The following is a 57355-nucleotide window of genomic DNA, read 5'->3' on the forward strand; positions in this document are numbered from 1 at the left end:
TGGTGTTCAACGGCACCGTCGGCGCCCTGACCAAGGACAAGCCGCTGAAGGCCAAGGTCGGCGAGACGGTTCGCCTGTTCTTCGGCGTCGGCGGTCCGAACCTGACCTCCTCCTTCCACGTCATCGGCGAGATCTTCGACAAGGTCTACAATCTGGGTGGACTGGAAAGCGAGCCGGCCAAGGGCATCCAGACCGTCACCGTCGCCCCCGGCGGCGCCACCATGGTGGAATTCAAGGTCGACTACCCCGGCAAATATGCCCTGGTCGACCACGCGCTGAGCCGTGCCACCAAGGGCCTGATCGGCATTCTGGAAGTCGAGGGCAAGCCCGACGACAGCATCATCCACGACAAGACCGGCGACAGCCGCAAGCAGCTAGGCGAGATGCAGCACTGATCTTGTCTATGGATTGAAGCAAAGCCCCTTCCCGCAAGGGAAGGGGCTTTGTGTATCCAAAAACAAAGAAGGGCAGCCGTTTCCGGCAGCCCTTCCATTGTCAATCCGTGTGTCGTCGACACCACGGCGCAGTCCTTAGCGGACCGAAATCCCTTCCGCGAAGAAAGAGACCTCGGCCTTGGCGCTCGACGACGAGTGAGACGGACAATGAGACACGAGATCACCTCCTTTCAGTTGTTGACGTGCGACACCCTATATAGGCGGCTCGGCGGGGGTCGCAAGTCCTGACCTTGACCGCTCCGTTGTGACATTTACCGGTGGGTTGCCCGGCTCATCATGAAGCCCAGCCCGCCCGCCAGGATCAGCCCGGCGGCCATCGCCAGACCCCTTGCGGCGCCGCTGGGTGCCGTCAGGCGCAGGCTGTTGTGCGGCAGTCCGAAGCGCCCGCGGGTGCGGTGCAGACCGTCGACTGGGTGGTAGAGGTTGTCGGGCCGGCCGGGGATTTCCCGCTCCTGCGTCATCTGGCCCTCCACCGCGGTGTCGGCGAGGTAACGGTCGGCAAAGCCCGGCGCCAGGAAATTGCCGAGGATCGCCTGCATCGCCGATCCGCCCAGCCAATATTCGCGACGGGGATTTTCGGCGGCGTGCAGGATCGCACGGGCGATATCCTCCGGCTGGAAGATGGTCCCCATCGGCCGGGTCCGGCGCGGCATGTGGCTGCGCGCCCAGTCGAATTGCGGGGTATTGACCGCTGGCAGATGCACGGTGGTCAGCCCGATCCCGCTGCGCTCATGGATCAATTCGGAGTGCAGGCTGTCGATGAAGCCGGTGATCGCATGTTTCGCCGCGCAATAGGCGGATTGCAGCGGAATCGACCGGTAGGCCAGCGCCGAACCCACCTGCAGGATCGTGCCGCCGTCCCGCAGCCGCATCCGCCGCAGGGCCGTCTGAATGCCATAGGCGGAGCCGAGATAGGTCACCTCGGTCACCCGCTTCAGCTCTTCCGGCGTCACGGCGTGGACGGGTCCGAAGACGGTGACCATCGCCACATTGATCCAGACGTCGATGGGGCCGAAGGTGTTTTCCACTTGGTCGGCGGCGGCCTCCAGCGCGTCGGGGTCGGCAACGTCCAGCGGCATGACCAGCGCCCGGCCGCCCAGCCGTTCGACTTCGGCCTTCACCTCCTCCAGCGCATCGGACGATCTGGCGATCAGGCCGATGGAGGCTTTGCGATAGGCGGCGAAGGCCAGCGCCGTTGCGCGGCCGACCCCGGCGGAAGCGCCGGTGATGCAGATGACGGGGGACTTCTGAACGCCGTTGGTCGGTTGCATGGCGAGGGTCCTGTCTCAGGAATCTGGGCGTCAGGCCGCCGGCGGGGTGCGCCGGCTGCTCCATCCTGTCCAACCCCCGGCACCGCTTGCGGTTCCGTCGCGTCCTCTCAGGGCCCGTTCTTCCACCCGGATGCGATGGACGGTCAGCGGAATGTTCAGCAGGCTTGCCGCGATCGCGATCCACAGCTCGCCGAAGACCAGCGGCAGCACCGCAAACTCCCCGGCCACCACGAGGTAGTTGGGATGCCGGACCCAGCGGAAGGGGCCGCGGCGGACCAGCGGCGCGCTGTCCAGCGTGATGATCCGCGTCGTCCAGAAGCGGCCGAGCGTCGCGATCACCCAAACCCGCCCGGCCTGGAGCAGCAGGAACAGCGCCAACAGCCAGCCATTCACCGGCGCGTCGGCCGGGACTGCCAGAAACAGCGCCAGCAGCCATCCGGCATGCAGTGCGACGAACAGAGGGTAATGCCCGGCTCCGACCTCCCGCGCACCGTCGGCCAGCAGGCGGGCAGTGTTGCAGCGGGCGACCGCCAGTTCCAGCAGACGTTGCGCCGCGACCGCGGCCAGGATGATCTGCGGCCAGCCGAATGCGTCCATCGTCACCCCTTCAATCCTCAGAGGTCCAGCAGGGTGAGGCCGGCGGTGAAGCCGGGACCGAGCGCCAGCATCAGATGCGGTCCGGCTGCTCCGCTCCGCAACCGCCGTTCCAGAACGAACATCACGCTGGCCGCCGACATGTTGCCGCAGTCGCCCAGCACGGCCCAGGACTCGTCCATGCCCGCGGTGGCGGGCGCCAGCACCTCGGTCAATGCGTGCAGCACCTTGGCACCTCCGGGGTGGCAGATCACGCCGCCCAGATCGGCACAGGTCATGCCGCGCCCGGTCAGGAAGCCGTCCACCACCGGGGCCAGCCGTTCGCGGATCAGGCGGGGAATGTCCTGGCTGAAGACGACGCCGAAGCCCTCATCCTCGATCCGCCACCCCATGATCCGCCGGGTGCCGGGCCAGGTGTGCTCGGCACTGTCGACGAGGCGCGGTCCGGATGTGTCGTCGCCTGCCACGGGGCTCCGCAACAGGGCGGCGGCGGCACCGTCGGCGAACAGCGCGCTTGCCACCACATTGGTGGCGGACGCCTCTTCCGGCCGATGGGACAGGGTGCACAGCTCGACCACCAGGAACAGCACGGTGCGGCCCGGCATCGCCCGTGCCATCATGCCTGCCCGCGCCAGCCCCAGCGCCCCGCCGGCGCAGCCCAGCCCGAACACCGGCAACCGCAAGGTGTCTGGGCGGAATCCCATGCGGTCGAGCAGCAGCGCCTCCAGGCTTGGTGTGGCGATGCCGGTGGTGGTGGCGCAGACGATGGCATCGACATCGCCGGGGCGCAGCCCCGCCGCGCTCAGCGCTTTGCCGGCCGCCTCTTCCAGCAATTCCAGCGCCACCCGCTCGAAGACGGCAGCGCGCTCTGCCCAGCCATGGGGCTCAAGATACCAGGACAGCGGGCAGGCGGCATGGCGGCTGCGGATGCCGGTGTTGGCGAAGACGGGGGCCAGCCGGTCGAAGTCGCGCAGCCGGTGGGCGAACACCGTCCGCGCGACGGCCAGAGTCTCTTCCTGTTCGAAGCGGTGGGGCGGCAACGCCGTGGCGACCGCCAACAGCTGCGGATCGGGTGACATCCTGCCTCCTGCATGCTGCCGTCGGTCGGGCGCGGGATGCGCTTCCGGTCGACGCGCAATCCAGCATCGTCCGCCCAGGCCCCACAGCCAACAAAAAGCTGGTCCTGCCGTTGCGCCCCGTCTGCTCCCGCAAAAGGCGCTAGCCTTTCGAGGCGTGGCGTCGATCAGTGCGCCGGAGCGCGATCCCCGGCTTCCGGCTTGTCATGGATCGCCAGCCGGTCGACGATGGTTTCACTGGCGGCGTTCAGGCCGGCAAGCCGCACCTCGGTCCCGGCGCGGCGGAACTTCAGCACGACGCCGTCGAGAGCCGCGACGCTGGAAATGTCCCAGATATGGGCGCCGGAAACATCGATCACCGCCATGTCCAGAGCCTCCCGCACATCGAAGGCCGCGGAAAAATCGTCGGCGGAGGCAAAGAAAAGCTGTCCCTCGACCCGATAGGTGCGGGTGCGGCCATCCTCCGACAGGGTGGAGGTGACGCGGAACATCCGGGCGACCTTGCCGGCGAAGAAAATGCCGGACAGCAGAACGCCGATCAGCACGCCGATGGCGAGGTTGTGGGTGAAGACCACGCCGGCGATCGTCGCCAGCATCACGGCGCTGGAACTGCCCGGATGCGTCACCAGGCTTTTCAGGGATTGCCAGCTGAAGGTGCCGACCGACACCATGATCATCACCGCCACCAATGCTGCCATCGGAATGCGCTTCACCCAGTCGCCCAGCACGACGATCAGGAACAGCAGGAACAGGCCGGCGCAGAAGGTCGACAGCCGGCCCCGCCCGCCCGACTTCACATTGATCACCGATTGCCCGATCATCGCGCAGCCGGCCATGCCGCCGAGGAAGCCGGACACCATGTTGGCGATGCCCTGGCCGACGCATTCGCGGTTCTTGTCGCTGCCGGTCTCGGTCATGTCGTCGACGATGGCCGCGGTCATCAGCGATTCCAGAAGCCCGACCACGGCGATGCCGGCGGAATAGGGCAGGATGGTCCGCAGCGTCTCCAGGGTCAGCGGAATGTCGGGAAGCAGGAAGACGGGCGGGGTGCTGGGCAATTCCCCCATGTCGCCGACCGTGCGGACGTCGATCCCGAAGCCGATGGTGACTGCGGTCAGCACCAGGATGCTGACCAGCGCCGACGGGACCGCCCTGGTCAGCCGCGGCAGCAGATAGATGATCACCAGCCCGGCGGCGACCAGCGCATAGGTGACGGCCGGCACCCCCACCAGTTCCGGCAGCTGGGCCAGGAAGATCAGGATGGCGAGCGCGTTGACGAAGCCGGTCATCACCGATTTCGACACGAAGCGCATCAGCGCCCCCAGCCGCAGGAAGCCGGCGCCAACCTGCAGCAGACCGGCCAGCACGGTGGCGGCCAGCAGATATTGAAGGCCGTGCTCCTTGACCAGCGTGACCATCAGCACGGCGGTTGCGGCCGTAGCAGCGGAGATCATGCCGGGCCGGCCGCCGACGATGGCGATTGTCATGGCGATGGCGAAGGAGGCGTAGAGGCCGATCTTCGGATCGACCCCGGCGATGATGGAAAAGGCGATGGCTTCCGGAATCAGGGCAAGGGCGACGACGAGCCCGGACAGCAGATCGCCGCGCGTGTTGCCGAACCACTCCTGGCGGAGCCGTTGCAAATCGATGGTCATGGGTCTCGCAAGCTCAAGGCGGGACGGCGGCAGGGCGCACCGGCAAAGGCCGGACGGTGGGCTACCGTCGACGATGATCGGGAATGAACGTCGGAAATTGGGGTCGCTGCGAAGCGGCGGCCGTCCGGTTGATCGGGCGGTCGGGCTTCAGGTCAATGCGTGGGGCAGGCCGTCAGGGCGGCGTGACGCGATGCAGCATGAAGGCAGGCGTAACAGAATGTCGCAGGGCTTGGCAACCCCATGCCGTGCAGCGCCTCGCATGGCTGTCCGGCACGGATACGAAAAAGGCGGCGCCCTGGTGGAGCGCCGCCTTCATCGTCCGATGATCTCGACCGTCAGGCCTGACGGGGCCGCAGCGGCGGGCCGTCGCGGAAGGGCTTGTCGACGCCGCCCTTGTCGTTGGTCTGGTTTTCCACATCGCCTTCGAAGGTGCTCTCGCCCTGGGCCAGATCCAGGTCGTCCGGCGTCATGCCGGCGGCGCGGGCGCCCTTCGACCCGCCGATCTGCGGGTTGTTCTTCAGGTCGGCATCGGTCGGCCTGTCGGTCTTCTCGTGCTTGCTTGCGCTCATGGCGGCATCTTCGTTCCGGTTCCGCATGTCCCCCTGTCAACCGGCGCCGTGCCGGATGGTTGCGAAATCCCTTCTTCCTTTTGGGGAGATGGTTAGGATATCGGGGGTCGGCGCAGCCGACGATCATTCGACAGGCTCTCATGTCACATGAAGACGAACGGCTGAGGATCCGTGTGCGCGGGCGAGTGCAGGGGGTGGGGTTCCGCCCGCATGTCCATGCGCTCGCCGGGCGTTTCAGCCTGACCGGCTGGGTGCTGAACGACCCGCAGGGCGTGCTGATCGAGGTACAGGGCAACGGCGTTGGCGCGTTCCGGGCAGCCCTGTCGGCCGAGGCGCCACCGCTGGCCCGGATCGATGCCGTCGAGTTCGACGCTGTTCCGCCTGTGTCCGGCGAGGACTCCTTCGCAATCCGCCACAGCCTGTCCGCAGGCGCCGTCGCGACCGGCATCGGACCTGACGCAACAGTTTGCCCGGCATGTCTGGCCGAACTGTTCGACCCGGCCGACCGCCGCCATCGCTATGCCTTCCTGAACTGCACCCATTGCGGCCCGCGCTACACCATCACGCGGCAACTCCCCTATGACCGGCCGCAGACGGCGATGGCCGGCTTTCCGCTCTGCCCGGATTGTCTGGCCGAGTACGAGGACCCGGCGAACCGCCGCTTCCACGCCCAACCGACGGCCTGTCCGGTTTGCGGCCCCTGCCTGTCGCATCCGCCGGAAGACATCGTCGCCGCGCTCCGTGCCGGCATGATCGTTGCCATCAAGGGGCTGGGCGGCTTCCACCTCGCCTGTGACGCCACGCGGGCCGATGCGGTGGAGCGGCTGCGGCGGGTCAAGCAGCGCAACGGCAAGCCCTTCGCCCTGATGGTCGCCAACACCGAATCCGCCACCCGGCATGTCCGGATGGACGCCGGCGAGCGGGCGTTGCTGGAGGGGGTGGCGCGTCCCATCGTTCTGCTGCGGCGGCGGGACGATGGGCCCGAACTGGCACCCGAGATCGCTCCCGGTCTGGCCTGGCTGGGGGTCATGCTGCCCTATACCCCGCTGCATTACCTGCTGTTCCACGAAGCGGCCGGGCGGCCGGGCGGCACCGGCTGGCTGGACCTGCCGCAGGATCTGACGCTGGTGATGACCTCCGCCAATCCCGGCGGCGAACCGTTGGCCATCGGCAATGCGGAGGCGCGGGAGAGGCTGGCCGGCATCGCCGACCTGATCGTCGACCATGACCGCGACATCGTCATCCGCGCCGACGACAGCGTCGTGCGCAGGCTGGCCGGCGCCCCCGCCTTCCTGCGCCGCGGCCGCGGCCATGTGCCGGAGCCGATCCGGCTGGCCCATCCGGTGGCGCCGGTGCTGGCGGTGGGCGGCCATCTGAAAACGACGGTCTGCGTCACCCGCGGCGACGAGGCTTTCCTGTCCCAGCACATCGGCGATCTCGACAACGCCGCGACGCTGAGATTCCTGGAGGAAACGGTCGCCCATCTGCTGCACATCCTGGGGGTCGAGCCGGTTGCGGTCGCCCATGACCGGCATCCCGATTTCCACTCCACCCGCTTTGCCGAAATGAGCGGCCTGCCGACGGTGCCGGTCCAGCATCACCACGCCCATGTCGCCGCTGTGATGGCCGAACACCGGGTCGAGGGGCCGGCAATAGGGCTGGCGTTGGACGGCTTCGGCCTGGGAGAGGATGGCGGGTCCTGGGGCGGCGAGATGCTGCTGGTCGATGGGCTGCGGTCCGAGCGTCTCGGCAGCCTTGCGCCGCTCGCCCAGCCCGGCGGCGACGTGGCGGCCCGCCAGCCCTGGCGCATGGCCGCTGCGGCCCTGGCCCGGATGGGACGCGCCGATGAGATCGCCTCCCGATTCACCGCGCATGGACCGGCCGAGGGTGTCCGGCGGATGATCGAGCACGGCATCAATGCGCCGCTCACCAGCTCCTGCGGGCGCTGGTTCGATGCCGCCTGTGGCCTGCTGGGCATCCGCGCGGTGGCTGGGTTCGAGGGAGAGGCGCCGATGGCGCTGGAATCCCTCGTGCGTCAGATCCGCGTTGCCGAGGGCGCGTGGCGGATCGACGGAAGCGAACTGGACCTCACCCCCCTGTTGGAACGGCTGCTGACCGTCGCCGATGCGGTGGAGGGGGCCGAGCTGTTCCACGGCACGCTGGCGGCGGCTCTGGTGGACTGGACGCTGCCGGTGCTGCGTGCCCATGGCATGGGTCGGGTGGTGCTGTCCGGCGGCTGCCTGATGAACGCGCTGCTGGCGGAGGAACTGATGGCCGGCTTCCGTTCCGCCGGGGTGGAGGCGCTGCTGCCGAGGCTGGCCCCCGCCAACGACGGCGGGCTCAGCCTCGGTCAGGCATGGGCGGCATCCTTCGCCCTGTAGCCGAACAGCGGCATCTTCAACCGGTGCAGCGTGCCGACGGGGACAGGCTCAGCCCGCCCGCGCCGCCTTCTTCACCGGACGCTCATGCTCCTCGTCCGCCGGGGCTTCTGCGTCCTTGAAGGTGCGCACGCCGCTGATCATGGTGGAGATGATCGACTGGCGGGACATGATGTCCTCGCGCACCGCGGCATAGACGTGGACGATCACGAACAGCAGGATCGCCCACATGCCGAGATGGTGCCAGGTGTGGACGTCCATGCTTTGGCCGAATAGCGGGATGACCCAGCCGAACAGCGTGTCCTGCCAGCTGCCCTGGCCCGCCCCCTCGCTGTAGAGCGCGAAGCCGGTGACGATCATGAAGAGGCTGCCGACCGCGATGGCCCAGAACATCGAGAATTGCGCCAGCGGGTTATGGCCGACATACAGCTTCGGCTTGCGCTCCAGGAACAGATACCAGCGGGCTTCCAGGAACAGCTCCCCCCACCAATGGCGGTCCCAGAAGGGAAAGCGGAACAGCTGCTTGGCATGGTGGTTGCCGACGAGGGCCCAATAGAGCCGGCCGATGAAGCCGATGGCGAAGATGTAGGCCGCAGCGAAATGGACGAAGCGGATGTATCCCATCAGGAAATTGGCGCTGGCCTCGCCCGGCATGGTCGGCAGCGGATTGGCGATCAGGTAGCCGGTGACCGACAGAACCACGATCGCCAGCGCGTTGACCCAGTGCCAGATCCGCACCGGCACCTCGTACACATAGATCGCCTTCAGGAAGCGGCCGGCCGCCGGAGCGGCCGTCCCTTCCTCGTCCGGTGTCGCGACCGGCTTCGCGTCGTCGAGAGGAGCCATGACTTAAATCCTCCTCGGTTGCCGGTCAGCGCACGGTGACGCGGGCCAGTTCGGCGCCGTCGGGCGCCATGACGTGGGTGGAGCAGGCAAGGCACGGGTCGAAGCTGTGCAGGGTGCGCAGGATCTCCACCGGCTCGTCCGGGCGGGCCATCGGCGTGTTCAGCAGCGAAGCCTCGAAGGCACCGATGTTGCCCTTGGGATCGCGCGGGCTGCCGTTCCAGGTCGTCGGGACGACGCACTGGTAATTGTCGATCTTGCCGTCCTTGATCTTGATCCAGTGGCCGAGCCCGCCGCGCGGCGCCGCGACGGTGCCGACGCCCTTGGCCTCCTTCGGCCAAGTCTTCGGATCCCACTTCTCGACATTGGCGGTCGCGGTGTCGCCGGCCTTGATGTTGGCGATCAGGGCGTTCCAGTCGTCCATCATCATGGTGCAGCAGTACTGGCATTCCAGCGCGCGGGCCAGCGTGCGGCCGATGGTGGTCGGCAGCGCCTGCTGCGGCGTGAAGTTCGTGCCGGCCAACGTGTTGAAGACGCCCAGCGATTCGGTGATCTGGTCCTTCACGTAACCGACGCCCTGGGCATAGGCCAGGATGTAGCGGGGCAGGGGACCGACCTCCACCGCATGGCCGCGCCAGCGCGGGGCCTTGATCCAGGAATATTTGGCGGCCTCGTCCAGTTCCTTGATGTCGGTGCGGGTACCCTTGGTGTTGGCGCCGAGCTCGAACTTGGCTTCGGTCACGCCGTCCCACGGGTGCAGGCCCTTGCTCTCGTCCTCGTAATGGTACCAGCTGTGGGCGACGAACTCCTGCACCTGCGCCGGGTCGCGCGGGTCGATGGGATGGACCTCGTTCCAGTTGCCGTTCAGGATGACGCCGCCCGGCAACTGGCAGGTCGAATGGTCGTACGGCACCTTCTCGTAATCGCCATAGTCCATGACGTTGGTGGCTGACAGGCCGCCGCCATAGAGCCAGTCCTTGTAGAAGCTGGCAATGGCCAGCACGTCCGGCAGATAGACGTTCTCGACGAAGGCGGTGGCTTCCTGGATGCGGGCGCGGATGAAGTTCAGCCGCTCCATGTTCAGCGGCGCGCCCGACGACCCGGTGCCGTCCATGTTGATGGCGCAGGGAACGCCGCCGACCATGTAGTTCGGGTGCGGGTTCTTGCCGCCCAGGATGGTGTGGATCTTGACGATGTCCTTCTGGAGGTCGAGCGCCTCCAGGTAATGGGTCACCGCCATCAGGTCGGCTTCCGGCGACAGCTTGTAGGCCGGGTTGTCCCAATAGCCGTTCTTGAAGATGCCGAGCTGGCCGCTCTCCACGAACTTCTTCAGTCGGGTCTGGACGTCGCGGAAATAGCCGGGGCTGGACTTGGCATGGCGCGGCGACACCGCCTGCTGCAATGCCGAGGTCGCCTGCGGGTCGGCCTTCAGCGCGTTGACCGGGTTGACCCAGTCCAGCGCGTGCAGGTGATAGAAATGGACGATGTGATCGTGGATCTGCAGCGTCTTCGCCATGATCTCGCGGATCAGGTGGGCGTTCTTCGGGATGCGGATCTGGAGCGCATCCTCCACCGCGCGGACCGAGGTCAGCGCGTGGCAGCCGGTGCAGACGCCGCAGATGCGCTCGACGAAGGCCCAGGCGTCGCGCGGGTCGCGGCCCTTCAGGATCACCTCAAGGCCGCGCCACATGGTGCCGGTGGAGACGGCGTTGCGGATGATGTTGTCGCTGTCGACATTCACCTCGCAGCGCATGTGCCCTTCGATGCGGGTGACCGGATCGACGACGATGCGCTTGCCGCCGTTGTCGAGCGAGAACCCGTTCGGGGTCTGGACGATGCCCATGGTCAGACGTCTCCCTTGTGCTGTGCGCGCTTCAGGGCGCTGACCGCCGCGTGGGCGGCGATGATGCTGCCGACGCCGATGGCGGCGGTGGTGCCGATCTGGTCGGCGTTGGCCTCGATCCCGAACTGGAGGATGTCGGACTGGCGGGCGTACCAGGACCCCTTGTCCCAGAAGCCGTCCTCCGAGCAGCCGATGCAGCCGTGGCCGGACTGGATGGGGAAGCTGGTGCCCTCGTTCCAGCGCACGGTGGAACAGGCGTTGTAGGTGGTCGGGCCCTTGCAGCCGACCTTGTAGAGGCAATAGCCCTTGCGCGCGCCCTCGTCGTCGAAGGATTCGACGAACTGGCCGGCGTCGAAATGCGGCCGGCGATAGCATTTGTCGTGGATGCGCTGGCTGTAGAACATCTTCGGCCGGCCCTGGCGGTCCAGCTCCGGGATGCGGTCGAAGGTCAGCATGTAGGTGATGACGCCGGTCATCACCTCGGCGATCGGCGGGCAGCCGGGAACCTTGATGATCGGCTTGTCGGTGATGACCTCATGCACCGGGGTGGCGCGGGTCGGGTTCGGGCGTGCCGCCTGGACGCAGCCGAAGGAGGCGCAGGAGCCCCAGGAGATGATCGCCTTGGCGTCCTTGGCGACCTTGCGCAGCTGGTCGGTGAAGGGCTTGCCGCCGATGATGCAGGACATGCCGTCCTGGTTCAGCGGCGGATTGCCTTCCACCGCCAGGATGTAATTGCCTTTATACTTCTCCATCACCTCGTCGAGGATCGCCTCGGCATGGTGGCCGGCAGACGCCATCAGCGTGTCGTCGTAGTCCAGCGAGATCATCGACAGCACCACGTCCTTCACCAGCGGGTGCGCCGAGCGGATGAAGGATTCGGAACAGCAGGTGCATTCCAGCCCGTGCAGCCACAGCACCGGTGTGCGCGGCTTGGTTTCCATGGCGTGGACGATCTGCGGTACCAGTTCCGGCCCCAGCCCCAGGGCCGCGGCGGTCAGCGAGCAGTATTTCAGGAACGAACGGCGTGTGATCCCCTGCCGCCGCATCACCTCGTAGAAGGTTTCCAGCGTTGCCATCGGTTTGTTTTCTCCCGTCGGGCAGCACCGGCGTGCGAGGGTCCGGTGCGCTTCTCCCGCGGGCATAGGCAACAATCGTGCCGTAGTACGAACATTTGGCAAACCAACGGTCACAAGGCTGTAGGGACCGTCGTCGCTGGCAACTCCCCGGCCGAAACGGCGGCCGGGGTGGAAAGTCCGTTGCCGGTGGCGGTCAGGCCGTCCGGCCATCCCCTTCCGGCCGGCCGATCAGGCGGTGGAGCGCCCAGCCGATTGCCACGCCGGCCGCATGCAGCCCGGCGGTGCTGGCGAGGAAGCCGGCGGCATAGCCGAGCGCTGCGGCGTCGGCCGGCATCTCCGCCCCATGGGCGAAGCCGTGGAACAGGCCGAAGCCGGCGGCGAAGACGACGCCGATCAGGCTGTTGCGCGACATCGGCATGACGCACAGCAGCGCCAGCACGACGGTGGAGGCATAGATGGCCGGCTCGACCAGCGGCAGTTCTCCGCCCGCCAGTGCGAACAGCCCGCCGGCCAGCATGGCGGCCAGGAAGGCCCCCGGCACCGCCAGAACGGCACGGCCGCCGATGGTGGCGCCGTAGACGCCGACCGTGACCATAGCGATCAGGTGGTCGAGCCCGCCCAGCGGATGCGCGGCACCATCGAGGAAGCCGGCCCCGGCGAGATGGCCGGGATGGGCCAGCGCCGGGGTGGCGGCAAGCGCTATGGCCGCGGAGACGGCGGCGAGGCGGGTGATTTTCGACATATCGAACGGCTCCTCGGGGTTCTTGTGGTTTTGGGTGATCCGGGAATGTGCCCTCTCCCGTCCCGGGAAAGGGCAATTGAAATGCTCAGTGCCGCTGTGCCGGCCCGCGCTCAATGCCGTAGCGTTCCAGCTTGGCGCGCAGGCCCATGCGCGACAGGCCCAGCTCGTCGGCGGCCTTGCTCTTGTTCCAGCGGCAGCGGACCAGCGTTTCCATCAGGATGCCGGCCTCCACCCGCTCGATCCGCGACTTCAGCGGCCCGCCCTGGCCGATCAGGTCGAGCGGCGGCAGCGGCCCGTCCTCCGGCGAGGCCGGGCGGGCATTCAGCGCCGCGCCGCGCAGCACCTGGTCGGACAGCAGATCGGCATCCAGAGTGTCGCCCTCGCACAGCACCAGCATGCGCATGATCTCGTTCTGCAACTCGCGCACATTGCCGGGCCAGCCATAGGATTCCAGGCAGGCCAGCGTGTCGGCGGCGAAGCCGCTCACCGGCTTGCCGTGGGCGGTCGACAGCCGATCCAGGATATGGCGGGCCAGGACCGGAATGTCGTCCGGCCGGTCGCGCAGGGGCGGCATGGTCAGCGTCATGGTGCTGAGCCGGTAATAGAGATCCTCGCGGAAGCGGCCGGCCTTCACCTCGGCGGTCAGGTCGCGGTGGGTGGCGGCGACGACGCGGACATCGACCCGCCGGGTCTCGTTGGACCCGACCGGCCGGATCTCGCCCTCCTGCAGGAAGCGCAGAAGCCGGACCTGGAAGGCCGGGCTGATGTCGCCGATCTCGTCGAGGAAGATGGTGCCGCCGTCCGCCTGCTCCAGCAGGCCGACGCGGTTGCTGTGGGCGCCGGTGAAGGCGCCCTTCTTGTGGCCGAACAGTTCGCTTTCCAGCAGCTCGTCCGGGATGGCGCCGCAATTCTCGCAGTAGAAGGGCTGGTCGGAGCGCGGGCTGCCGTAATGGATGGCGCGGGCCAGCAGCTCCTTGCCGGTGCCCGTCTCCCCCAGCACCAGAACCGGGACGTTGAAGCCCGAAACCCGCTCGGCCTGCCGGCAGACCTCGTCAACCGGGCTGCCCTCGGCACGGATCAGCCCGTCGAAACGGTAGGACTGCCGGACCCGCTCGCGTCTGGTCGCCACCCGCGTCTCGGCCAGCGGCGGCAGCAGCTTCAGCTCGCTGGTCAGACGGTCATGCTCGCGTTGGAGCCGGTAGAGCTTCGCAGCGTTGCGGGCGGTCAGCAGCAGATGGTCGGGGTGCCAGGGCTTGGTGATGAACTGGTGGATGCCGGCGGTGTTGATGGCGCCGATGATGTCCTCGGGGTCGATGTAGCCGGTGATCACGATGCGCACCACGTCGGGCCAGCGCTCGCGGACCTGGGTCAGGAACTCTACGCCGCTGACCTCCGGCATCCGCTGGTCGGAGAAGACGACCTGGATCCATTCGGTTTCCAGCAGGCGCAGGCCCTCCGCCGCCGACAGGGCGGTGAAGACCTCGAACTCCTCGTCCAGAAGGCGGGCGATGACCTCGACGGAGCGCGGCTCGTCATCCACCACCAAAATGCCGGGGCGGGCGGGATCGGTCATCGCGCGGGGTCCTTCCTCATCGGGCCTGCCTCTCTCGACCTCGCCTCACTCAACCTCAAGATCCTTGATCGTCATTTCGGTGCCGCCGTTGGGATGCAGCCGGCTGCCGGCACAGTGTGGGCAGGACGACAGCCGGTCGTCCAGATCCACCGTGTCGTTGCAGTCGAAACACCAGCCGCGGCCCGGCACTTCCAGCACCACCAGCTCCGCCCCGTCGGCCAGCGATCCCCGCGTCACCACGTCGAAGCCGAAGCGCAGCGCCTCCACCTCCACCCCGGCGAAGCGGCCGATCTCCAGCCGGACCTTGGTCACGCGGCTGAATCCATTCGTCCGACCGGCCTCCTCCATCGCCTGGAGCAGGCTTTCGCAGAGCGCCATCTCATGCATCCGCAGTGTCTCCGGTCCCCATCCCCAGCAGCGCCCGGCGCGACGGGCGCACCGGCTCGGCCTGGACCGGAGCGGGTTCGGGCGGGGGCGCAAGTTCCTCCTCGCGCCGGCGGCGGATCTCGGCGGTCTGGGCGCCGTCTTCGCGGATGGAGGGATCGAAGAGGGAGACCAGAGCCGCCGAGGCTGTTTCCGTCGCGGGGAGCATCGAGGCGAACTCGAACATCGGCGAGAAGAGCGAACAGGCCTTGTAGGCGCCGATGCCCTTGCGGTTGGAATGGACGAACTCGTACCAGCCGGACGGAAACTCGATCAGTTCCTTCGCCCCCGGCACCAGCCCCGACCAGTCGTCCCCCTCGCCCGGCAGCAGGACGAGGTTGAGGAACCAGGGGGTCACCAGAGCACCGAGCCAACGCTCGCCATGGCGGCGGAAGCCGACGGCCTTCACCGCAAGCGCGTCGTTGACGATGGGCATGCCGCGCATCTGCGCGGTGTGAATTTCGCGGAAGACCGCTTCCAGCCGCGCGATGGCCTCGGTCGGCAGGGCAGGGCCGGTCACCGGCGCAACGGCGGCCGGCAAGGCGACGGTTTCCGTGGCCGCCGGTTCGCCGTCCAGCGCCATGAACTGGTCGCGGGCGCCGTCGCAGACCGGGCAGCGCCAATGGTTGGGCAGGGCGGCGAAGGCTGTGCCGGGCGGCACCTGCCACTGCTCGCACCCCGCCGCCGGGTCATAGACATGCCAGCAGATCTTGCATTCCATCCGCGTCGCCGCGCCGATGCGGCTGGCGTCGCCGAGATAGGAGCCCTCGAAGCGGGAAGCGGCGGCGCTCATCGCACCCGCTCCAGGTCGGTCGCCAGCGCATCGAGGATCTCGGCCAACCGTTCGGCGCTGTCGGCGATGTCCTCCACCGCGGCGCAGACCACCGCCGGCACGTCGACGATCTCCACCGTGTCGAGGATCAGCGTGTCGACCGAATTGTAATAGCGCACCCACCAGACATTCGGCGTCGCCGTGGCGGTGACGCGGCAATTGCCGTACCCGCGCGACAGGATGGTGGTGGCGCCGACGCCCAAACGCTGTTCGACGAAGACCAGATCCTCCGGCGTGTGCGGCAACAGGCTGAAATTCACCGCATGGGGGCCGTCGCCGCGGCGCCAGGCGGCGCTGCGGTCCAGCAGCTCGGTCAGGATCGGCTGGCCATTCATCAGGCCGGTTGGCATCAAGCCGGCAGGTGCCGGGCCGGTCACGACCGATGCCGTGGCGGTGAAGGCGCGGTTCAGCGCCACCCGCGGGAAGGCCCCGACCAGCAGGCTTTCGCGCGTCGGCCCGTCGCCGAAGGCGCGCACGCGCCAGACGCCGGCGAGAGACGCTTCCTGAATCTCCAGCCGGTCGCCGGCCCGTTCCACCTTGACCGCGACCTCGCCCTCGCCCAGCGCTTCGTCGACCAGGGCCAGGACGGGAGCCTCGAGATCGTCGACCGGAATGCGGATTTCCTCGCCGGGCGACCAGTCGGCAAGCGCCCCTTGGATGCGGACGAGCACCTCGCGGGCCGCCGCCGCGCTGGCGGGGTCGGCGACCTCCGGCAGGTGCGGTTCATAGACGCGCATGCCGGAGGGCATCGGCAAATATTCCAGCCCTTCCTCGCTGGCGTCGGGCTGGCTGCCGGGGCCGAAGCCGACCGGCGGATGGGTCATGCCGAACAGGGAACTCATGCCGCACCGCCTTCCAAAGAGCCTTCCAGGATCTCGCCGATCCGCTGCAGATAATCGTCCCAATCACGCACGCGCGGGATGCTGCCCAGCAGCCGGTCGCCGCGCAGGAAGACCAGCGACGGCAGGCTCATCATGCCGGCCAGGGCCAGGAGCGCGCGCTCCGCTGCCTCGCCCGCCACCGCCGGAGACAGGCGCGGGTGCAGCGCACGGACCAGTTCCGGCAGAATGACGGCCACGTCGGCGGTCTCCGCATTGCCCTTGCCGTGGCCGGGCAGGAAGACCACCCAGCTTTTGGCCGGATCGTCCAGCCATGGCCGGTCGTCGGCATGGTCGAGCCGCAGATAGCCGTGCACATCGGTCAGCAGATCGACCAGCGGCGGCAGGGGCAGGCGCTGCTTGGCGGGAGAGGGGGCGAGGTCGGTCATGGCGTCAGGCCTCCGTCAGGCCGGCGGCGCGGGCCGCCTCCAGGTGGGGGGGAAGGGTCGGTTCGCGGCCGGTCAGGTCGGCGAAGGCGCCGTCGAGGGTTTCCCCATCCAATGCCGCGGCCATTGCCGCCAGCGCATCGAGGATCTGGGCGGCTTCGTCCGGGTCCAGCATACGGCGCGCCGCGCCGAGGAAGCCGAGCACCCAGTCGCCGGCGGCGGCCTCCGGAACCAATGACAGGTCGACGGCCGACCCATCCTCAACGCGGCCGACCACGCCGTCGACGCCGGTCAGGCGCAGGGGAATGCCGATGCACATGCTCTGGGCGCTCCCGGTTTCAGGCCTGGCCGGCGGACAGCGCCGCGAGGATGCGGGGATCGCCGATTCGGCACGCTTCATCGGCACTCGGGCGTCCGCCCTCATAGGCATCGCGGGCGATGGCCGGGGCGGCGAGGTCGGCGGCGGCATCGCGGCGCGTGCCCGCCACGCCGAACCCGTCGCGCAGAAGCGTGAGGATGATCTCGATGGTCGGGGCGACCTGGGCGGCGACGGTGTCGGTCAGGCCACCGCCGTAATCCTCCAGGCATTCCGGCTGAACGCCGACCAGGATCAGCGTTTGCGGGCAGCGGCCCAGTAACATGGCGCTGGCGAGCACCTCCTGAAAGCCGGTCTGATGCAGGCTCATCTTCTTGGCGCCAAGGAATGCCGGCACGTCATCGCCACGGAAGACGCGGCTGGTGCCGGGCGGCAGCCCATAGTCGATGGCATCGACCACGATCAGCGCGTCCGCGCATTCCAGATGCGGCAGCAGATACAGGCCCTGGGTTCCGCCATCCATCACGGTGACGGTGTCGGGGAAGCGCCAATCGGCGGCCAGACGCTCCACCGTGCGGACACCGAATCCCTCGTCGGCCCACAGGATGTTGCCGATGCCCAGCACCAGGATTCGCGCCGTTCCGCGACCGCCCTCGTTTCCAGCCAACTCCATTTGTGCCCCGGCATCCGTCCAATGATGCGGCGTCCTGCCGCTTAACCATCGTTCGTACAAGTTCCATGCCAGGATCGGTGGCTGGGTCAGGCCATTGATTGGATTGCTTATTTCGACGACCATCGCTCGATATAGCAGCGATTGTGGACATCAACATTACAGCATGCGTGGAAACCGGCAACCAACTTGCCAGTATGGCTGGAAGCTTGCCGGTCAGCGGTGACGGGCGGTTTTGGCGGATTTCTGGATCAGTTCCCGTTCGGTCATGCGTTTCATATGCCCGGGCACGTCGGTGTCCCGGCCGATCAGCGGTCCCGCCACATAGGACGCTCCGGCGTCCTCGGCGATGCGCAGCATGGCTGCCGACCTGATGCCATCGACGAAGAAGATCATGCCATGGCGCCGCACATGGGTTCCAAAGCTATGGAGGCGATTGGTTGCCCGAGCATCCGGTTCGCCGGCCTGAACCGTTATCCCCATGCCGCGGACGCCCGCCTGGGCGAAGGCCGCGAGATTTGGCACTCCGTCGTCGAGTAGGACAAGGACGGCACGCGAGTATGGCTTCAGGGTCGTCGTGATTTCGGAAATTCGGCTGTAGGGGACACCGGTGGGAACCCCCTCTATGACGAACACGATGAAGGGTATGAGATGCGACGGGATCGAATGGCAGCGAGCGAGATATTCCCGCCGATGCCGGCCAATCGAGAGGGTCGATAAGCTCACTGTAAGATTCTGGATATAGCGGAAGCTGTTTTTGTACAGCTCCTCATAGATTTCTATCGACTGGCTCAGGAGTTCCATATCGGTTCTGAACCTGTAATCCTCGCTTCGCGCATCATCGGTCGACAGGGCATTCAGGATCCGTTTGGTTTCCTCATCGGCGTGGCACACATAGGTGGACAGCACCTTGTGGGATGTGTCGAATACCGGGCGATAGCAGATGGTCGGGTGGAAACTGCCGCCCTCGTGCGCACCGGCCGCTGGAGCCGTCCGGGTATCGCCGGCATCGGCCGCTTCGTTTTGCGAAGAAGCGGCGCCCTGCTGGGCGGCCCTCGCAATCAACTGATCGAGTTGCATCGCTTCGACGGCGATGTTGCCATCGAGTTCGGTCACGATGCTGCGCACGGTTATCTGGCTCGTGTCGCTGTTTCCCAGCATCAGCCGATGCAGTTCCGACACGATCCTGCCGCAGATCAGTTCGGCGGCCTGCCGGTCGAGCGTCGCGAAAACCACCAGATAATTCGCGTCGTCGGCCCGCAGCCAGACATCGGAGGGGGGCAGATGGCGGTCGAACAGCCGTTCGGTCTGCTCGTAGATGCGCTCCTTGACGATGTCCCAGCGCTTGCCCAACCGGGCGCGCAGGGTGCCCAGTCCGATCAGTTGAATCGCACCGGCCGAGTGACGCTGCCCTCCAGCCAGAATGTGCCGCAGGCGCGCCTTCGTCTGTTCGGGGATCGCGGATGTCTCTTCAACCGATGAGGCCGGATCGGCGAATGTCTGGTCAGTCATGGCAGCATCCCCTTTTGTCGAATCACGGGAGCGAGGCCTTTGATCGATGGCAATTTTTAAATCTAACTCTTAAAAACTATGGATCTATAATATCGATGGCGTAAAGAGGCAGATTTTATTTCTGATCAAAGTCCGCTTTATTCGTTATCCGATTTAGCGTTCCAACATATGCTGAAGGAAATCCTCTAAAAATCTGAGGTGATCGGCATAGGTGAAAACCTGTACTCTCCAGCGATGCCGTCTTTGGGGCGGAGGATTCTTTCTTTTTCATGATTTCGCGGGCTTCGGCGAACAGGAGTCGTAGCGGACGACGGAGCGTTGGCCCGCCGTCAACAGGGGGGCGGCAGACGCCATCCATTGTTCGAAAACCCCGAACGATGAATCCGGGAACGGGGCATTTATCCCAACGCGGACGAGGCGTAGATCCTTTGGAAAGGAATGAACCACCCAGTCCGATGGAGATTGAAAATGGCCCCGATGGTCTCTCTGCTGATGTTCGTCAGTGTAATGTCCTACGCCGCCTTCATCATTTCGTAAGTAAATTTACAATGTTTATTTCTATCAATTCATGATATCTAAATTTCTGTAAATAAAAATAATCAGTGAACCGTACATACCATGCATGGATCGAAAGATCTTACGATCTGTTGAACAGAAATTGGTGTGCGCTCTTCTTCCTCTACTGGGGCTCCGACAAGAGCCTGCTCCAGAGGTCCGGGCACTCCGTCCAAGTCGCGCGGTGAAAAATTCCAAGTGGTCGGAGCGATGATCTGGTAACCGGCGATCTTTCCGCGTTCAACCCGCAGCCAATGCCCCAATGCTCCGCGCGCGGCCTCCGTCAGCCCAACCGCCTGCGCGCTGTCCGGCATTTCCGAAGCCGCACACCAGGGGGCGGACGGTTCGATGGCACGCAGCCAGCCTTCCATCGCATCGGTGGTGCGGGCCAGTTCCAGCAAGCGGGCGATCACTCGGCTGCGCACCGAACCGCCATCCTGTGCAGCCAGCGCCCGGATCAACGGATGGCCGTCCACCAGTTGCCGGGCAATGGCGCCGGTCTCATAGGGCAGGCCGTCCAACCGCGGCGCCTTGCACCAACTGTAGCCGGTCTCGTCCATGCCATCCGGAACGGTCGAACCGGAGAAGGGAGGATGCGGGCGGTCCTGTCCGGCCATGCGGCTGAACCGGTGATGCTCCATCACCCGCTCCGGATCGAAGGGGCCGTCCTGACCGTCGGCAAAGGTGCCGCGGCGATAGAGATGTCCGCCCTCCGGGGTGGCATAGGCGCCGTGGCTGAGGAACCGGCCATAGGCACGGCCGAGCGCAGCAAGCTCCAGATCGTCGGCGATCTCCAGGAACAGGCGGAAGTCACCGGCCGGACCGGAAACGCGCCAGCGCTCCAGATCCTCCGGTCCCGCGAGGGCCAGCACCCGGTCGAGCGGCGCGCCGAACAGGCTGTCCTCCAGGAAGCGGCGGAAACTGCGGACGGTGGCGAGCAACCGCACCCGGTCGCGCGCATCGACCGCACGGGTGACGCCGCCGGGCTGAAGCGTCAGGGTATGCGGCCACTTGCCGCCCAGGATGCCCAGCACATGGAACAGTTCCGCCCGTGCCGCAGTGGCACTGCGCACGGCAATGCCCCGGGCAGCCTTGAACCGCGCCTCCGCCCTCTCGAACCACGGTCGGCCCCGGTAGGCAGGGCGGGCGAAGTCGGGCATGAAGAACAGGTGGAAATGGGTCAGATGGTCGGCGACATTCTCGGTCGCCGTCATCAGGTTGGTCGCGAGCAGTCCGTTGCGCGGCACCTCCAGCCCCATGACTCCGGCCAGCGCCAGCGCCGCCGCATGGCTCTGCGAGACGGAGCAGATGCCGCAGATCCGCGGCGCCACCACCAGCGCATCCATCGGGTCGCGCCCCTCCAGAATGCGCTCGAATCCGCGGAACAATGGAGAATTTACGTAGGCAGCAGAAACACTTGTGCCGGTTATCTCAAGTCGGACTTCAAGATCGCCTTCCACGCGGTTGAACGGGCCTACGATCAGGCGGCGGTTTGGGGCTTCGCTCACCGGATCAGCCTTTCCGGATGGGACGGACGGTGGGGGCGACGACGATGCGATCGGCGGCGGCGTTCCGGCGCACCCGTTCCGGCGTCGCCGCCTTGGCGAGGGAGGCCAGCGCGACGAACCACGCCTTCGGCATGTCGGTGGGCAGGCCGATGGGAATGCCGGCGAATTTCGGCGTCTGTTGGAACGGATGACCGGGCTCCTCGAACCCCGGTGCCGTGCAGTTGATGCAGGCATAGCCGCCACGGGTGCAGGAGCCTTCGCCATTCCACAGGCGGGTGTTGCAGTCGGCATGCGCCTGGGTGCCGAGGCAGCCCATATGCTCCATCAGGCAACCGAGATCGGATGGCTTTTCGGCACTGGCCTTGTATTCGTAATACTCGTTGCGCGGACAGCCATGGTGGACCAGATGGTCGGCATAGAAGCGCGGACGCTGGTAGAGGTCGAGATCGCAGGCGGCAAGCGCGTTTTCGGCCAGCAGCATCAGCGTCTCGGTCACCCAGTTCGGATGGGTCGGGCACCCCGCGACATTGACCACCGGCAGGCCGCCCCGTGCGCGGAACTCCGCACCCAAGGCGCCGCCGCGCTGCGTGCCCTCATACTGAAGGCCGCAGGCATCGGCGATGTTCTCGCCGCCCGCTGTGATGCCGCCGAAGGCCGCGCAGGTGCCGACGGCGACCACGGTGCCGGCGACGGCCGCCAGATCGCGCGCCCAATCGATGGTCGGCCGGCCGGTCCCGGCCAGAACATGGAAGCGCCCGGTGCCGTTCGGTCCGCGCAGCAACGATCCCTCGACGCACAGCACGTCCAGCGGCTCGGCCTCCGACAGGATGCGTTCGAACAGCTCGACCGCCTCCGCCCCAGTCTCTTCCGACAGGCTGGGGTGCCAAAGCAGGCGGATGCCGGCGGTCTCCAGCAGCATCAGCAAATCCGGGGATTCGGCGCAGAGCAGCGACATGGTGCAGCCGCCGCAACCGCCCGACTGGAGCCACAGCACCGATAGCGGGCGTTCTCTCATCGTCCGGCTCCTTCACGCTGACCGGCGGCCGGCAGGGTCAGGGTGAACTGCGCCCCGCCGTCCGGATGATTGGCGGCGGACAGCGCGCCGCCATGGTCGTGCACCAGCTGGTAGCTGATCGACAGGCCGAGGCCGGTGCCCTTGCCGACAGGCTTGGTGGTGAAGAAGGGATCGAAGAGGCGGGCCAAGATCGCCTCGGGAATGCCGTGGCCGGTGTCGCGGAAGGTGACGATGACCGTCCCAGCCTTCTCCCGCCCATGCAGTTCCAGCCGCTTGACCGCCGCACCGGCCATGGCGTCGATGGCGTTCTGGACCAGATTCATCGCGACCTGATGCAGATGGCCGGGATGGCCGGCAATGTCCAGCGTGTCGGGCAGATCGAAGACCACGGTCAGGTCGGGCATCTGAGCCTTGGCGACCCAGGTGACCGCGGAACGCAAAAGCCCTGTCAGATCAAAGCGTTCCGAGGCGTGCTTCTGTTCCGACGAGAAGCGGCGAAGCTCCGCCACGATGTCGCGCACCCGCTCTGTCCCCTCCAGCATGCCGTCCAGCGTCGCCGCCGCATCGGCACGGGCGCGGTCGATGCGCAGGTCCTTGCGCAGGCCCGCCAGTTCGGCCGCCGCGGCGCCGTCATGCACGCGGTCTAGATAGGCGGTCATCCGGTCGACATAGCGGCGCATGGCATGGGCGTTGCCATAGACGAAGGAGATCGGGTTGTTCAGCTCATGCGCCACACCCGCCACCAGCCGGCCGAGCGAGGCCATCTTTTCCGAATGGACCAGCTGCTGCTGGGTCTGTTTCAGCCCTTCATGGGCGGCGGCAAGGTCGCGGTAGGCGCGGCGCAATTCCCCGATGGGCCGGCCGACCAGAACCATCCCGATGGCATGGCCGCGCTGGTCGTAGCGAACCGTGCTGTTGACCGCGACCGGGAAGGGGCCGGTGGGGCCGCGCAGCGACAGCTCGACATCGCTGACCTCCTCGCGCTGAAGGGCGGCACTGCACAGCCGGGCGAACGCGGGATGGAAAGCCGGGTCGAGGAAATCGCGCAGCGGCCGTCCCGTCAGGTCGCGCCCGGCGCAACCCAACGCCCGTTCGGCCGCCGGGTTGGTCTGCTCGATCCGGCCATCGCGGTCGCAGGCGATCAGGACGTCGGTCATGGAGCCGAGAACGCTGGCGATGAAGGCCTGTGCCTCCTCCAGCTCCGCGTTCTTGCGCTCCAGCTCCACCTGTTGCGTCACCAGATTGGCGTAGGTCTCGTCCATCTTCCGGATCACGTCGATCCAGGCGCTCTCGGCGTCGGCATCGGACGTGATGCCGGGGATGGAGAAGGGCTGCGACAGGGGGGCGGTCATGGCGGCAAGACTAGCATGCCGGACGGCTCGCGGTGTGGACGATTTCAGCCGGAACGGGTCAGGCCGACCAGACCGACCACAAGCCGGCAAGCCCGCTCAGCACCAGCACATAGAGCGCGAAGTCGAACAGCGGCGCGTGCCACACCCAGCCATAGGCGCCGACGGCGCGCAGTCCCCGCCGCAGCAGCGCCGACACCGCCCAGGCGACCACGGCCATGATCAGCAGCGGCGGCAGGAACAGGCCGTAGACATCGATTTCACCGATCATGCGCGTGCCCTTTCCTGATGCACCGTTGGAGGGATCTCCTCGTTGGCCAGAGGCGGCGGTTGCAGGGCCGCGCCCGGGAACAGGCTGCGCCGCAGCGAGGCGAGCGCCACCACGGCCCGGTCGCGTTCGGGGCAGGGCGGGGCGGTGCTTATGGCGGACAGAAGTTCGTCCATGCTGCCCAGCAGCTCGGCCGGCGCCGGGTCGGGCCGTTTGGCCGACAGGGCGCGGAAATGGACGGCGATGCCACGCAGAAGCCGGTCCAGCGCCGCTCCGCCTGTGCGGCTCAGCACCGGGCGCGCCCGCTGAAGCTCGACGATGTTCAACCCGACCCGCAGGTCGCGCACCGCATCGATGGCGTCCACGTCCACCGACCCGCCGGCCTGCGCCAGCCGGGCGGACAGCAGGCCGACACGGTCCAGCATGCGGCTTTCGAAGCCGTCATTGGCCGGCACCCCGCGCGTCCGCGCCATGTCGGCAATCTCGCGCCAACCAATGTGCAGCAGGCGCCGGGCGCTCCACGCCGCACCGACCGACCGGCACATGCGGGTGACCAGCATGGCGCCGACGATGCCGACGATCTGTCCGGTGCTGCTGTTCAGGAAGGAGGCGAAATCGCCGTTGCCGGTGTCAAGCAGGCTGAGCGAGCCGCCGACGCCGAAGATCAGCGCCATCGCCTTGCCCATCGTCGCCGGGCGCGCAACGAAGATGCCCAGAGTCACCAGCGTCGGCGCCAGACAGAGCACCAGCATCGGAAAGCTGTCGAAGGACGGCAGGACCACCAGCAGATAGAAGGCGGACAGCGGCAGCGAGGCCATCGTATAGACCAGGAACAGGCGGATGCCCGGCACCGGATCGTCGAAGGACGCGAAGAAGCAGGTGAAGACCGCGACCATCATCGCCGCCGCCGATCCGGACGACCAGCCGGTCAGGATCCAGAAGGCGCAGACGCTGGTGATGCCCAGCAGGGCGGCGGCGGCCGACCATGCCGCCATCCCGTAATCCAGATGAAAGACGCCGCGCGAGCGCTTGCGGGCCAGCGGATCGAGATGGTCGGGCAGGGCCTGATCGCCCGTCGCCAGATGTGCCCGCAGGTCCCGGCAATCGCGGTGGATTTCCACAAGCGACCGCAGGCGGCGGATGAAGCTGAAGCGGGTCGCGGCCTCCCAGCCGTCGGTCGCCTGCGAGGAGTCCGCCGCTTCCAGCCGGTCGAGCCGGTCGATCAGCCGGGCGGCGTCCGCCGGATCGGCGGCGGCACCGGCGGCGATCCAATCGCGGACCGCGGCCACCACCGGCGCCAGATCCGGCGGCATCGCGCCATCCGGGCGGCGCAACGCGCCCAGCCGGTCATGCACGGCGGTCAGCACCGGCAGCAGATAGACCATGCGGTCCTGCAAGGCCCGCATCGGCCGGGTCATCCAGCGCAGGTCGGAGGTGTCGTAGGGCAGGTGGGTGGTCATCACCCGCAATTCGGTTAGATCGGTCGCCATCTTGTGGCGGTCGCGCAGCCGCGCGTCGGTGGCGACCTGCTCCAGCGCGTCGAGCGTCCAGCGTTCCGCGTCGCGCAGCGAGGCATCGAGCTTGCCGAGCAGGACCGGCCCCATGCCGCGCGGCAGGATGACGCTGTGGATGACGGTGGCGCAGACGATGCCGAGGATGATCTCCTCGACCCGGGCCAGCCCGGTGTCGAAGATCGCCTCCGGATTGGCGACGCCGGGGAAGACGATCAGGCCGGCGGTGTAGCCGGCCAGCATGAAGGCATAGCTGCGCGGCGTGCGATCCAGCAGCGAGATGAAAAGGCAGCCGCCGACCCACAGCCCGACCGCCAGCGACAGCAGTTCCGGCGCATTGACCAGTTCTACCGTCAGGACGATGGCGGCGATGCAGCCGACGACCGTGCCGGCGACACGGTACACCGCCTTCGACCGCACGGTTCCCGACAGCGGGCTCGACACCACATAGGCGGTCAGCATCGCCCAGAAGGGCCGCGGCAACCCCATGCCGAAGGCGATGTAGAGCGCCAGCATGGAGGCGGCGAAAGACTTCAGCGAGAAGACCAGCTCGTTCAGGGAAGGGGCCCAGGAGGATGCTTTTGGCATGGCCGTGCGCTCACTGCCCGGCCGGCAGTTGGGCAACCTTCGGCGTGCTGTCGGGAGACCCGATCACCGACACAGTCGCGGTGCGGCCGGCGACCAGCTGCAGGCCGTCCGGCACCTCGTCCAGCGCGATGCGCACGGGGATGCGCTGGGCCAGCCGGACCCAGTTGAAGGTCGGGTTGACGTTGGCGACCAGCCCGGTGCCCTCCGCACGGTCGCGGTCGACGATGGCGCGGGTGATGCTGTCGACCCGGCCGCGCAGATCGGCGCCCGCCCCCATGATGCGGACGGAGACCGGCGCGCCGACATGGATGCGCGGCAGCTTGGTTTCCTCGAAATAGCCCATGACATAAAAGGAATGGCTGTCGATCAGCGCCACCACCGCCTGACCGGCGGCGACATAGTTGCCGGCCTTCATCTGGAGGTTGGTGACATAGCCGTCGACCGTCGCCTTGACCTCCGTCCGCTCCAGGTTGAAACGGGCGAGATCCAGCGCCGCCTCGGTCTGCTTGGCGGCGGCGGCGGCCTTGGACATGGCCGACGCCACCTCCTGCTTCTGGGCGGTGGAGACGACGTTGGTGCCCAGCTGCTCGTACCGGCGGGCTTCGGCGGTGCGGTAGGCCAGTTCCGCCTTGGCGCTGTCGAGGTTGGCCTGGGCCTGTTCCACCGCCAGCTTGTAGCGGCCGGGATCGACGACGAACAGCAGGTCGCCCTTATGGACCAGCTGGTTGTCGGTCACGCGCACGTCGGTCACCAGACCGGCGACGTCGGGGGAGACCTGGACGATGTCGGCACGGACACGGCCGTCACGGGTCCAGGGCTCGTTCATGTAATAATCCCACAGCCACAGCCCGCCGCCGGCCGCCGCCACAGTCACCAACAGGGTCACGGCGATCCGGACCACCATCCGGAAGGAAGGAAAGAGTGTCACAATCTTGGTTCCTCAATCACCGCACCGATGCGACCGGAGGTCGCCGTAGCCGGAACCGGCCATGGCGCGCATCCCCGGAGAACACGGCACGATCAGGTCTGTTCACGCTTGGCGTTGGCTTCGATGATGGAAAGCACGCGATAGCAGGCCTCGACATCGGCCTCCGCCGCTTCCGCCATCAGGCGCTGGCGGACGTCGTTCAGCGCCTCGTTCACCTGCAACAGCAGGTGCCGGCCGGCATCGCTCATGTGCAGGGTCTTCGCCCGGCGGTCGCAGGGATCCTCGCGCCGCTCCAGCAATCCAGCACTTTCAAGCCCGTCGAGAACACGCACGAGAGACGGGCCTTCGACGCCCATCTCCTCCGCCAGCTCGCGCTGGCGCAACCCGTCGCCGAGTTCAGCCAGCAGCATCAGCGGCGTGATGGCCGATGCGGAAAAGCCGCTGTCCGCCAGCACCTTGTTCGCCGCGCGCCGCCACAGATGGGAGGCGCGGAACAGGTGCAGGCCAAAATTCGGAGGAAGGCGCAGAGCCTTATCTTGTAGCATTCCTATTTAATAGGTTTGCTACCTAAATTCAGCAAGGGGTTGGCGTCGTCCTGAGGCCCCGTTCGCCGCATGGCTGGATTGCCGCGGTGCAAAAACACGACGGCCCGTCGGTCGCCTGCGTGGCGACCGACGGGCCGGAAGACAGCTTCCCTCCACGCGTATCAGGTGGGGACGCGATGTTCAGGCGGTCTCGACCATCCGGGTGCGGACGCCGAGCAGGATGGTCAGGACGGCGATCAGCAACACCGCTCCGGCCATGGTGAAAACCCCGGTCACGCCACTGACACCGAAGATGGCTCCCCCCGCCGCGGCGCCCGTGGCGATGGCGAGTTGCACCGCGGCGACGATCAGGCCGCCGGCGCTCTCCGCCTCGTCGGGCACGGCACGGGTGATCCAGGTCGACCACGCCACCGGAACCGCCCCGAAGGCAAGACCCCACAGTGTCACCAGCACCGTGTCGATGGCCGGCGTGCCGCCCATGCTTGCCAGCCCCAGCCCGAGCAGCGCCATCAGCAACGGCATGACGACCAGCGTCAGGCGCATGTTGCGCTCCAGAAGCATGCCGCCCAGCGCGGTTCCGACGAAGTTGGCGAGTCCGAAGCCCAGGAGAATGCCGGATACGCCGTCGAGCCCGACGCTGGTCACCGTTTCGAGGAACGGCCTGATGTAGGTGAAGAAGGCGAAATGCCCGGTGAAGACCAGCACCACGGCCAGCATGCCGATGCCGACGCCCGGCCGCGTCAGCACGTCGAGCAGGGTGCGCAACCGCGCATCGCCGCTCGGCGCCATGCGCGGAAGCGTCGCCGCCTGTGCCGCCAGGGCAAGGAGCCCAAGGACGGCGCCAAGCAGGAAGACAGGCCGCCAGCCGATCAACCCGCCGACATAGCTGCCGAGCGGAGCCGCGAACACCGTTGCCGCCGACACGCCGCTGAAGATGATCGACAGGGCGCGGGGCACCAGATCGGGCGGAACGAGCCGCATCGCCGTCGCCGCGGCCATGGTCCAGAAACCGCCGATCGCTATGCCCAGCAGCACGCGCCCGACCAGGAGGACCGGCAGATTCGGCGCGAAGGCGACCGCCAGATTGGAGGCGATCAGCAGCACGGAAAATGCCAGCAGCACGGTCCGCCGGTCGACCCTGCGGGTCGCCGTGGCGATCAGCAGGCTGGTCACCAGCGCAACGACCGCGGTGGCCGTCACCGCCTGTCCAGCCAGCCCTTCCGAAACGCCGAGATCGGCCGCCATTGGCGTCAACAGGCTGGCTGGCAGGAACTCCGCTCCCACCAGTCCGAACACACCCATGGACATCGCGAAAACCGCGCCCCAGGCCGGCTTCGTCACATCACTCATGTCTCTTTCCCCTCGTTCGAAGGTGTTTTTGCTGCGTTGCAGGCTATGCTTGAAGGGCCGGACGATCCATGCCATACCGTCCGTAGTTTTTGATCGAAAGTCTGGATATGCCCCTATCCACCGCCAGACAACCCTCCGCGCCTTCGCCGCGTGATGCCGTCAGCGAGCTGTTGCTCGGCATGCGGCTATACGGGGTCAGGTACCGCCGGTTGCAGTTCGCTCCGCCGTTCGGCATCCGCTTCGGCCGGGACGAGGGCAGGGCGCAGTTCCATTTCGTGGCCTGCGGCACCGCCATCCTGCGCGGCAGGACGGGGATGTTGCATGAACTGCACGCCGGCGACGCGGTCCTGCTGCCGCGGGGCGGCGCCCACGATCTGGTCTCCGATGCCGACGGGCAGGGGTTGGATCTGGGCGGGTTCGACGAGGCGGCGCTGTGTGAAACGGTCGGCAGCATCAAGTCCTGTCCGGCTGACACCTGCCGTAGCAAGGACACGGTGATCTTCAGCGGCTGCATGGAATTCGACCTTGGCGCCATGCACCCGCTGATCGGCCTCATGCCGGAGGTGATGCTGGTCGGCACCCTGCTCGACCGCTATCCGGAAATCCTTCCGATGCTGGAGGCGATGGAAAGGGAGGCGCGGACCGAACGCGCCGGCTTCGCCGGGATTCTGGCGCGGCTGGCCGACGTCGTGTCGGCCTTCATCGTGCGCGGCTGGGTGGAATGCGGCTGCGGCGACGCCCGCGGCTGGGTGGAGGCGCTGCGCGATCCCAGGCTGGGGCGTGTCATCGCCGCGCTTCACCGCGATCCCGGACGCGATTGGACGGTCGCCCAACTGGCCGCCGAAATGGGTAGTTCGCGGTCCGTCTTCGCCGAACGCTTTCTGGCGGTTACCGGCATGACGCCGCTCCAGTATGTCACCGAACTGCGGATGCGGCTCGCCGCGCAATGGATCGGGCGCGAGAACATGCCGATAGAGACCGCGGCCTACCGCTTGGGCTACGGCTCGCAGGCGGCTTTCAGCCGCGCCTTTAAACGGGTGACGGGACAACCGCCGGGAGCCGCCCGCAACAGATCGCCCGGCCCATCGACATAATTTCCATAATGCAGATTATGTGTTTCATACGCGCACAAAGTTAAAATTGCTGTCCATCGCAACGAATGGATGTCAATGACCGGCCAAAGTCTCGACAGCATGGCCGGGTTGCATCGAGCATAAGCAGATTTAACAGGAAGAACTGGCATTTCCGAAATCCCGAAGGCATACGGTCTCTCCAGCCGGCTCTGTGGAGGGTGCCGGTGCGTCCCTTAGGATTGCGGACGCTTCGGCGCAACTGTAACTCCAGTCGTTTTGCTCAACCGCTTACCTATGGTGTTCTGAACCTCGTTCATCGAAATACTCCTGCCGTTCTGGAAATGACATGTTCATTGGGTCTATAAGAAAATCCATAATGAATATCTGGGGCGGTATGGGTCTGCGTGTCCGACTCGAAATTTTCATCGTCACTGCATTCTTGCCATTGGTTGGTCTTGTTCTGTCGCTCTACTTGCAGCAATGGAACGCCGATATCGAACATGCCCGTCAACGTGTTCTGACGCTTGCCGAACAAGGCGCGTCCCAGCAGGCCGATGCCATCGCGCGGGTTCGCGAGACCTTGCAGACGCTGGCTTTGATTCCCGAAGTCCGGGGGGACCGGTCCGAAGATTGCGGCCCGCCCCTGCGCCGGGCCATGGCGTTCCAGCCCTGGAGCACTGGCTTTGCCGTCGCCGCCCCTGACGGCCGGATCCTCTGCCGGACGGGGCTTGGCAGCAGCCCGGTGACGACAGTGGCGGATCAGGATTATTTCATGCGGGCGCTGGCCACGAAGTCATTCAGCACCAGCAATTTCCGGGTCGGACGCGCATCCGGCAAGCCTCTTCTGGCAACCGCCCTGCCCATGCTCGACGAAGATGAAACCGTCAGGGCGGTTCTGCTGACGGGACTGGATCTGAAATGGCTCGGCGACCTGACGAGGGAGGCCGCGGAGGCTCCCGGCACCACGGTGACCCTGTTCGATGCCCGGGGAACCATCCTGGCGCGCGAACCGGGGCCGAGCGCCTTGATCGGCAGGCATATGGCCGACCATCCGGTCACCCGCGCGATCTTCCAGGCCGACCGCGGAATCGTCGAGCGTCCCGGTTTCGAAGACCAGCCGCGGATCATCGGCTTTGCGAAGCTGGAGGATACCGGCGGGCGGATCGCTGTCGGGGTGCCGCGCGATCTCGTCCTCGACGAAGTGAACGGCAAGATCATGTGGGGCATCGCGATCCTGGCCGGCGTCGTCGCGACGATCGTTGCCGGCGTCTGGTTCCTGCTCGACATCCTTGTCCTGCGCGGGCTGCGCGATCTTCAGCGATCCGCCACCGACCTGTCGGCGGGGCGGATCGATTCCGTCTCGAAGAGTGCCGCAGCCGGATTCCGGACGCGGGAGATGGGCAACGCCGCACAGGCGATCCACGACATGGGCGCCACCCTGCACGGCTTCGCTTACAAGGATCAACTCACCGCACTGGGGAATCGCCGCTACCTCGAAGCCAGGATCCGGGAGTTGGCCGACCTGCCGCCCGGCAGGCGCCCGACGGTGGCGGCGCTCTGCATCGACCTGGATGGCTTCAAGCCGGTGAACGACCGCCATGGGCACCATGTCGGCGATGCCGTGCTGGCGGAGGTCGGGCGCCGGCTGCTCAACTGCGTGCGTGACGGCGACGAGGTCATCCGGCTCGGTGGCGACGAGTTTGTTGTCTGTCTGGCGCTTGCGCAGGCCGACTGGCTGACGCCACAGGAGGTCGCGGCCCGCATCATCGCCTCGCTGTCGGCTCCGATGAGGCTGGAGCAAGCGGAGATCGGCATCGGGTGCAGCATCGGGATGGCGCTGTGGCCGGTCGACGACACGGATTTCGACACGGTCCTGCGCTATGCCGACCAGGCATTGTATGCCGCCAAGCGCAATGGACGCGGGCAGGTCGGTCTGCATGGGCGTCCGGTTATGGCGTCGGTCGATGCGGCCGGCGGCGGCTCCGCCTAGGTTGCCCCGTCTACACCCACGGCTTCACCCTCGCCGCTTCCACCGCCCGCTCCGCTCGGCTATCGTCGCGGACTTTCACCTCCCCGCAATCGGAGACCGCAAGACATGACCCGCAACATCGACCGGCTGCTCGACGTGATGGCGCGGCTGCGGAATCCCGACGGCGGATGCCCGTGGGATCTGGAGCAGACCTACCGCACCATCGCGCCGCACACGATCGAAGAAGCCTATGAGGTCGCCGACGCCATCGAGAAGGACGACAAGGCCGCCCTGCGCGAGGAGCTGGGCGACCTGCTGTTCCAGGTCGTCTATTACAGCCAGATGGCGCGCGAAGAGGGGCTGTTCGATTTCGACGAGGTCGCCGGGGTCATCACCGACAAGATGATCCGCCGTCATCCCCACGTCTTCGGACCGGAAGAGGTGAAGTCGTCGGACCAGCAGACCTCGCGCTGGGAGGACCACAAGGCGGCCGAGCGGGCGGCCAAGGCCGCAGAGGAAGGTCGGGCGCCGTCGGCGCTGGAGGGCGTCATCGCCGGGCTGCCGGCGCTGACCCGGGCGCTGAAGCTGCAGAACCGCGCCGCACGCGTCGGCTTCGATTGGACCGACGCCCGCGACATCCTCGACAAGATCGAGGAGGAGGTCCAGGAGCTGCGGGCCGAGATGGACGCCGGTTCGGCGCAGGAGCGGGTGGCGGACGAGCTGGGCGACCTGCTGTTCGCGCTGGTCAACCTCGCCCGCCGGATGAAGGTGGAGCCGGAAACGGCGCTCCGCGGCACCAACGCCAAGTTCGAACGCCGCTTCCACCGGATCGAGGCGCTGCTGTCCGCCGAGGGGCGCAAGCCGCAGGACGCCACGCTGGACGAGATGGAGGCCATGTGGCAGCAGGCCAAGCGCGAGGAGCGCGGCGAAGCCTGACTGGTCAGTAACCCCGGCGGAAGCCTGCGCCGGCGTGGCGGCGCAGCCAGGACGATCATGGCGTGCCTTGCCCCGGCCCAGCCGGATAGGCCCTGCCGCGCCATTCCGACGGCTTGCCATGGCGGGCGCGCAGCAGCGCCGTCCATTGGATCGCCAACATGATCAGCACGCCGACCGGGTGCAACAGGGCGCCGACGACGCTCTGGCGGAAGCGGACGGCCAGCAGCAGGCGGAAGACCGGTCCGGCCGCCGCCGCCAGTCCCGCCGGCACGACCGCCGAAATGGGCAGCGGATGGAGTGCCGCCCAGCCAAGCAGAAGCCAGGGCAGCACATGGCCGCCGAACAGCAGCAGGGTCCAGATCGGCAGGGCGGCCGGGGTCGCCATCCCCTCCGTCGCGTTCTTGGAAAAGCCGGACCACACCTCGCGCCAGCCGCGATACATCCGGCAGCGGGCAAAGCCGGTGGCGTCGAACAGGTCGGTGCCCTGCCCTGCCCGGCGGAAGGCGCGCGGCAGCGTCACCCCGTCATGCAGCGACGTCGCGATGGCCGCATGGCCGCCGGCCTTCAGATAGGCGTCGCGCCGAACCGCGATCAGCTGGCCGCAGGCGGCACCGAAGCGCGGATCGGTCGAGCACCGCATCGCCGCCATCGGCAGAAAGCCGAGCAACAGGAAATGGATCAGCGGAATCACCAGGGCTTCCGCCAGCGTCCGGGTCTCCTCGCGCGGGAAGCCGCTGACCAGACCGCATTCCCCCGACAGCAGAGCGCCGCCGACCCGGCGGGCCGCCGTCGGCGACAGCCGCACATCGGCGTCCTGGAACAGCAGCACCGGGTACCGTGCCAGACCGGCGAGCATCTGACAGGCATGTTGCTTGCCCGACCAGCCCGGCGGCAGCGGCGGCGCGCTCTCCAGACGGACGCGCGGGTCGCGGGCGGCGATGGCCTGGACGATCTCCGCCGTGCGGTCGGTGGAGTGGTCATCCAGCACAACCACCTCGACATCGACACCGCGGCTGAGCAGGGCGGCGTCGACGGCGGCGGCGATGCCGGCCTCCTCGTTGCGGGCGGGAATCAGGATGCTGACGGCGGTCCCCGGCGGCGGTTCGGCGGTCGGACGGCGGTAGAGGAACAGGTTCACGATCCCCTGCCCCAGCGGCAACAGGGCCAGGATCAGCGACAGCGCGGCGATCAGGACGACGACGCTCATGGCCCCTCGATTTCCTGCTGCATCTCCGGCTGCCGCGCCGGTCCGTGCCGGCTGCTCCCTTGCCGGCCGCCGTCCTCCCGGCCGCCATGGGCCGGAGAGAAGCCCTGTCCGCCGGCCAGGGCGCGCAGCCGGCGCCACAGGTCGTAAATGCCGCCGACGCCGACCGTTCCCTCGATCAGCGTCAGGAACCGCGCCGGGTCGCGGCCTTGCGCATCGAGCGCCAACTGGTCCATCACCGCCTCCAGCCGCCCTTCCAGCTCCGCCGCGATGTCCTGCACCGGCAGACCGGCAAAAGCGGCGGCTTCGAAGGGTTGGCCGAACCGCATCAGTGCCTCCGGCGTGCGCTCGTCCCAGAACGGGTATTCGACCGCGAGCGGCACCACCAGGGCGGTGGGCATGCGGCGGACCAGATGGGCGATGCCCGGCCGCAACGTCACCGGGCGGCGGCGCGGGTCGGTGAAGGCGCCCTCCGCCGTGATCCACAGCATGGCGCGCGGGTCGCCCAGGATATGTTCGGCGTTGCGCAGGAAGGAGACGGCCCCGGCGCGGCCGGGCTCCAGCCCGAACAGACCGATGCGGCGCATGAAGCGGTAGCGGCGCAGCATCTCCGCATCGATCGGCCCATAGCCCGGCCGGCCGCGGAAGCGGGTGGTTCCCATCACGATCAGCAGTGCCGGATCCCACCAGGATGGGTGGTTGAGATAGACGATGACCGGACGGCCCGGCGGCAGGGCCGGCCAGCCCGGCCGGGCCAGCCGCACCGCATGGAAGCCGCGCCGCAGCCGCCGGGTCATGACCCCGCCGAAGAACCAGCAGAGCAGCCGGGACCGTAACGCAACCGGATCGTCCGTCATCCTCCCGCCGCCTTCTGTCAGGCCACGGCGCGCGCGGAGCCTGCCCCGGCATCACCGTGGACGCCATCGCGCATGTCCTGGTCGAGGCTGTCGGCGGCGATCCAACCCGACATCAGCACCATAGGCATGCCCGGTCCAGGATGGGCGGCTCCACCGGCCAGATACAGGCCCTCGACATCGCGGGAGCGGTTGCCGGGCTTGAAGGCGCCCATGAAGCGGCCATGGCTCGCCAAGCCATAGATGGCGCCGTTCAGCACATTGTAGCGGTCGTTGATGTCCTGCGGGGTCAGCACATGCTCGACCCGGATGCGGTCCTCCAGATCGGGCATGCCGGCGGTGCGCTTCAGCTTGTCGAACACCACGCGGCGGTAGGCCGGCAGCATGCGGTTCCAGTCGTGACGCTCGCGCAGATAGGGGGTGTGGACCAGCACATACAGCGCCTCGCCGCCCGCCGGGGCGACGCCCGGCTCGGTGCGGGCCGGAGCGGCGATGTAGCAGGTCGGGTCGGGCGCCGGCTCGCCCTGGCGATAGATCCAGTCGAATTCCTCCTCCGGATCGCGCGAGAAGACGAAGTCATGGTGCAGCAGATGATCGTAGGCGCGGTCCAGCCCCAGATAGAACACCACGCCGGAACAGGCCGGCTCGTAGCTGCGGCGCTTGGCGAAGCGCTTGGCCGGCGGTCCGCCGACCAGTTCCTGATAGGTGCGCACCGAATCCATGTTCGACACGGCGGCCGAAACCGGGATGCGTCCGCCGCCGTCCGTCTCGACCGCCACCACCCGGCCGCGTTCCACCTGTAGACGGCGGACGCCGGTGTTGGTGCGGATTTCCACGCCCAGCCGCCTCGCCACCCGCTCCAGCGCCGTTGGCACGGCACGGGTGCCGCCCATCGGATACCAGACGCCGTCATTGGTCTGCATGTGGGCGATGGCGCACAGCACCGCCGGAGAGCCGTAGGGCGAGGAACCGACATACTGGGTGAAATGGTCCAGCATCTGCGCCGCCCGCGCATCCGGCACATGGCCGCGGATGGTGCCGGCAACCGTGCTGCCCATGCGGAGCGCCAGCACGTCCGACAGGGTGCTGGCGTTGAAGCTGTTGCGGAAGTTCAGCGTGTCGCCGAGATCCTCCACCGACTTCCAGAAGAAGAAGCGTTCGGAGATGCCGTGCAGCCGTTCCGACATCGCCTGGAAGCGGCGATAGCCCTCCCCCGCCCCGCGGCCGGGCGCCAGCCTGTCCAGTTCCGTCGCCATGGTCCCGACATTCTCCGACAGGTCCAGCACCGTGCCGTCGTCGAAGAAGCAGCGCCATTGCGGCTCCAGCCGGACCATGTCCAGCTCCTGGTCCAGATCGCAACCGGCCTCCTCCAGGATGCGGCGCAGGACGCGCGGCACAGTCAGGATTGTCGGCCCCATGTCGAAGCGGAATCCGCCTTCCTCCAGCACGGCCGCCTTGCCGCCGACCCAGGCGTTCTTTTCCAGCAGGGTCACCTTGTGCCCGCGCGCCGCCAGCACCACGGCCGCCGCCAGTCCACCCAGGCCCCCGCCGATCACCGCGATCCGATCCGTCATGCCATTCCCCCTGCAACGGCCTGCCTCAGCATGCCGGACAAACCCATGGTCTTTGTGCGCCAGGGCGTCGGCAGGCCCAGTTCCTGGGCCAACAGCCGCGCCGTGATGCGTGCGCCTTCGAAAATGACCGGCAGGCCGCTGCCGGGATGGGTGCCGCCGCCCACCAGATAGACGCCGTCCAGATCCTCGAACCGGTTGCGTGGACGGCGGTGAAGCATCTGGTCCAGGCTGTGCGCCAGGTTGAAGGTGGCGCCACGGTGCACGGCGAACTGGCTGTCCCAGTCGGCCGGCGTCACCACCCGCTCCACCCGGATGCGGCGCTCCAGATCGGTCAGCCCGAAGCCGGCCAGCCGATCGAGCACCAGCCGGCGGTAATGCGGCGCCTCCGCCTTCCAGTCGATGTGGCCGCGCTGGTGACCGACCGGCACCAGGATATAGAGCGTGCTGCCACCCGGCGGCGCCAGATCGGGATCGGTGACGCAGGCGTTCTGCACATAGATCGACGGCCGGCGCGGCAACTCCCGGCATTCCTCGATCTCCGCGAGGTTGCGCGCGTAATCCTCCGCCAGATAGACGGTGTGGTGGTCCAGCCCGTCCACTTTGTCTTCGATGCCCAGATACATCATGAAGGTGGAGCAGGAGAATTTCTTGGTGGCGATGCGGGCGTCGCTCCAACGCCGGCGCAGATCATCGGGAACCAGCGTGGTCATGGCGCGGGCGAAGTCGGCATTGATGACCAGCGCGTCGGCCGGATAGTCGCCGGCGTCCGTCCGCACACCGACGGCGCGTCGGCCCTGGAACTTGATATGGCGAACCGTCTCGTTCAGCCGGACGGTGACGCCCAGGCTTTCCGCCACCCGGCGCATTGCCTCCATCACCGATTCCGTTCCGCCGCGGGGATGGAAGATGCCGTGCTCATGCTCCAGGAAGGACAGGATGGTGAACAGGCTGGGGCAGCGGAAGGGCGACATGCCCAGATATTTGCTCTGGAACGAGAAGGCGAGGCGGATGCGCGGATCCTGGAAATAGCGGGACAGGTCGCGGTCCACCGAGCGGTGCGGCGCCAGCCTGCCCAGGGCCTTCAGCATCGGCAGCGAGGCGAGCGCCCAGGGGCTGGAGAAATCGGATTCCAGCACCGGGCGGAAACGCTCCATCTTCGCCCGGTTGTCGGCCAGGAAGCGCGGGAGCCCGTCGGCGTCGCCCGGGCTGAGCTTGGCGATCTCCGCCATCAGCGCCTTCATCTGGGCATGGACGCGCAGTTCCCCGCCGCTCTCGAACACCAGCCGGTAAAGCGGGTCGAGGCGGATCAGGTCGACGTCGTCGGACAGCCGTCGTCCGCAGGCCTCGAAGATTTCCTCCAGAATGCGGGGATAGAGGAAGAAGGTGGGTCCGCTGTCGAACCGGTAGCCGTCGAGCGAGAAGCCCGCCGACCTGCCGCCGATGCGGTCCTGCCGTTCCAGCACCGTCACCTTCGCTCCGGTGAGCGCCAGGAGCATTGCGGATGCCAATCCGCCCGGTCCCGCGCCGATGATCACGACTTGTCGTTCCATCCGCTTGCCAAACGCTCCTGCGCTGCAAAATTCAGTCGTGATCTCTACGAAGCCGGGTCGAAAATGGATCGCAACAGCAACCCCTCTCCTGACGTCTTATCTCCTTGGATAAGAAAAGCGATCACTCGGGAGGCGGTCGGCTTTAAGGCATGGTCCGAACGAGATATTTCTCTACGCCTTTCCACCATTCGTGGACTCCGCCACCGGATCGCCGCCGGTGCGGAAGACCTCGTCGAAGCGTTGAAAACCCGCCCGGCCCGAACCCCTGCCGAGAGCGTCAGTGCCGAAATCCTGCCGCTGGCGGAGGCCTGCCGGTTTCTGGAACGGGAAGCGTCCAGGCTGCTGGCGCCGAAGCGGCTGGGCCGGCGTGGCCGTCCGGTCTGGCTGTTCGGGGTCGAGGCGGAGGTGCGGCGGGAGCCGGTCGGCACCGTGTTGATCGTCGGTCCGTCCAATTACCCGTTGCTGCTGCCGGGCGTTCAGGCGATCCAGGCTCTGGCGGCCGGAAATCGGGTTCTGGTCAAGCCGGCGCCGGGATGCAGCGCGCCGATGATCCTGCTTGGAGCCTGGCTGGAAGAAGCCGGACTGCCGCCCGGGCTGTTCCGGGTGCTGGACGAATCCGCCGCCGCGGTGGATGAGGCCATCAAGGAAGGCATCGACAAGCTGGTGCTGACCGGATCGGCCGATACCGGACGGGCGGTGGCGGAGAAGCTGGCCCGGCATCTGGTGCCTTCGACGATGGAGCTGTCGGGCAACGACGCCGTCTTCGTCCTGCCGGGTGCGGATCCGGAACAGGTCGCCCGCGCCCTGGCTTTCGGCCTTCGGCTCAACGGCTCCGCCACCTGCATCGCGCCGCGGCGGGTGTTCGTCCCGCACGGCATGGCGGCGGGCCTGGAGGCCGCTCTCCTCCGCCATGTCGGCGCGATTTCGGCTGTGCCGGTATCCCCGCCGACCGGACGCCGGCTCGTCGCCCTTGCCTGGGAAGCGGTGGCGGGCGGAGCCCGTGCGCTGGGCGCTTTGCCGGGGGAGGACAGTCCGGCGATGGCGCCGCTGATCCTCGCCGACGCGAGGCCCGACATGGCGCTGCTGCGCGCAGAGATCTTCGCCCCGCTGCTGTCGCTGGTGCCGGTGCGGGACATGGAGGAGGCGCTGACGGTTGCGGCTGGCAGCCCCTATGCGCTGGGGGCATCCGTGTTCGGGCCGGAGGCGCAGGCCCGGGAGTTGGCCGGACGGATCGACGCCGGAACCGTGACGATCAACGACCTCATCGTGCCGACCGCCGACCCGCGCCTGCCCTTCGGCGGGCGGCATGCCAGCGGCTGGGGCGTCACCCGTGGCGCCGAGGGACTGCTGGAGATGACGCAGGTGAAAACCGTCTCGGTCCGCAAGGGGCGGCTCCGCCCCCATTTCGATCAGCCGCGGGCCGGTGACGAGGCGCTGATGCTGGCGGCGCTGCGCCTGCTCCATGGCGGGCCCGGCACCCGCGGCAGGGCGCTGCTGCGGCTGGTGCAGGCGGTGCGCGGACGTTCCACCGGATGACCATGGCTCTCACCTGACTGTGGCCCTCACCTGACTTTGACCCCAACGAAACACGGATGACCGGATGCTTGCCCTGGCCCTTGCTTTTCTGATCGGCGCCGTCGCCGGCTCCCGCACCCTGATCGCTCCGGCCGCCGTCAGCTGGGCCGCTTATGGCGGCTGGCTCGACGTTTCGGGAAGCTGGCTGTTCTTCCTCGGGCATCCGGTGTCGCCCTGGGTCTTCACCGCCATGGCGGTGGCGGAGTTGATCGTCGACAAGCTGCCGACCACTCCCAGCCGCAAACTGCCTTTCCCCTTTGCCAGCCGCATTGCCGGCGGCGCCATCGCCGGTGCGGCCATCGGGGCGAATGCCGGATTCTGGATCGGCGGGCTGGTGGCCGGCGGCATCGGCGCCGTGGTGGGCACACTGGTCGGCTATGCCGCCCGCATGCGCATGGCCGCCGCCTTTGGCCGCGACCGCCCCGCCGCCCTGCTGGAGGATGCGGTGGCGCTGGTCGCGGCCCTGCTGATCGTCTCCGCGGCGTGAGGGGCGGCTACCCCTAGACGCCCCACCGCTCGGGTCGCGATCTTCACAGTGGCTCGTTGACGAGGAAGCGGACGGCGTGCAGCGGCGGTTCGTATAGGCTCATGTTTCCGCACTCATGCCGCGGTCTCGCTGTAGGCCCGGCGAAGCTCCCTCTTCAGCAGCTTGCCGGCGGTGTTGCGCGGCAGGCTGTCGACGAAATGCACCTGCTTGGGCAGCTTGAAGGGCGCCAGATGACCGCGGCAATGGGCGATCACCCCCTCGGCATCGACGCTCTGGCCGGTGCGCAGCACGACGAAGGCGGTCACCGCCTCGATCCATTTCGGGTCGGGCAGCGCGACAACCGCGACCTCGGCGACGGCGGGATGTGTGTAGATCGCCTCCTCCACCTCGCGGCTGGCGACCACCACGCCGCCGGTGTTGATGACGTCCTTGATGCGGTCGACGATGTGGAGATAGCCGGCCTCGTCGAGATAGCCGACGTCGCCGGAATGGAACCACCCGCCCTGGAAGGCCTCCTCCGTCTCGCGCGGCTTGCCCCAATAACCGACCATCAGCTGGGGGGAGCGGTGGACGATCTCGCCATGGCTGCCCGGAGCCAGATCGTTCATCCCCAGATCGACGACCCGCGTCTCGACATTCAGCACCGGGCGGCCGGCGGAGGCGGGGCGCTCCTCATGCTCTTCCGGGGCCAGCACGGTGGCGAGCGGGCCGATCTCGCTCTGGCCGTAACAGTTGAAGGGCTTGGCGTTGGGTAGGCGGCGGCGAAGCTCCTGCAACACCGGAACCGGCATGATCGAGGCGCCGTAATACAGTTTCTCCAGCGACCCCAGATCGTGCGCGTCGAAATCCGCATGGCGCAGCAGCCCGACCCACACCGTGGGCGGCGCGAAGAAGGAGGTGATGCGGTGCGCCTCGATCAGTTCCAGGCATTGCTTCAGGGCCGGAGCCTGGATCAGCAGGGTGGTGGCACCGACCATCAGTTGCGGCATCAGGAAGACATGCATCTGCGCCGAATGGTAGAGCGGCAGCGCCGCCAACGCCCGGTCGCTCTCGGCGAAGCGGCAATCGTGGATGGCGCTCTCATACTCCGCCAGCAGGCCGCCATGGGTCATCATCGCGCCCTTCGGCGCCGCGGTGGTGCCGGAGGTGTAGAGAAGCTGGACCACCGTATCGGCATCCACCGCCACGTCGATGTCCGCCGGGGTGCCCCGGTCCTGTGCGATGGCCAGCACGTCCAGATAACCGGCACCGGCGGCACCGGCGGCCAGGGTCCCGATCAACTCCATCCGCGCCGCTTTCCCGGCATCGGCCAGGGTGCCGGCCAGATCGGCGTCGTGCAGCACCATCCGCGCCCCCGACTGCGTCAGGATGTAGGACAGCTCCTCACCTGTCAGGGCGTAGTTGACCGGCACATGGATGAAGCCGCCGACCGCGCAGCCGAGCCAGGCCACGACATAGGCGTCGGAATTGCGCCCGAAGGCGGCCACCCGGTCACCCGGCCGCAGACCCATGTCGTGGAGCCGCCGGGCCACCCGCTTCGCAGCCACATGCAGGCCGGCGAAGCTCCAGTCCCGGCCGTCGTAGCGCAAGGCGATGCGGTCGCCATAGCGCCGCGCCGCCCGTGCCAGAGCCCCGCCGATGCTGGTGCCGCGCGCCGCGGCGATGGCGTCCTTGGCAACGTCCATGGGCATGCGTGTCCTCCCGGTTCTGCAAGGTTCTGGCGCCGTCGCCGCACACCCCGGTCACGGGCTCGGCCGGCATTTTCTTTACTGTATGGAACCTAAGTTACTTGAAAGTAGACTCCGAAACAAGTTTGCTAAACGAACTGACTGTTTCCCGGCCTGGACATGGGCACAGCCAAATGGGAAAGCGATAGGCCGGAAGAATGAGCGAAGGGAGCCAGCACCGCATGTCGGACTCGCCATGGAAGACCGCCGCCGACCGCCGCAGCGAACGGGAGGAAAAGCGGATCGCCGTGCTGCGGACGGCGGCGCAGGCCTTCAACGAGCTTGGCTATCACGCCACCTCGCTGGACGACATCGCCCGGCGGCTGAACGTGACCAAGCCGACGATCTATTATTATGTGAAGAACAAGGAGGAGATCCTGTTCGAGTGCGTGCGGATCGGGCTGGAAATGCTCGACAGCGCCTCGAACGACGTGACCGGCCATGGCGGCAGCGCCTATGACGAACTGGTGGCGGTGATGACCACCTATGTCGACATCGTCACGATGGATTTCGGCATGTGCGTGATCCGGGTCGGCGAGGAACCGCTGACCAAGGACAGCCGCCGTACCCTGCGCGGCCTGAAGCGCCGCATCGACCTGAAATTCCGCAGCCTGATCGAACGCGGCATCGCCGAGGGCAGCATCGTCCCCTGCGATCCGAAGATCGCCGCCTTCACGCTGTCGGGCGCGCTCAGCTGGGTTGCCCGCTGGTACCGCCCGGACGGCGATCTGGACCCGACGGAGATCTCACGCCAGTCCATCGCCCTGCTGCTGAACGGCCTGCGCCCGCGTCCTGATATCGGGTGACTCCGCCGTCGGGGCACGGTCGACCATAGGCCCAAAGTGCGCCGGCCGACCTGCCGCCAGCGTTGTATGACCGGCCACTGCTCTCCTTCTTATACATATCTGGGTATGATGAAAATGGGGTAGTGAGTTGCCGTCGATGTGCGATCCAGAAGAGCATTCCTGACGTAGAACGATCCATGTGTGGCCTTGGAACCGAGGATCGTCCAGAAGATGACCGTCGAACTGACAGATGTGCAGGCGAAGAGACTTTCCACTTTCTCGATCACCCAGAACGATCTGGACCGGTTAAGGGGCAACCGGGAGTTCGCGGAGCAGCGCCTTCCCGCGCTGCTGACCGAGTGGCATCGGCATTTCGATGCATGGCCAGAGATTCAGGCGGCGCTGCAACGTCCCGACGTGCATGCCGCCCGCCTGAATCATTGGATGCGGGCCGTATCCGGTCGGATCGATGCCGGTTTCGCCAACTCCGCGAAACGGCTTGCGACTCTTTTCTATAAGAACGGCGTCCCGGCTTATGCGGTGTCGATCTGCCATTACATCGTCAGTTCCAACATCGCCCGCGAACTCGGCCTCACCGGTGGCGACGAGGGGCTGAGAGCAGGCCTGTTCGGCGCCGCGGCCCGCCGCAACCGGACGGCTCAGCTGGAGACGCTGAACAAGATCGCGTGGTTCGACATCGAACTGCTGCTGGAGACTTATCGGGTGGCGGAGGAGGAGAGCAAGCGCGCCACCCTCGACCGGCTCGCCGGCACCTTCGAAGACAGCGTGAAGAGCATCGTGGAGGGGACGGTCGCCGCCTCCAACCAGATGCAGGCCCATGCCCAGCGCATGTCGCAGATCGCCACCAGCACCAGCCGCCGCTCCGCCGATGTCGCGTCGGAGACGGAATTCGCCTCGTCCAGCATGCAGACGGTGGCCGCGGCGACCGAACAGCTTGCCAGTTCCATCACCGACATCAGCCGCCACGTCAACGAATCCTCCCGCATCTCCACCTCCGCCGTCGGTGAGGCGGAACGGACCAAGGGAACCGTCAGCGGTCTGGTGGAAGCGGCCCAACGCATCGGCGACGTGGTCAACCTGATCAACAACATCGCCAGCCAGACCAACCTGCTGGCGCTCAACGCCACCATCGAGGCGGCACGGGCGGGAGAGGCGGGCAAGGGCTTCGCTGTCGTCGCCAGCGAGGTGAAGAGCCTCGCCAACCAGACCGCCAAGGCGACGGAGGACATCTCCAGCCAGATCGCCGGCATGCAGAATGCCGCCGGCCAGGCCGCCGACGCGATCCATGCCGTGGGCCGCACCATCGTCCACATCAACGAGATCGTCACCACGGTCGCCGCGACGGTGGAACAGCAGACCGCCGCGACGCAGGAGATCACCCGGAACGTGCAGGAGGTCGCGGTCGGCACCCGCCGGGTCACCGGTTCCATCGGCGAGGTCACGCGGTCCTCGTCGGAGACCGGCGGCATCGCGCAGGAGGTGCTGGCCGCCGCCGGACTGCTGCACCGGCAGGCGGACGAGTTGAACCGGGGCGTCGGCGATTTCCTGACCAGCATCCGCGCCGCCCGCTGATCCGCCGATCTGGGTCCGCCGATCCGCCGCGCATGGCTGCCGCGCCCCCTCGCCTGCTGGACGGGCGGGAGGGCGGCGGGCAGCATGGGGCGGTCGCAAATCATTCGTACAGGTATGGGTTCGTGGTCAGCGCAAGGGATGGCGGCAGGAACGGCCCCGGGAATGGCGACGGATCGTGGCTCCGCCCGCGGACGGTCGCGCAATGGGCGGGGCTGCTCGCCCTGTCCGCGGCGGCGACGCTGGGTCTCGATGCGGTCGGACTGCCGGCGGCCTGGCTGATCGGGCCGATGATCGGCGCCATCGCGCTGGGCGTCGGCGGCGCCAGCATCCGCGTTCCGGGCTCGGGCTTCACCATGGCGCAGGCGATCATCGGCTGCCTCGTCGCCCATGCCGTTACCTCGTCGATCCTGCTGTCCATCGCCCGGAACTGGCCGCTGATGCTGGGAACCGTCGGGCTGACGGTGCTGGTCAGCGGCATCGTCGGCTGGCTGTTCGTCCGCTACGGCAGCCTGCCCGGCACCACCGCTGCCTGGGGCGTGTCGCCGGGTGCGGCCTCCGCCATGGTCGCCATGGCCGGCGACTATGGCGCGGATGTCCGGCTGGTCGCGGTGATGCAATATCTGCGCGTCGTGCTGGTGGTGCTCAGCGCCTCGCTGGTGACGCATGCGCTGACCGCCGGTTCGCAGGGTTCCACCATCCCGGTGGCCCCGGCGGAGGCGCTGGACCTGCGCGGGCTGGCGGCGACGCTGCTGGTCGCCGCGGCGGGCGGCTGGATCGGCCACCGTTTCCGCATTCCCTCCGGTGCCCTTCTGGTGCCGATGGTGCTGGGCGCGCTGGTCCAGACCGGTGCGGGCGTGACTCTGCAACTGCCGCATGCGTTGCTGACCGTCACCTACACCGTCATCGGCTGGAGCATCGGCCTACGCTTCACCCGCGAGGTGCTGAGCCACGCCCTGCGTGCCGTGCCGCAGATGCTGTTGTCGACCGGGCTGATGATCGCCCTGTGCAGCCTGTCGGCCTGGGTGCTGGTCACGCTGCTCCCGACCGACCCGCTGACCGCCTTCCTCGCCACCAGCCCCGGAGGGCTCGATTCGGTTGTGGTGATCGCGCTGGGCAGCGGGGTGGATCTGCCGCTGGTGCTGGCCCTGCAAACCCTGCGGCTTTTCGTGGTGGTGCTGTCGGGGCCGCCGCTGGCCCGCCTGATCGCACGCTACGCCTGACGGTTGCGCGGCGCCATTGCGTCCCGGCGTCCGGCGGACGTATCCTTGATACCCCCTTTCATGACCGATCCCGGAGTGCCCCGGCAATGACCGACCGTCCCCACCGTCCCGAAACCATCGCCGCCGGCGCCCTGGGCTTTGAGGATGCGGCCAGCGGCGCGGTCATCCCGCCGATCCACCCGTCCACCACCTATGTCCGGGATCCCGACAACGGCTATGGCCGCGGCCGGGTCTATGCCCGCGCCGACAACCCGACCTTCGACATTCCGGCCAGGACCATCACCGAACTGGAGAAGGGCACCGACACGCTGCTGTTCGCCTCCGGCATGGCGGCGGCGACCGCAGTGTTCCAGGCGCTGGATCCCGGCGACCATGTGATTGTGCCCGACGTGATGTACTGGGCCTTCCGCAACTGGGTCCATGGCCCCGCCACACGCTGGGGGTTGAAGGTCGAAGGGGTCGATACCAGCGACACCGATGCGGTGCGCGCCGCACTCCGCCCCGGCCAGACGCGGCTGGTGTGGGTGGAAACCCCGGCCAACCCGCTGTGGACCGTCACCGACATCGCCGCGGTGGCCGAACTCGCGCACGAGGCGGGTGCCTGGCTGGCGGTGGACAGCACGGTCGCCACCCCGGTGCTGACCCGTCCGCTGGAACTGGGCGCCGACATCGTCATGCATTCGGCGACCAAGTATCTCAACGGCCATTCCGACGTCGTCGCCGGTACCCTGACCGCCGCCCGCAAGGACGAGTTCTGGGCCCGCATCAAGGCGGTGCAGACCCAGCAGGGCGGTATCCTCGGCAGTTTCGAGGCATGGCTGCTGCAGCGTGGCCTGCGCACCCTGTTCGCCCGCGTCCGCTGGCAGAGCGACGCCGCCATGGCCCTGGCGGAGCGGCTGTCCGCCCATCCTCGGGTGGCCGAGGTGCTCTATCCCGGCCTGCCCGGATTCCCCGGCCACGGCATCGCATCGCGCCAGATGAGCGGCGGCTATGGCGGCATGCTGTCCGTCCGCGTGAAGGGCGGCACCCAGGCTGCCATCGACACCGCCGCCCGCGTCGAAATCTGGCGCCGCGCCACCTCGCTCGGCGGGGTGGAGAGCCTGATCGAGCATCGCGCCAGCATCGAAGGGCCGAGTTCGCCTGTGCCGGGCGACCTGCTGCGTCTGTCGGTCGGGCTGGAGTCGCCGGACGACCTCTATGAGGATTTGTCGCAGGCGCTTGGAGAGGGCTGAGGACCGTCCACCTCCCGCCGCCCGCGGGACAGGGCGGCGGGACATATCGACGCGGCACGGCGGAGCCTGCGCATTTCCGAGTACCCCCAACGCGGATAGGGCTTGACAGTGAGAATGATTCGCGACGTTATTCGCTGAGAATAAGTCGCACTTGCTGTCATTACCGACCACCGACGTTCTAGGAGACCTCCATGTCGAAGCGCGCTGCCGGCTTTGCCGCCGTAGCCGTCGTTGCCCTGCTGCCGTACGGTGCCCAGGCTGCCGGTCCGGCCTACAAGGACGTGGCGAAGAACTACGCTGACATCGCCCATGCCGCCTATGAGGACGCCACCAACGGCGCCAAGGCGCTGAAGAAGGCGGTGGACGCCCTGGTCGCCAATCCGACCGAGGACAATCTGGCGAAGGCGCGCGACGCCTGGAAGGCCGCCCGCGTTCCGTACATGCAGACGGAAGCCTTCCGCTTCGGCAATCCGATCGTCGACGAATGGGAAGGCAAGGTGAACGCCTGGCCGCTGGACGAGGGCCTGATCGACTATGTCGACGAAGGCTATGCCGGTGGCGAGAGCAACCCGTACGCCAAGGCGAACGTCATCGCCAACCCGAAGATCACGGCCGGCGGCAAGACCATCAACGCCTCCAAGATCACCAAGGACCTGCTGACCGACAAGCTGCACGGCGCCGGCAAGGTCGAGGCGAACGTCGCCACCGGCTACCACGCCATCGAATTCCTGCTGTGGGGCCAGGATCTGCACGGCACCGGCCCGGGGGCGGGTGAGCGCAAGGCCACCGATTACGGCAAGGGCAAGGACTGCACCAACGGCCATTGCGACCGCCGCGTCCAGTATCTGAAGGTCGCCACCCAGATGCTGGTCGACGATCTGTCGGAAATGACCGCCGATTGGGCCGCCAAGGGCAAGGCCCGCGCCTCCATCGCCAAGGCGCCGGAGAGCGAAGGCGTCGGCCGCATGCTGACCGGCCTGGGATCGCTAAGCTATGGCGAGCTGGCGGGCGAGCGCATGAAGCTCGGCCTCATGCTGCACGATCCGGAAGAGGAGCATGACTGCTTCTCCGACAACACCCACAACTCGCACTATTACGACGAAGTCGGCATGGTGAACGTCTACAACGGCAGCTACAAGCGCACCGACGGCAAGATTGTTTCGGGTGCCTCGCTGTCGCAGCTGGTCGCCGCCAAGTCCGCCGACGCCGACGCCGCGGTCAAGACCGCCCTGGCCAACACCATGACGGCGATGCAGGCGATCAAGGACACCGCCGACAGCGGCAAGATGGCCTACGACCAGATGATCGCCGCCGACAACGACGAGGGCAACAAGCTGGTGTCCGCCGGCATCGACGGCCTCGTCGCCCAGAAGAAGGCGCTGGAAGGCGCCGTCGCCGCGCTCGGCGTCTCGGTCGAGGTCAAGGGCTCCGACAGCCTCGACGACCCGTCGAAGGTCGGCAAGTAAGCACGCCTGCCCGGCTCCGGTCCCGCGCCCTCCCGCGCAGGACCGTTTCCCCCGAGCTTCCCTTCCGGGCCGACCCGGCGGGGGATGGCGAAGGGACCGGAGCCGGCCTTTTCCTGCCTGAAGTTTTTTGGACCGCCGTCATGCCGCATCGCCCCGCCTCCGCCCTGTCCCGCCGCACCCTCCTGCGCGCCGGGGGTGCCGCCTTCGCGGCGACGGCGCTGGGCGGAACCGGCCTTGCCGCCCCCGATGCCGGTGCGCTGAAAGCCGGTCTCGCCGGCCCGACGCCGGTCACCGCCGCCGGCGATCTGGTCGAGGTCGAGCTGGTCGCCAAGCAGCGGATGCTGCGCATCCTGCCGGAACCGGCCGGGCTGTCGCCGCTGATCACCTATGCCGACAGCTTTCCCGGCCCGATCATCCGCATGCGCAAGGGCCAGCGGCTGCGCGCCACCCTGGTGAACGGGCTGGACGAGCACACCTCGATCCACTGGCACGGCATCCGCCTGCCGAACCTGGAAGACGGCGTGCCCTATTTGACCCAGCCGCCGACCAAGCCGGGCGAGCGCCACGTCTATGAATTCACCCCGCCCGATGCCGGGTCCTTCTTCTTCCATCCCCACTGCAACACGGTGGAACTGCTGGGCCGCGGCCTTGCCGGCGTGCTGATCGTCGAGGAGCCGGACGCGCCGAAGGTCGATGCCGACGTCGTCTGCCTGGTCAAGGACTGGCAGCTGGACAAGACCGGCACGTTCGGCACCTTCATGACCGACCGCGGTGCTTCCCGCGCCGGCACCTTCGGCAGCGTGTCGACCGTCAACGGCGCCATCGAGCCGGTGATCGAGGTCCCCGCCAACGGCGACATCCGTGCCCGCCTCTACAACATCGACAGCACCCGCGTGGTCGATCTGCGGGTGGAGGGGGCCGAGGCCTGGATCGTCGCGGTCGACGGCAACCCGCTGCCGCCCCGCCCGCTGGACGGCTGGCCGATGGGGCCGGCCATGCGCATCGACGTGCTGTTCCGCGCTCCGCCCAAGGCCGGCCAGACCCTGCGACTGACCAACGTCTATTCGGCAGAACCCCGGCCGCTCGCCACCTTCCGCGCCGTCGGACCGAGCCTGCCCAACAAGCGCTTCAAGCTGCGCGCCCTGCCTGCCTCCGCCATTCCGGAGCCGGATTTGAAGGACGCGCCGATCATCCCGATGGCCTTCTCCGCCACCGCGGTGGCGCAGAGCTTCGACGCGGCGGCTCTGCCCGGCCTGCCCTATGCCGACGCGCTGTGCCTGTCGGCGAAGACCTTCTGGGCGATCAACCAGCAGAGCTGGCCGGAGGGTGGGCATGAACGCCTGCCGCCGCCGCTGGTCACGCTGGAGAAGGGCCGGAGCTACATCTTCGAACTGGCCAACCTGACGCCTCACCTGCACCCGATCCACATCCACGGCTACACCTTCAAGGTGCTGTCCTCCGATGCCCGCAAGGTGGTGCCCCACCACGCCGACACGGTGCTGCTGGAGCCGAAGGAGCGGCTGCGCGTCGCCATCAAGGCCGACAATCCCGGCGACTGGATGTTCCACTGCCACATCATCGAACACCAGGACACCGGCATGATGGGATACATCCGCGTTGCCTGATTTTACCAATTTCCGCAACGTCTTTGCCGTTGCGCTGCTTCTCGCCGCTCCGGCCGCCCAGGCCGCCGACAGCCTCGACAACCGCATCGGCGAGGCGCTGTTCCGCCGCATGTGGGTGGCGGCGCCCACCGCGACGCAGGCTGCGGACGGTCTTGGCCCGCTTTACAACGCACGCTCCTGCGCCACCTGCCATCCGCGCGGTGCCGGCGGGCGTCCACCCGACCCGGCGGTAAAGGACGACCAGGGCGTCGGCTATGCGATCAAGCTGAACGCCGATCCGGTCTATGGCCGGCAGATCCAGTCCAACGCCATTCCGGGCCAACTGGTCGAAGGCCGCCCCCGCGTCACCTACCGCGAGGAGACGGTCCGCTTCGCCGACGGCGAGACCATCCGGCTGCGCCACCCGACGCCGGTGGTCGAGGATCTCGGCTATGGCCCGCTGGCCGAAGCGACGGTGATGTCCGCCCGCGTGCCGCCGCGCGTCCATGGCATGGGCCTGCTCGACCGCATCCCGGCCGACGCCATCGAAGCCGAGGCCGCCAGACAGGCGGCCTCCGGCGGTCCGGTCGCCGGGCGGGTGAATTACGTGACGGTGGACGGCAAGCGTCAGGTCGGCCGCTTCGGCTGGAAGGCGATGCACCCCACCCTGGACCACCAGGATGCGGAGGCCTTCAACCTCGACATCGGCATGTCGACCCCGGCCTTCCCGGAGCCCTGGGGCGATTGTACCCCGGCACAGACCGTCTGCCGCAATGCGCCGCACGGCGATTCCAAGCAGTTCGAGGGGCTCGAGATCCCCAGCACCGTCATCGGCCTGATCGACGGCTACCTGCGCGACCTGTCGCCCGACGGCAGCCTGGAGGCGCCGAAGGACAAGGCCGGCACCACTCTGTTCGCCGACACCGGCTGTGCCGCCTGCCACCGTCCGTCCTGGCGCACGGGGGAGGATGCCGGGCATCCGTCCCTGTCCAACCGCGACATCTTCCCGCACAGCGATATGCTTCTCCACGACCTCGGCCCCGGGCTGGGCGACCGGCTGCCGATGGGCGAGGCGAACGGGTCGGACTGGCGCACCACGCCGCTGTGGGGCCTGAACCGGCTGGCGGACAAGGATGGGCAGCTGTCGCTTCTGCATGACGGCCGCGCCCGCAGTGTCACCGAAGCGATCCTGTGGCATGGCGGCGAGGCGGAAGCGGCGAAGGACCGCTTCAAGTCTCTGCCGGGCGCGGACCGGAAACGTCTGGTGCGTTACGTGCTGGGTTTGTAAAGGAAGGGCAGGGGTTCGCTCCACGTCAAAGGCAGAAGGGATTGATCGTATGCGACGCCGCATAGTGCTGGGACTGATGTCGGCCGCCGCCGCCGTGGCGGCCCTGCTGCCGCGGACGCCGGCCTTCGCCGCCCGCCAGTCGGACAAGGATGCCGCCTTCCTGGGCGGCATGGTCCGCACCCATGCCCTGCCCCGCTTCGATGCGCTGGTGACGGCGGCCACCGCCTATGCCGATACGCTCGACCGCTTCGCCGCCGGCCCCACCGCCGCCGGGCTTGAGGAGGCGCGCACCGCCCACTTCAAGGTTACCGACGGTTGGGCCGCCGTGCAGCATCTGCGCCCCGGTCCGCTGACCATGAATCTGCGGGCCGACCGCATGTCGTTCTGGCCGGAACGGCCCGGCGTGGTCCAGCGCCAGATCGGCCAGATCCTGCGCGACCATGACCCCAAGCTGCTGGAGCCCGGCGCGCTGGCCCGCCAGAGTGCGGCCGTCCAGGGGTTGACCGTGCTGGAGCGGCTGCTGTTCGACGAGGGCGTCACCGCCGACGGCTTCACCGGCAGCGATGCCAAGCTGTACCGCGCCAAACTCGCCGCCGCCGCCGCCCGCAACATCGCCGCCATCGCCACCGATGCGCGCGACGGCTGGAAGGAGCTGGAGGCGCCGCTCACCGCCGGGCAGGCGACCGTGCTCGGACCGACCGCGTCCGAAGCCGTGAACACACTCTATGCCTCCGCCATCACCACGATGCAGGTGGTGATCGACCAGAAGCTGATGGCCCCGCTCGGCGCGAGCATCGAGGATGCCAAGCCGACGGTGGTGGAGGCGCTGCGCAGCGGCCGGTCGCTGCGCAATGTCGTGCTGAATCTGGAGGGGCTGCGCGCCCTGCTGATGGGCGAGCATGGCGGTCCGGGCTTCGTCTCGCTGCTGCCCGCCAACGACGACGGCGCCACCGCCAAGCAGGCCATCGATGAGAGTTTCGCCGCCGCGATCAGCGCGGTGGAGGCGGTCCCCGGCCCGCTGAACAAGGCGGTGACCGATCCTGCCACCCGCAAGAAGACCGAGAGCGCGCTGCGGCTGGTCAAGGCGGCGCGGGTTGAGATGCTGGGCACGCTGGCCCCACTGCTGGACATCACGCTGGGCTTCAACGAACTGGACGGAGACTGACGATGGCGGTCGACCGCAGGAACATCCTGAGCCTGCTGGCCGGGCGGGTCTTCGGGGGACGTGTGCTGTCGGGCGCCGGCCTGTCGGGCGGGCTGCTGGCCGTGCTGACGGGCAAGGCCCATGCCGCCGAAGCCGGCACGCTCTACCTCAACGCCTATGCCACCGCCGGGGCGGAGCCGAGCTTCGGCGTCGCCGCGCTCGACCGCACCGGCAAGGTGCTGTTCACCACCGCCACCCCCGGCCGCGCCCACGGCATCATGCCCCGGCCCGGCATGGCGGAGGCCGCCGTCTTCGCCCGCCGGCCCGGCCGCTGGTTCCAGACCTTGTCGCTGGCAGACGGCACCCCCGGCCCGGTGGTGCGCGCGCCGGACGACCGCCGCTTCACCGGCCATGGCGACTATTCCGCCGACGGACGCACCCTCTTCGTCGCCGAGGACGACGTGCCGCGCGAAGAGGGCGCCATCGGCGTCTATGACGCCACCGACAATTACCGCCGCATCGGCGCCATCCCAACCCATGGGCTGGGACCGCACGAACTGATCCTGATGCGCGACGGCACGACGCTGGCAGTCGCCAACGGCGGCGTCATCACCCACCCCGACACCGGCCGGGCCAAGCTGAACCTCGACAGCATGAACAGCTCGCTGACCTATGTCGAGGCGGCGACGGGCAAGCTGCTCGACAAGGTGCGGCTGCCGGAAGAGCACGCCAACCTCGGCATGCGCCACATCGCCCTGCTCGACGATGGCGGGATCGCCTTCGGCGTGCAGGACGAGCGGCCCATCGGCATGCTCCAGCCGCTGACCGGCGCCCACCGTCCCGGCGGCGGCACGATCCGCCTGTTCGACACGCCGGAAGATGTGCTGTCGCGCATGCAGGGTTATATCGGCAGCGTCGCGTCGGACGGCAGAACCGTGGCGGCCAGCTCGCCGATGGGCGGCATCATCGGGCTGTGGGATGCGGCGAGCGGGGCATGGCTGGGCTCCACCGCGCTGGCCGACGGCTGCGGTCTGGCACCGAACGGCGACGGCTATCTGGCGACCAGCGGACTCGGCGTGATCGAGCCGGTCTCGGCGAGCGCCGAGGCGGGACCGGAACGCAAGGCACCGGCCTTCCGATGGGACAACCACCTGACGCGGCGGGTGGCCTGAGGGAAGGCGTCGAAGCAGGGGCTTTTCAGTCCCCTGCCCGCTCGGCACTCACCCCAGCAGCGCCGCTGCATGGTGGCGCAGATGGTCCTCGATGAAGGTGCTGATGAAGAAGTAGCTGTGGTCGTAGCCCGGCTGCATCCGCAGAGTCACCGGGTGACCGACCGCCTCCGCCGCAGCGACAAGCGCCTCCGGCTTCAGCTGTGCTTCCAGGAAGCCGTCGCGGTCGCCCTGGTCGATCAGGATCGGCAGCCGTTCGCTGGCCGTCTCGATCAGTGCGCATGCGTCCCACTCCAGCCAGCGGTCGCGGTCGGGCCCCAGATAGCGGCCGAAGGCCTTCTCGCCCCAGGGCACCGCCGCCGGATTGACGATAGGGGCGAAGGCCGACACCGCCTTGTAAAAGCCCGGATGCTTCAGCGCGCAGACCAGCGCGCCATGCCCGCCCATCGAATGGCCGGCGACCGACCGCCTGTCGGTGACCGGGTAATTCGCCTCGATCAGCGCCGGCAATTCCCGCGTCACATAATCGTGCATCCGGTAATGGCGCGCCCAGGGCTGTTCGGTCGCATCGACGTAGAATCCGGCGCCGAGCCCGAAATCCCAGGAATTGTCGGGGTCGCCGGGCACCCCCTCCCCGCGCGGGCTGGCGTCGGGGGCGACGATGGCGAGGCCAAGCTCCGCCGCGACGCGGAAGGCGCCGGCCTTCTGGGTGAAGTTCTCGTCGGTGCAGGTCAGTCCCGACAGCCAATAGAAGACCGGCACCGCGGCGCCGGCCTCCACCTGCGGCGGCAGGAAGATCGCGAAGGTCATCTCGCAATCCACCGCCGCGGACTGGTGCCGCACCCGCTTCAACCGGCCGCCGAAGACGCGGGTTTCCGACAGGGTGGTGAGGGGATCGGTCATGGAAACGCCTTTTGAAAAACGATGGCCGGAAGGCTCCCTCCCACGGTCCCGGCAAAGGGAGCGAGGGAAAGAGCCACCGTCACCTCACTGGTTGTACAGGATGACCGAGCGGATGCTCTTGCCCTCATGCATCAGGTCGAAGGCGTGGTTGATGTCCTCCAGACCCATGGTGTGGGTGATGAAGGTATCCAGCTCGAACTCGCCGCGCAGGTAACGCTCCACATACTCCGGCAGTTCCGACCGGCCCTTGACGCCGCCGAAGGCGGAGCCGCGCCAGACGCGGCCGGTGACCAGCTGGAACGGACGGGTGGCGATCTCCTCGCCGGCGCCGGCGACGCCGATGATGACCGACTCGCCCCAGCCCTTGTGGCAGCACTCCAGGGCGGCGCGCATCACCTTGACGTTGCCGATGCACTCGAAGCTGTAATCGACGCCGCCGTCGGTCATCTCGACCAGCACTTCCTGGATCGGGCGGTCGAAATCCATCGGGTTGACGACGTCGGTGGCGCCGAGCTGCTTGGCGATCTCGAACTTCGACGGGTTGACGTCGATGCCGATGATGCGGCTTGCCTTCGCCATGGTGGCGCCGATGATGGCCGACAGGCCGATGCCGCCCAGGCCGAAGATGGCGACGGTCGAGCCCGGCTCCACCTTCGCGGTGTTCATCACCGCACCCATGCCGGTGGTAACGCCGCAGCCCAGCAGGCAGACCTTCTCGAGCGGCGCCGCCTTGTTGATCTTGGCAAGCGCGATCTCCGGCAGCACCGTGTATTCGGAGAAGGTCGAGGTGCCCATGTAGTGGGCGATCTCCTTGCCCTTCAGCGAGAAGCGGCTGGTGCCGTCCGGCATCAGGCCCTTGCCCTGGGTGGCGCGGATCGCCTGACACAGGTTGGTCTTGCCGGACAGGCAGAATTTGCACTTGCCGCATTCCGGCGTGTAGAGCGGGATGACGTGGTCGCCGACCGCCACCGACGTGACGCCCGGACCGACCTCCACCACCACGCCGCCGCCCTCATGGCCGAGGATGCAGGGGAACACGCCTTCGGAATCCTTGCCCGACAGGGTGTAGGCGTCGGTGTGGCAGACACCGGTGGCGACGATGCGGACCATCACCTCGCCGGCCTTGGGGGCCGCGACCTCGACCTCTTCGATCTCCAGCGGACGGTTGGCTTCCCAGGCGACGGCAGCGCGCGACAGAACCATGTGGGTTTCCTTCCCCAAGTCGGATTGGTCCCGAGAACGGGTTTGCCCCGCAGGCGGGTTTGCCAATGAGGATTGGCATTTGATTTCCGCAGTGTAGACCGCGACCGGTCATTGCCAGAACGGCGATTTCGGGAATAGATTTTTGCTGTATGGGGATAATGGCCGGATGGCCCTGGGAGAATGACCGTGAGCGGCTGGGACGGCATCGACGAATTCGTGGCGGTGGCCGAAACCGGCAGCTTTTCCCGCGCGGCGGAGCGGCTGCGCGTCTCCTCCTCCCACGTCAGCCGCAGCGTGGCGCGGCTGGAGGACCGGCTGCAGGCCCGGCTGTTCTACCGCACCACCCGCAAGGTCAGCCTGACCGAGAGCGGGCGTGCCTTCCTCGCCCGCTGCCGGCGGCTGGCCGAGCAGCGCGACGACGCCTTCCTGGCGGTGGGTGCGTTGCAGGGGGGCAGCGACAGCGATGTGAAGGGCGTGCTGCGCATGACCTGCGCCACCGCCTATGGCGAGCAGTTCGTCATGCCGCTGATCAACGACCTGATGGAGCGCCACCCGCAGCTGAGCATCGAGGTGGAACTGACCAACCGGCAGCTCGATCTGGTGCAGGAGGGGTACGATCTGGCGATCCGGCTCGGCCGCCTCAGCGAATCGAGTCTGGTGGCGACGCGCATCGCCCCCCGCGTGATGCATCTGTGCGCCGCCCCGTCCTATCTGGAACGCCACGGCAGTCCGGACAGCCTGACCAGCCTCGGCTCCCACCAGTGCCTGACCGGCACCTCCGACCACTGGCTGTTCGACGACAACGGCCAGGACTGGCTGTTCCGCCCGCGGGGCCGCTGGCGCTGCAACAGCGGATTCTCGGTGCTGGATGCGGCACTGCGTGGATTCGGGCTGTGCCAATTGCCGGATTACTACGTGCGCGATCCGGTGGCGGAGGGACGGCTGGTGTCCCTGCTGGACCGCCACCGGCCGCCCAACACGGCGGTGTGGGCGGTCTATCCGCAGAAGCGGCACGTGCCGGCGAAGGTGCATGCGGCGATCCGGCACCTGAAGGACGGGCTGGCGCGCCGGCAGGAGTACCGGTGACGATAACGGGTCCAGTCAGCCGTGATGGCGCAGATAGGCGCGCGGGTCGCAGTCCTCCCCCAGCGCCATGGCGCGGGCGCGGTGGATATGCTGCATCAGCACATCGCGGAACTCCTGCGCCGTCAGGTCGCTCCATTCCGGCGTCTCGTTGGCGAAGGTCATCTGCGCGGCGGTCGCCTCGAACAGGCGCAGCCACTCATCCGCCTTGCCGGCCGGATCCTCGTCCTTGCGGAACATCTCCGCCATCATCTTGGTCATCAGCGTGCCAAGGGCCAGCAGATTCACATGCAGCAGCATGTTGCCCAGCATCACATCGGGCTTTTCGTCGAGCATGGATCGGTCACTCCGGGCGATGTCTTGACCGATCCCACGGGCGGCGCCGCGAAAGCTGGCGCGGATTCTTCGGATAGATAGAAAAAGAAAAGCCCCTCCCCGCGGATGCGGAGAGGGGCCAGTTTCGGGAGGACGCCCGAGAGGAAAGGGACAAGGGTCAGGCGTGCGCACCGGCCTGCCGGACCGCCGGTTTCGGCGCCGCAGCAGTGACGGCGACCGGCTTCTTCAGGATGCGCAGGGCGACGGCGGTCACCACCGTGCCGACCACCAGGGCCACCACATAGCCGAGCAGATGCGTCACCGCGTTGGGGATCGGCAGGACGAAGACGCCGCCATGGGGCACCTTCAACTCCGCACCCACCGCCATCGACATCGCACCGGTCAGCGCACCGCCGAGCATCAGTGCCGGGATGACGCGCAGCGGATCGCGGGCGGCGAAGGGAATGGCGCCCTCGGTGATGAAGGCGATGCCCAGGACCGCGGCGGCATTGCCGGCCTCGCGCTCCTCCGCGGTGAAGCGGTCGGCGAACAGCTTGGTGGCGAGCGCCAGACCCAGCGGCGGCACCATGCCGGCGGCCATGGCGGCGGCCATCGGAGTGTAGACCTGGGAGGCGATCAGGCCGGTGGAGAAGGCGTAGGCCGCCTTGTTGACCGGACCGCCCATGTCGAAG

51 protein-coding genes (2 of these 51 only partly in view) are annotated in these 57355 nt (G+C 67.7%); 17 read left to right on the forward strand and 34 right to left on the reverse strand.

All coding sequences use genetic code 11. The features are described from left to right. A protein-coding gene (gene nirK / locus VH569_RS08115; protein WP_423314882.1) for a copper-containing nitrite reductase crosses the window boundary here: on the forward strand, positions 1-395 show its 3' end. Its footprint begins 673 nt before the window's first position; 395 of the gene's 1068 nt are visible here — the last part of the coding sequence; its start codon lies beyond the left edge, outside the window; its stop codon occupies positions 393-395. A 311-nt stretch (positions 396-706) separates the two neighbouring features. Here nirK and VH569_RS08120 read toward each other — a convergent pair whose 3' ends face one another. The 5 genes from VH569_RS08120 to VH569_RS08140 form a co-directional block, all read right to left on the reverse strand. Then, the gene (locus VH569_RS08120) at positions 707-1726 is read right to left on the reverse strand and encodes an SDR family oxidoreductase (RefSeq protein WP_423314883.1); all 1020 of its coding nucleotides are present in this window, start codon (positions 1724-1726) and stop codon (positions 707-709) included. 30 nt (positions 1727-1756) lie between these two features. Beyond that, on the reverse strand, positions 1757-2323 hold the full coding sequence (locus tag VH569_RS08125; protein WP_423315090.1) for an isoprenylcysteine carboxyl methyltransferase family protein: 567 nt from the start codon (positions 2321-2323) through the stop codon (positions 1757-1759). A gap of 17 nt (positions 2324-2340) precedes the next feature. Further along, a complete protein-coding gene (locus VH569_RS08130; protein ID WP_423314884.1) occupies positions 2341-3399 on the reverse strand; it encodes a type III polyketide synthase in 1059 nt (352 codons plus the stop codon). A gap of 164 nt (positions 3400-3563) precedes the next feature. Beyond that, positions 3564-5051: a SulP family inorganic anion transporter gene (locus VH569_RS08135; protein ID WP_423314885.1), complete on the reverse strand. Its 1488-nt coding sequence runs from the start codon at positions 5049-5051 to the stop codon at positions 3564-3566. 335 nt (positions 5052-5386) lie between these two features. Continuing rightward, entirely contained in the window at positions 5387-5620 is a 234-nt protein-coding gene (locus VH569_RS08140) for a hypothetical protein (RefSeq protein WP_423314886.1), read from the reverse strand. Between the two features lie 140 nt (positions 5621-5760). Here VH569_RS08140 and hypF point away from each other — a divergent pair, with 140 nt between their 5' ends. Further along, positions 5761-8001 (forward strand): carbamoyltransferase HypF, encoded by a 2241-nt coding sequence (hypF, locus tag VH569_RS08145; protein ID WP_423314887.1) that lies wholly within the window; start codon positions 5761-5763, stop codon positions 7999-8001. Positions 8002-8049: 48 nt separating this feature from the next. On the opposite strand, the gene cybH is transcribed toward hypF, so the two are convergent. The 20 genes from cybH to VH569_RS08245 all read right to left on the reverse strand — a co-directional run bounded on the left by cybH (position 8050) and on the right by VH569_RS08245 (position 28709). Then, positions 8050-8844 (reverse strand): Ni/Fe-hydrogenase, b-type cytochrome subunit, encoded by a 795-nt coding sequence (gene cybH / locus VH569_RS08150; RefSeq protein WP_423314888.1) that lies wholly within the window; start codon positions 8842-8844, stop codon positions 8050-8052. A gap of 25 nt (positions 8845-8869) precedes the next feature. After that, the gene (locus VH569_RS08155) at positions 8870-10684 is read right to left on the reverse strand and encodes a nickel-dependent hydrogenase large subunit (protein ID WP_423314889.1); all 1815 of its coding nucleotides are present in this window, start codon (positions 10682-10684) and stop codon (positions 8870-8872) included. A 2-nt stretch (positions 10685-10686) separates the two neighbouring features. Further along, positions 10687-11760, reverse strand: coding sequence for a hydrogenase small subunit (locus VH569_RS08160; RefSeq protein WP_174469319.1), 1074 nt, complete (start codon positions 11758-11760; stop codon positions 10687-10689). Between the two features lie 193 nt (positions 11761-11953). Beyond that, entirely contained in the window at positions 11954-12502 is a 549-nt protein-coding gene (locus VH569_RS08165) for a HupE/UreJ family protein (RefSeq protein ID WP_423314890.1), read from the reverse strand. A gap of 85 nt (positions 12503-12587) precedes the next feature. Next, on the reverse strand, positions 12588-14075 hold the full coding sequence (locus VH569_RS08170; protein WP_423314891.1) for a sigma-54-dependent transcriptional regulator: 1488 nt from the start codon (positions 14073-14075) through the stop codon (positions 12588-12590). Positions 14076-14120: 45 nt separating this feature from the next. Beyond that, complete coding sequence (gene hypA / locus VH569_RS08175) at positions 14121-14453, reverse strand: hydrogenase maturation nickel metallochaperone HypA (RefSeq protein WP_423314892.1); 333 nt, start codon at positions 14451-14453, stop codon at positions 14121-14123. Between the two features lies 1 nt (position 14454). Continuing rightward, positions 14455-15291 (reverse strand): [NiFe]-hydrogenase assembly chaperone HybE, encoded by an 837-nt coding sequence (locus VH569_RS08180; protein ID WP_423314893.1) that lies wholly within the window; start codon positions 15289-15291, stop codon positions 14455-14457. Next, positions 15288-16172, reverse strand: coding sequence for a hydrogenase expression/formation protein (locus tag VH569_RS08185; protein ID WP_423314894.1), 885 nt, complete (start codon positions 16170-16172; stop codon positions 15288-15290). Before VH569_RS08185 ends, VH569_RS08180 begins: the two co-directional genes overlap by 4 nt. After that, entirely contained in the window at positions 16169-16597 is a 429-nt protein-coding gene (locus VH569_RS08190) for a hydrogenase (protein ID WP_423314895.1), read from the reverse strand. The genes VH569_RS08185 and VH569_RS08190 overlap by 4 nt, the downstream gene beginning before the upstream one ends. Before the next feature lie 4 nt (positions 16598-16601). Continuing rightward, the gene (locus tag VH569_RS08195; protein WP_423314896.1) at positions 16602-16913 is read right to left on the reverse strand and encodes a HypC/HybG/HupF family hydrogenase formation chaperone; all 312 of its coding nucleotides are present in this window, start codon (positions 16911-16913) and stop codon (positions 16602-16604) included. A 19-nt stretch (positions 16914-16932) separates the two neighbouring features. Continuing rightward, positions 16933-17583: a HyaD/HybD family hydrogenase maturation endopeptidase gene (locus tag VH569_RS08200; RefSeq protein WP_423314897.1), complete on the reverse strand. Its 651-nt coding sequence runs from the start codon at positions 17581-17583 to the stop codon at positions 16933-16935. A gap of 213 nt (positions 17584-17796) precedes the next feature. Next, positions 17797-19092, reverse strand: coding sequence for a hypothetical protein (locus tag VH569_RS08205; protein ID WP_423314898.1), 1296 nt, complete (start codon positions 19090-19092; stop codon positions 17797-17799). A 599-nt stretch (positions 19093-19691) separates the two neighbouring features. Next, positions 19692-21035, reverse strand: a complete 1344-nt coding sequence (locus tag VH569_RS08210; RefSeq protein WP_423314899.1) for a nickel-dependent hydrogenase large subunit — start codon at positions 21033-21035, stop codon at positions 19692-19694. 124 nt (positions 21036-21159) lie between these two features. Then, positions 21160-22170 (reverse strand): HupU protein, encoded by a 1011-nt coding sequence (locus VH569_RS08215; protein ID WP_423314900.1) that lies wholly within the window; start codon positions 22168-22170, stop codon positions 21160-21162. Continuing rightward, on the reverse strand, positions 22167-23522 hold the full coding sequence (locus VH569_RS08220; protein WP_423314901.1) for a sensor histidine kinase: 1356 nt from the start codon (positions 23520-23522) through the stop codon (positions 22167-22169). The genes VH569_RS08215 and VH569_RS08220 overlap by 4 nt, the downstream gene beginning before the upstream one ends. 58 nt (positions 23523-23580) lie before the next feature. Then, positions 23581-23790, reverse strand: coding sequence for a DUF1656 domain-containing protein (locus VH569_RS08225; protein ID WP_109049054.1), 210 nt, complete (start codon positions 23788-23790; stop codon positions 23581-23583). Continuing rightward, on the reverse strand, positions 23787-25886 hold the full coding sequence (locus VH569_RS08230; RefSeq protein WP_423314902.1) for an FUSC family protein: 2100 nt from the start codon (positions 25884-25886) through the stop codon (positions 23787-23789). The genes VH569_RS08225 and VH569_RS08230 overlap by 4 nt, the downstream gene beginning before the upstream one ends. Positions 25887-25896: 10 nt before the next feature. Continuing rightward, complete coding sequence (locus VH569_RS08235) at positions 25897-26814, reverse strand: efflux RND transporter periplasmic adaptor subunit (protein WP_423314903.1); 918 nt, start codon at positions 26812-26814, stop codon at positions 25897-25899. A gap of 92 nt (positions 26815-26906) precedes the next feature. Next, a complete protein-coding gene (locus tag VH569_RS08240) occupies positions 26907-27359 on the reverse strand; it encodes a MarR family winged helix-turn-helix transcriptional regulator (protein WP_423314904.1) in 453 nt (150 codons plus the stop codon). A 180-nt stretch (positions 27360-27539) separates the two neighbouring features. Next, positions 27540-28709: an MFS transporter gene (locus VH569_RS08245; protein ID WP_423314905.1), complete on the reverse strand. Its 1170-nt coding sequence runs from the start codon at positions 28707-28709 to the stop codon at positions 27540-27542. Positions 28710-28816: 107 nt separating this feature from the next. On the opposite strand from VH569_RS08245, the gene VH569_RS08250 reads away from it, so the two are divergent. The 3 genes from VH569_RS08250 to mazG all read left to right on the forward strand — a co-directional run bounded on the left by VH569_RS08250 (position 28817) and on the right by mazG (position 32687). Next, positions 28817-29803, forward strand: a complete 987-nt coding sequence (locus VH569_RS08250) for an AraC family transcriptional regulator (RefSeq protein WP_423314906.1) — start codon at positions 28817-28819, stop codon at positions 29801-29803. Positions 29804-30158: 355 nt separating this feature from the next. Beyond that, positions 30159-31772: a diguanylate cyclase domain-containing protein gene (locus VH569_RS08255; RefSeq protein WP_423314907.1), complete on the forward strand. Its 1614-nt coding sequence runs from the start codon at positions 30159-30161 to the stop codon at positions 31770-31772. Between the two features lie 105 nt (positions 31773-31877). After that, complete coding sequence (gene mazG / locus VH569_RS08260; protein ID WP_109049060.1) at positions 31878-32687, forward strand: nucleoside triphosphate pyrophosphohydrolase; 810 nt, start codon at positions 31878-31880, stop codon at positions 32685-32687. A gap of 55 nt (positions 32688-32742) precedes the next feature. On the opposite strand, the gene VH569_RS08265 is transcribed toward mazG, so the two are convergent. Genes VH569_RS08265 through crtI form a run of 4 tightly spaced genes read right to left on the reverse strand, consistent with a single transcriptional unit; the run spans position 32743 to position 37869 of the window. Continuing rightward, positions 32743-33894 carry a glycosyltransferase gene (locus VH569_RS08265; protein WP_423314908.1) on the reverse strand — a complete coding sequence of 384 codons (1152 nt, stop codon included), beginning with the start codon at positions 33892-33894 and terminating at the stop codon, positions 32743-32745. After that, positions 33891-34748 carry a lysophospholipid acyltransferase family protein gene (locus VH569_RS08270; protein WP_423314909.1) on the reverse strand — a complete coding sequence of 286 codons (858 nt, stop codon included), beginning with the start codon at positions 34746-34748 and terminating at the stop codon, positions 33891-33893. The genes VH569_RS08265 and VH569_RS08270 overlap by 4 nt, the downstream gene beginning before the upstream one ends. 17 nt (positions 34749-34765) lie before the next feature. Continuing rightward, positions 34766-36319, reverse strand: coding sequence for a phytoene desaturase family protein (locus VH569_RS08275; protein ID WP_423314910.1), 1554 nt, complete (start codon positions 36317-36319; stop codon positions 34766-34768). Continuing rightward, positions 36316-37869 (reverse strand): phytoene desaturase family protein, encoded by a 1554-nt coding sequence (crtI, locus tag VH569_RS08280; protein ID WP_423314911.1) that lies wholly within the window; start codon positions 37867-37869, stop codon positions 36316-36318. Before crtI ends, VH569_RS08275 begins: the two co-directional genes overlap by 4 nt. A 63-nt stretch (positions 37870-37932) precedes the next feature. Here crtI and VH569_RS08285 point away from each other — a divergent pair, with 63 nt between their 5' ends. Next, complete coding sequence (locus tag VH569_RS08285) at positions 37933-39405, forward strand: aldehyde dehydrogenase family protein (RefSeq protein ID WP_423315091.1); 1473 nt, start codon at positions 37933-37935, stop codon at positions 39403-39405. A gap of 64 nt (positions 39406-39469) precedes the next feature. After that, positions 39470-39931, forward strand: coding sequence for a DUF4126 domain-containing protein (locus VH569_RS08290; protein ID WP_423314912.1), 462 nt, complete (start codon positions 39470-39472; stop codon positions 39929-39931). A gap of 113 nt (positions 39932-40044) precedes the next feature. On the opposite strand, the gene VH569_RS08295 is transcribed toward VH569_RS08290, so the two are convergent. Continuing rightward, positions 40045-41622 carry a fatty acyl-CoA synthetase gene (locus VH569_RS08295; RefSeq protein ID WP_423314913.1) on the reverse strand — a complete coding sequence of 526 codons (1578 nt, stop codon included), beginning with the start codon at positions 41620-41622 and terminating at the stop codon, positions 40045-40047. Positions 41623-41840: 218 nt separating this feature from the next. On the opposite strand from VH569_RS08295, the gene VH569_RS08300 reads away from it, so the two are divergent. The 9 genes from VH569_RS08300 (at position 41841) to VH569_RS08340 (ending at position 53162) form a co-directional block, all read left to right on the forward strand. Beyond that, on the forward strand, positions 41841-42464 hold the full coding sequence (locus VH569_RS08300; RefSeq protein ID WP_423314914.1) for a TetR/AcrR family transcriptional regulator: 624 nt from the start codon (positions 41841-41843) through the stop codon (positions 42462-42464). 210 nt (positions 42465-42674) lie between these two features. After that, a complete protein-coding gene (locus tag VH569_RS08305; protein ID WP_423314915.1) occupies positions 42675-44036 on the forward strand; it encodes a methyl-accepting chemotaxis protein in 1362 nt (453 codons plus the stop codon). 122 nt (positions 44037-44158) lie between these two features. Then, entirely contained in the window at positions 44159-45256 is a 1098-nt protein-coding gene (locus VH569_RS08310) for an AbrB family transcriptional regulator (protein ID WP_423314916.1), read from the forward strand. Between the two features lie 86 nt (positions 45257-45342). Then, entirely contained in the window at positions 45343-46488 is a 1146-nt protein-coding gene (locus VH569_RS08315) for a trans-sulfuration enzyme family protein (protein ID WP_423314917.1), read from the forward strand. A 191-nt stretch (positions 46489-46679) separates the two neighbouring features. Further along, positions 46680-47954, forward strand: coding sequence for an imelysin family protein (locus VH569_RS08320; RefSeq protein WP_423314918.1), 1275 nt, complete (start codon positions 46680-46682; stop codon positions 47952-47954). A 140-nt stretch (positions 47955-48094) separates the two neighbouring features. Continuing rightward, positions 48095-49579: a multicopper oxidase family protein gene (locus VH569_RS08325; RefSeq protein WP_423314919.1), complete on the forward strand. Its 1485-nt coding sequence runs from the start codon at positions 48095-48097 to the stop codon at positions 49577-49579. Beyond that, entirely contained in the window at positions 49572-50846 is a 1275-nt protein-coding gene (locus VH569_RS08330) for a di-heme oxidoredictase family protein (protein WP_423314920.1), read from the forward strand. Before VH569_RS08325 ends, VH569_RS08330 begins: the two co-directional genes overlap by 8 nt. Positions 50847-50895: 49 nt before the next feature. After that, a complete protein-coding gene (locus tag VH569_RS08335) occupies positions 50896-52011 on the forward strand; it encodes an imelysin family protein (RefSeq protein ID WP_423314921.1) in 1116 nt (371 codons plus the stop codon). 2 nt (positions 52012-52013) lie between these two features. Then, positions 52014-53162: a DUF1513 domain-containing protein gene (locus VH569_RS08340; RefSeq protein WP_423314922.1), complete on the forward strand. Its 1149-nt coding sequence runs from the start codon at positions 52014-52016 to the stop codon at positions 53160-53162. A gap of 48 nt (positions 53163-53210) precedes the next feature. On the opposite strand, the gene fghA is transcribed toward VH569_RS08340, so the two are convergent. Then, positions 53211-54062: an S-formylglutathione hydrolase gene (gene fghA, locus VH569_RS08345; protein WP_423314923.1), complete on the reverse strand. Its 852-nt coding sequence runs from the start codon at positions 54060-54062 to the stop codon at positions 53211-53213. Between the two features lie 84 nt (positions 54063-54146). Beyond that, positions 54147-55265, reverse strand: a complete 1119-nt coding sequence (locus VH569_RS08350) for an S-(hydroxymethyl)glutathione dehydrogenase/class III alcohol dehydrogenase (RefSeq protein WP_098738560.1) — start codon at positions 55263-55265, stop codon at positions 54147-54149. Positions 55266-55445: 180 nt separating this feature from the next. On the opposite strand from VH569_RS08350, the gene VH569_RS08355 reads away from it, so the two are divergent. Then, positions 55446-56351 (forward strand): LysR substrate-binding domain-containing protein, encoded by a 906-nt coding sequence (locus VH569_RS08355; RefSeq protein ID WP_423314924.1) that lies wholly within the window; start codon positions 55446-55448, stop codon positions 56349-56351. Between the two features lie 15 nt (positions 56352-56366). Here VH569_RS08355 and VH569_RS08360 read toward each other — a convergent pair whose 3' ends face one another. Beyond that, positions 56367-56684, reverse strand: a complete 318-nt coding sequence (locus VH569_RS08360) for a hypothetical protein (protein WP_109049076.1) — start codon at positions 56682-56684, stop codon at positions 56367-56369. 157 nt (positions 56685-56841) lie between these two features. Continuing rightward, on the reverse strand, positions 56842-57355 hold the 3' end of the coding sequence (locus VH569_RS08365) for a fructose-specific PTS transporter subunit EIIC (RefSeq protein ID WP_423314925.1). Its footprint extends 1259 nt past the window's final position; the window shows 514 of its 1773 coding nt (coding positions 1260-1773); its start codon lies beyond the right edge, outside the window; its stop codon occupies positions 56842-56844.

Source organism: Azospirillum sp. 11R-A (assembly GCF_049472615.1).
Lineage (GTDB): Bacteria > Pseudomonadota > Alphaproteobacteria > Azospirillales > Azospirillaceae > Azospirillum > Azospirillum palustre.

Excerpts from the sequence above, each read along its gene's own strand:
- VH569_RS08120 (WP_423314883.1), bottom strand. The coding sequence starts at position 1,726 with ATGCAACCGACCAACGGCGTTCAGAAGTCCCCCGTCATCTGCATCACC.
- VH569_RS08125 (WP_423315090.1), bottom strand. The coding sequence starts at position 2,323 with ATGGACGCATTCGGCTGGCCGCAGATCATCCTGGCCGCGGTCGCGGCG.
- VH569_RS08130 (WP_423314884.1), bottom strand. The coding sequence starts at position 3,399 with ATGTCACCCGATCCGCAGCTGTTGGCGGTCGCCACGGCGTTGCCGCCC.
- VH569_RS08135 (WP_423314885.1), bottom strand. The coding sequence starts at position 5,051 with ATGACCATCGATTTGCAACGGCTCCGCCAGGAGTGGTTCGGCAACACG.
- VH569_RS08140 (WP_423314886.1), bottom strand. The coding sequence starts at position 5,620 with ATGAGCGCAAGCAAGCACGAGAAGACCGACAGGCCGACCGATGCCGAC.
- hypF (WP_423314887.1), top strand. The coding sequence starts at position 5,761 with ATGTCACATGAAGACGAACGGCTGAGGATCCGTGTGCGCGGGCGAGTG.
- cybH (WP_423314888.1), bottom strand. The coding sequence starts at position 8,844 with ATGGCTCCTCTCGACGACGCGAAGCCGGTCGCGACACCGGACGAGGAA.
- VH569_RS08155 (WP_423314889.1), bottom strand. The coding sequence starts at position 10,684 with ATGGGCATCGTCCAGACCCCGAACGGGTTCTCGCTCGACAACGGCGGC.
- VH569_RS08160 (WP_174469319.1), bottom strand. The coding sequence starts at position 11,760 with ATGGCAACGCTGGAAACCTTCTACGAGGTGATGCGGCGGCAGGGGATC.
- VH569_RS08165 (WP_423314890.1), bottom strand. The coding sequence starts at position 12,502 with ATGTCGAAAATCACCCGCCTCGCCGCCGTCTCCGCGGCCATAGCGCTT.
- VH569_RS08170 (WP_423314891.1), bottom strand. The coding sequence starts at position 14,075 with ATGACCGATCCCGCCCGCCCCGGCATTTTGGTGGTGGATGACGAGCCG.
- hypA (WP_423314892.1), bottom strand. The coding sequence starts at position 14,453 with ATGGCGCTCTGCGAAAGCCTGCTCCAGGCGATGGAGGAGGCCGGTCGG.
- VH569_RS08180 (WP_423314893.1), bottom strand. The coding sequence starts at position 15,291 with ATGAGCGCCGCCGCTTCCCGCTTCGAGGGCTCCTATCTCGGCGACGCC.
- VH569_RS08185 (WP_423314894.1), bottom strand. The coding sequence starts at position 16,172 with ATGAGTTCCCTGTTCGGCATGACCCATCCGCCGGTCGGCTTCGGCCCC.
- VH569_RS08190 (WP_423314895.1), bottom strand. The coding sequence starts at position 16,597 with ATGACCGACCTCGCCCCCTCTCCCGCCAAGCAGCGCCTGCCCCTGCCG.
- VH569_RS08195 (WP_423314896.1), bottom strand. The coding sequence starts at position 16,913 with ATGTGCATCGGCATTCCCCTGCGCCTGACCGGCGTCGACGGCGTGGTC.
- VH569_RS08200 (WP_423314897.1), bottom strand. The coding sequence starts at position 17,583 with ATGGAGTTGGCTGGAAACGAGGGCGGTCGCGGAACGGCGCGAATCCTG.
- VH569_RS08205 (WP_423314898.1), bottom strand. The coding sequence starts at position 19,092 with ATGACTGACCAGACATTCGCCGATCCGGCCTCATCGGTTGAAGAGACA.
- VH569_RS08215 (WP_423314900.1), bottom strand. The coding sequence starts at position 22,170 with ATGAGAGAACGCCCGCTATCGGTGCTGTGGCTCCAGTCGGGCGGTTGC.
- VH569_RS08220 (WP_423314901.1), bottom strand. The coding sequence starts at position 23,522 with ATGACCGCCCCCCTGTCGCAGCCCTTCTCCATCCCCGGCATCACGTCC.
- VH569_RS08225 (WP_109049054.1), bottom strand. The coding sequence starts at position 23,790 with ATGATCGGTGAAATCGATGTCTACGGCCTGTTCCTGCCGCCGCTGCTG.
- VH569_RS08230 (WP_423314902.1), bottom strand. The coding sequence starts at position 25,886 with ATGCCAAAAGCATCCTCCTGGGCCCCTTCCCTGAACGAGCTGGTCTTC.
- VH569_RS08240 (WP_423314904.1), bottom strand. The coding sequence starts at position 27,359 with ATGCTACAAGATAAGGCTCTGCGCCTTCCTCCGAATTTTGGCCTGCAC.
- VH569_RS08245 (WP_423314905.1), bottom strand. The coding sequence starts at position 28,709 with ATGAGTGATGTGACGAAGCCGGCCTGGGGCGCGGTTTTCGCGATGTCC.
- VH569_RS08250 (WP_423314906.1), top strand. The coding sequence starts at position 28,817 with ATGCCCCTATCCACCGCCAGACAACCCTCCGCGCCTTCGCCGCGTGAT.
- VH569_RS08255 (WP_423314907.1), top strand. The coding sequence starts at position 30,159 with ATGAATATCTGGGGCGGTATGGGTCTGCGTGTCCGACTCGAAATTTTC.
- mazG (WP_109049060.1), top strand. The coding sequence starts at position 31,878 with ATGACCCGCAACATCGACCGGCTGCTCGACGTGATGGCGCGGCTGCGG.
- VH569_RS08265 (WP_423314908.1), bottom strand. The coding sequence starts at position 33,894 with ATGAGCGTCGTCGTCCTGATCGCCGCGCTGTCGCTGATCCTGGCCCTG.
- VH569_RS08270 (WP_423314909.1), bottom strand. The coding sequence starts at position 34,748 with ATGACGGACGATCCGGTTGCGTTACGGTCCCGGCTGCTCTGCTGGTTC.
- VH569_RS08275 (WP_423314910.1), bottom strand. The coding sequence starts at position 36,319 with ATGACGGATCGGATCGCGGTGATCGGCGGGGGCCTGGGTGGACTGGCG.
- crtI (WP_423314911.1), bottom strand. The coding sequence starts at position 37,869 with ATGGAACGACAAGTCGTGATCATCGGCGCGGGACCGGGCGGATTGGCA.
- VH569_RS08285 (WP_423315091.1), top strand. The coding sequence starts at position 37,933 with ATGGATCGCAACAGCAACCCCTCTCCTGACGTCTTATCTCCTTGGATA.
- VH569_RS08290 (WP_423314912.1), top strand. The coding sequence starts at position 39,470 with ATGCTTGCCCTGGCCCTTGCTTTTCTGATCGGCGCCGTCGCCGGCTCC.
- VH569_RS08295 (WP_423314913.1), bottom strand. The coding sequence starts at position 41,622 with ATGCCCATGGACGTTGCCAAGGACGCCATCGCCGCGGCGCGCGGCACC.
- VH569_RS08300 (WP_423314914.1), top strand. The coding sequence starts at position 41,841 with ATGTCGGACTCGCCATGGAAGACCGCCGCCGACCGCCGCAGCGAACGG.
- VH569_RS08305 (WP_423314915.1), top strand. The coding sequence starts at position 42,675 with ATGACCGTCGAACTGACAGATGTGCAGGCGAAGAGACTTTCCACTTTC.
- VH569_RS08315 (WP_423314917.1), top strand. The coding sequence starts at position 45,343 with ATGACCGACCGTCCCCACCGTCCCGAAACCATCGCCGCCGGCGCCCTG.
- VH569_RS08320 (WP_423314918.1), top strand. The coding sequence starts at position 46,680 with ATGTCGAAGCGCGCTGCCGGCTTTGCCGCCGTAGCCGTCGTTGCCCTG.
- VH569_RS08325 (WP_423314919.1), top strand. The coding sequence starts at position 48,095 with ATGCCGCATCGCCCCGCCTCCGCCCTGTCCCGCCGCACCCTCCTGCGC.
- VH569_RS08335 (WP_423314921.1), top strand. The coding sequence starts at position 50,896 with ATGCGACGCCGCATAGTGCTGGGACTGATGTCGGCCGCCGCCGCCGTG.
- VH569_RS08340 (WP_423314922.1), top strand. The coding sequence starts at position 52,014 with ATGGCGGTCGACCGCAGGAACATCCTGAGCCTGCTGGCCGGGCGGGTC.
- fghA (WP_423314923.1), bottom strand. The coding sequence starts at position 54,062 with ATGACCGATCCCCTCACCACCCTGTCGGAAACCCGCGTCTTCGGCGGC.
- VH569_RS08350 (WP_098738560.1), bottom strand. The coding sequence starts at position 55,265 with ATGGTTCTGTCGCGCGCTGCCGTCGCCTGGGAAGCCAACCGTCCGCTG.
- VH569_RS08355 (WP_423314924.1), top strand. The coding sequence starts at position 55,446 with ATGACCGTGAGCGGCTGGGACGGCATCGACGAATTCGTGGCGGTGGCC.
- VH569_RS08360 (WP_109049076.1), bottom strand. The coding sequence starts at position 56,684 with ATGCTCGACGAAAAGCCCGATGTGATGCTGGGCAACATGCTGCTGCAT.